We start from the raw sequence: 57,671 nt of genomic DNA on the forward strand, positions 1-57,671 counted from the left end.
CCCTCTCTCTTTTAATCGACGAAGCCTTGCGCGTAGTCGATCCGCTCAACTACGCTAAAGCTTCGTTGAGCAAGCTCGTATTTTTAAAAAGACTGCACGCCTTTTTTTATATTTAGTAAGAGAACGCATTTACCAGTTAAGTTTTTAAGCAATAAAACCCTATAGTTATCTGAAATGAGTTTTTTTAGCTTTTGTCATCCCTCCCGACAGCGGTCGGGAAAAAGCACCCGAATCTTCCCCCTTCGAAGGGGGGCTCAGGGGGATATTTAGCCTATAAAACATGCTTCATATAATGAATACGACTGTAGCTTTGTAAATTCAACTTGTATACGCGTTAAGAGAAATTTTCAATCCACTAAATAGGGAGTCTATTGTTTTCAATTTTTGAGCTCTTGCCTGCTGCTTACGTACCGCTTTTTATCTTTTTAGCCCGAATTCTTGATGTAAGCCTCGGAACATTACGGATTATTTTTGTTTCGAAAGGCATGCGCGGGAAGGCAACAATTTTAGGTTTTATCGAGGTATTAATTTGGATCGTAATTGTAGCACAAATTTTTCAGAACCTTGATAACTGGATTAACTATGTAGCTTTTGCAGGTGGTTTTGCCACAGGTACATACATCGGCATGTTTATTGAAGAGAGAATGAAAATGGGTGTTCAAATTTTCAGAATTATTGTAGGAGAGGAGAGTGAGAATCTGGCCCAGAAATTAAATGAAGCTCATTTTAGAGTTACCGAGATCGACGGAAAAGGAAAATATGGTCCCGTAAAAATTTTATTTACAGTGGCAAAAAGAAAACGCTGGCATGATCTTGCAGAAGTTGTAAATCAACATGCACCTGAAGCATTCTACTCTGTGGAGGATGTTAAACATGTTTCCATGATAGATGAAGAGGCCTACACTCAAAAACAAGATTTAATATCAAGGATGCTGAAGTTGAAAAAAGGAATATAAAGCTTAATAACCTGCGTTATCATCTGTTTGCCGAAGCCCATGTATGTTTACATCTATATCAGTAAACATACAGAACCATTCCATATTTGGTACAGGCGATTTTAGAACTACAACTTTGTTACTCGCTTTACGATCTTTTTAAAGAATTCCATAGATTTTTTCGGGTGATGGGTAGGTATTTCAAAATGAACAACTCGATTGCTTCTTGCCATAGTACCCCCTCCATTTAAATATTTGATTTGTAAAATTATATCTGCATTAAATGTTTCTTATCTCCAGCTCATCGTATCTCTTGCTAGGAAAGTGAAGAAGAATACGCATAGATATAATAGAGCAGGCTGATAGTTTTATTTAATTTTTATTAAAGAATGAATTTATGAGATTCTTCACTGTATATTTTATCATCGTTTTGCCGGTTTTAATTTTGGGTTGTGGTAATTCCGGGGATCAAAACGAATCACAGAATATGGAACAATCGTCACCTCCGGTTATTGAAGTATTGGCTGCTGATTACGCATTCCAGGCTCCTGATACTATTCAATCAGGTTGGACTACCTTGAGATTAATCAATGAACGAGGAATGGAGATTCATGAGTTGGGTTTGGCTAAATTGCCTAATGGTAAGCATCTCAATGATTACATGAATGATATTATGCCGGCATGGGAAACGATCTTGCAACAGCTTCAGGACGGGGAAATTGAAGCATCTGAGATTGGATCATCAGCATACGAATTATTACCCGATTGGAATTCAGATATTGCATACGTCAAATCAAGAGGGATGGTATCTCCCGGTCATACAACAGAAAATTCAATGTACCTTGAGCCGGGGACCTATATGATAGAGTGTTGGGTGAAAGATGCCAATGGCAGGATACATATCTCTAACGGGATGATTCGGGAAATTACGGTTTTAGAGGAACAAAACGGGTCATCTGCTCCCACATCTGATTATTCAATTTCACTATCAGAACAGGGTATCCAAACTACTGAAGAGATTAGCGACGGGAAACAATTAATATCTGTCGATTTTGAACTGAATGAGGAGGGTCAGCTCTACTATGACGATGTACACCTGATTCGCGCAAACAATGAAACTGATTTTGCATCCATCAATGAATGGATGGGATGGTATCAAGTGGGAGGGTTACGTGCACCGGCACCGGCTGAATTTTTGGGCGGTGCCGATGTGTACGGCTCGCTTCCGTATGGTGGCGAGGCTTATTTTACAGTTGACATTGAACCGGGGGAGTATGCCTGGGTAGTCCACTCACCAGCGGAAGAGCCGGTTTTTGAAAGGTTTACAATTGAATAATTAGATTTCCTATTCAACCAGTTCTATCCTCGAAATTTTGGGGTATCCGTCATATGAATACCCCATTCACTTGTATTATCTTCAGGAACAGTTGCTAATAAAGTTCTTGTTTCTGAAAATGAACGCCACGGGTTCGTCCGTTTGAAGCTTTAAATCCGGTTATGTCTCCAGTTTCACTTCTTTGGAATTCAATCGACCCCATCGGAAATCCGGCACTAAATTCATCAATATTGCCGGGGTTCATTTCCATATCATCCATTTGATAATTTTTTAGCACAAGACTGCTGTCTTCAACAGCAACATTATAAATGGTTTGTATCTCTTCACTGAAATACCTTCCTGTAAACTCATCAAGCTCGTTCATAGATGGGTTCCATTCCACTTTATGGGCTATATGTTGACCATTTTGGTGGAGAGTTAGGGAATCTGCAGATTGATCCTCATTCAAGTGAAATGTTATGGATGCATCAACTCCTGCCAGGGTAAATGTTGAATCGGAGGTTGCTGTAAGATCAATTTCCGGCTGATTGGTAGCTTGGGTATAAATTCGGTTACCGTCACGGTCGAATGTAAGTATGAATCCGGGTTGAATTTCCAATTCATATCGACCTGTCAGAGGTTCGAAATTTTCGGGATCGTATTCAAATGTCACGACATCTTCGCTTGATTCATCACCAGTTTCTTCAACATCTTCTTCCAAATATTCTTTAAAAAAGGTATCTGCTACACTATTTGGGATATTTCCGTTAATTCCTGCATTATTGCTTTGAGTGATAACAGCAGCATTAATGTCGGGGAAAACCATAAGCATGGATCTATGCGCAACGTCGGCTCCTCCATGATGGAAATAATCAAGCCCTTTATACTCTCCAACAAATAATCCCAGTCCGTAGTTAGTGGTGTCGCCATCATTAAGTACGAATGGATTTGTCATCTCCTCAATCATCATTTTGTTTCCAATTTTTGGATCGATCAGGTGATTAACCCATTTCTGTAAATCATCCATGGTTGTGTATATACCACCTGCTCCCATGGCTCCTGCTATATCAGTTGCTGCTTCGTAGGTTCCTTCCTCAGACCTCCCATATCCGGTAGAACGATAATCAACAACCTGGCCCGGACTTGCTCTGACAACTGTTTGGTTCATCTCCAGAGGCTCAAACAGATTTTCTTTCATCCATTGCGGAAATGGAGTATCCGTTGTTCGTTTTACAACTTCTGACATCAGGGCAAAACCTGTGTTATTGTAATTCCACTCTTCCCCGGGTTTATTCTGAAGTTCTGGTTGGTTCTGGACAATTTCTATAATTTTGTCCATACCAAGTTGGCTGCTGATATCCTTTCCTGTCATTGACAATGTATTCAAATACTCGCGGTATCCGCTAGTATGGGAAAGCAGGTGTTTAATCCTCACCGTATCTTCAAAAACAGGTAATTCCGGGATATGATTCCGTATATCATCATCCAGAGAAAGTTTACCCTGTTCGGCGAGCAATAATATCGCAAACGCTGTGAACTGTTTGGAAGTGGAACCAATATTATGACGCGTGTTTTTTTGGAAGGGGATATCATAAGTCAGATTTGCCATCCCATATTCTTCCTGGAATATGACTTCTCCGTCTTTCATCACCATGACTGATCCACCGGGAACGTCATCTGCGGTATATTCCATCATTAATTGATCAACTCTGGCAGCAGGTTCTTGAGCTACAGGCGCAACATGATCGATGGATAGAGAATAAGTTCCTTCCTCTTCTTCAAATGGGGTGATTTCAATTCGATATGTCCCGGCTGACTCGGTATCGAACTGGAATGTATCTTTACTCCGGGCAGAAAAATCGAACCTGCCAAATCTTTCGTCTTGAGGACCAATAACAGAAATTACCACGTCCACAGTTTTTTGATCGGCATGGCCAAAAACGAACTGGGTTGAATCTAACTCAACAGTGTAGATATGTACACTTTTGCTAGTCAGCGAATCAGTTATCGCTTCACCAACAGTTAGGGGTGTAATTTTATCATAGTTGTTTTGTGAAAGAAGGAAACTAGGCAGAAGCAGGGACAGGATTATAAATTGGAATAAAGTTTTCATGTCAAAATGAATTCTATATTAAATGTGAATACTTACGAAAAAAATTGGTTAATTTATTGAAAGCCAATTGGTTATATACTTTATCGAGGAAATTATATGAACCTTAATAGTCTTCTACGTTAGCTTGAATTTGAAGATTCATCGAAGTAACTAGTATTTTAAGAAAGGTTTTTCGGATTGAGAATCTCTCTTTTAATGGTTTACCATGACCTGAATTATTCTCGCCATTATGCAGGGAGAGGGACGAAATATTGCATTTAAAGTATTGAGAAGATAGAAATAGGGTAACCTTCTAAAAGGTCACCCTTTACATTTTAATGCTGATGATGAGGTGAGTTGTGGTAATGTTGTCTCAGTAGATCTTTGCCAAAATCACCATCAAAATCTCTCCAAACGGTGTGTATGTGATTGGCATCATCCTGGGTATTATCGAACTCAATAAGGAACGTTTCTCCCTGGACTCGATAGTAGTGAGCCTCGCCTAACTCGGTAGCACCGGCCCAGGCAAACTCAATATCGTTAAACTCCTCATTTTTTAGATTTTCATACCGTTGCTCGGCAAGTTCCTCCGGCATTGCAGAGAGATACTCGTTGATGATATCGAGTAGCAAGACTTGCTGATCTTCATTCAGTTCACCCATCATAATCCCCTCAAAAGTCAGCGGTCCCGTTTCAGTGGCTACATTGGTTACAATCTCCCAAAATGCAGTTTCCAGGAAAATGGCTTTGTCGAGTTGTTCATCAGACATGGATTGAATAAGCTCAATTCCTAAATCTTCTTCTCTGTGCAAGGCTGTTTTCTCACCTTCTCTCGAACCTTCAGAAATCAGAGAGGGGCGGGCTCCTAAAAATCGTGGAACCATAGAAACTTCACCTTCAACTACTGTAAAATTTAAAGAGATATGATGCCCCTCAAATGACCATGCCCATTTATCGTCGTTGTTCGGTTCACCGTAAAAAGTGGCAAAATATAGATCAGGGTCTCTGAAATCCGGGTTGTTTTCGATCTCCGCCAAGACATTTTCCAATTCAATAATAGAAAGCGTTTTATCGTAACCGGATTCACTTAGAAATTCTTGCAGAAGATCAAACAGAAGTTCTTTTTGATTTTCATTGAGTTCATGCAGGGGAATTCCCGGCCTGGGCCACATGGCTGCGGGGAGGAAATGCCAGGTATGACGGGTTAAATCATCGAATGATTTTTGAGCTTTTTCGTGTTGCTCTTCATTCAATGAGGCAAGAAATTCATTCGCCGAATCATCGGAAGGAATTTGAGTTGAAAAAAATGAGAGAGAAAATAGTGATATGGCTAATAACGTGTATTTCATTGGTAGAAGTTAGTTTAGAACATCAAGCAATTTGCATGAATGTAAACTAAACTTTTCAAACAGCCCAATAAGATTTGTAATCAATATTTAATCTGCCAAATCTTTAGGGTTTTGAAGCTTTTTATTCTCCATGAAGAGTTACAACCAATCTTCGTGAACCACCCCTGTTTCGATGTTCACAAAGATAAACTCCCTGCCAGGTTCCCAGGTTTAGCCGTCCGTTTGAGACAGGAATGGTTACCGAGTGACCTAAAATCGAACTTTTCAGGTGAGAGGTCATATCATCAGCTCCCTCCAACGTGTGTTCAAACATAGACATATCCTCGGGGACCATTCGATTGAAATGAGTCTCGAAATCGCGGCGGACGGATGGATCGGCATTTTCGTTGATCGTCAACCCGGCACTGGTGTGTTTGATGAAAATATGAGCGATCCCTGTTTGAATATCACTCAGTTTATCGAGTTTTGATGTGATCTCATTTGTAATCAAATGAAATCCTCTTGATTTAGGTGATAGCGTAATCTCTTTTTGATACCACATTTCAGTTGAAGTTAGCAATTAGCAGTGAACAGTTTTGGTGAATAAATTTTGAAATCGTGAATAACCCATAACTTTTTATAGCTGATAGCTGATAGCTGATAGCTGATAGCTGATAGCTGATAGCTGATCAACCAAAAATACCTTTAATCACTCCACCTTCATGGCTGATCGTTTGCCCGGTAATATATCCGCTATGCGGAGACAGCAACCATGCAGCCAATGAAGCCAATTCTTCAGCCTTACCCATTCGGCCGACCGGAATATTTTTTTCCATCTCTTTTTTTGCTTCATCATACGAAACTCCCTGAACGGTGCTGTTATTTTTTATGACGCGATCAATTGCAGGCGTTTCGTGGGCACCGGGGGCAATAACATTCACTGTCACACCCTTTTTTGCAATTTCGAGTGCTAATGACTTTGCAAAACCAACTACTCCGGCTCGAAATGAATTGCTCAAGACCAAAGAGGGGAGTGGTTGTTTCACGGATTGACTCTCGATAAACAGAATTCGCCCATATTCCTTTTCAGTTAAAATTGGAGCAAGTCGTAATGCCAGATCAATTTTCCATCGCATCACCAACTGCCAGGATGCATCCCAATCGTCCATATCAGTTTCGAGGGGTGTTCCTGTTGGAGGTCCCCCGGCATTGAAAAGAATTCCATGCAGATCTCCAGACTTAGTAGTTTTTTCGATCTGATCTAACGTATCATCATAAATCAGGCTTCCCTCAATGATTTCGGTCTGATTTTTGAAGTGATCAAACTTGTCTCGAAGCATATCGCCCCGGCGTGCAACCAATACAACTTTCGCTCCTTCGATTAACAGTTGACGGGCAACAGCTTCACCAAAACCACTACTGGCTCCGCATACGATAAATCGTTGTTGTTTAAGTTTTAAATCCATGATAAAAGTCTTTTTTTATGGTTTAATTGAAGGTAGCAAAGTTATAAAGTCTGAACAAAGATGAGTGTTCGTTAATTGGTTTCGGTCTCTTCAAGTAAAGAATTGTAAAGCTAAAGATATTCTGCTGATGGACTTTTATTATTAAAAGATTCAAAACCTTACCAACAAATAAATCAAACATGAAAAATTGATGTCGCATTGAAAGTTTATATCGAGGTATTAGTAAAATGGGTTGGATGGTTGTTAGTGTTTGTATTTGTAATCAATCAAACAGCTTCTGCTCAAACAGAGGAACCTTTCCATATCACTCGCATCAATCAACCGATTACGTTAGATGGATTTAGTGACGAAGCTGCCTGGCAAAATGTAGACCCGTTACCAATGACGATGTATCAGCCGACTTTCGGTGGCTCACCTTCAGAAAAGACAGAGGTACGAGTCGCCTACGACGATACCTATATGTACTTTTCGATGCGCGCGTACGACTCCAATCACGGTGGCATTCGAGGCAACATCTTGTTTAGAGATCGCTTCGGTAGTGATGACTACTTCGAAGTGATGATCGATACCTTCAACGACAATGAAAACTCTCTCGTCTTTACAACAAACCCGGCAGGAATTCGGCGGGATGTAGCAATTACGCAAGATGGAGTGGGCGAAGCCGGGTCTTGGGTTAATGCAGATTACAACACATTTTGGGATGTTGGAGTAGAAGTAACGGATAAAGGGTGGTTTGCAGAAACACGTGTTCCACTTTCAAGTTTACGATTCCAGGATAAAGAAGGGCGCGTTGAGATGGGGTTATCGTTACACCGAATCATCGTTAGAAAGTCAGAACGAGCAGTATATCCGGCCATTGAGCCAAGTACAGATTTCGCTTATCTGAAACCTTCTCGAATGCAAACGATCGTTCTGGAGGGTGTGGAGAGTCAGCGTCCGGTGTATGTACGCCCTTATGTTTTGGGCGGGTTGGAACGAGCTGCCGTTTCAGAGGAGAGTTCTGATGGGTATCGACATATTCACGATCAAACAGCAGATTTCGGCCTCGATGTTAAATATGGTTTGACCAGTAATCTCACGATGGACCTTACGTTGAACACGGATTTTGCCCAGGTGGAGGTGGATGATCAACAAGTAAACCTGACTCGATTTTCGCTCTTTTTTCCGGAGAAACGACAATTTTTTCAAGAACGAGCAGGGTTATTTGAATTCAGAACCGGTGGATTGAGCCATTTATTTCACAGTAGAAGAATTGGGCTGACGGATGATGGTGAGATGGTCCGAATTCTTGGAGGTGCAAGAATTGTAGGCAGAGCGGGTGATTGGGATGTTGGATTTGTGAATATGCAAACTGAGAAGATGGGAGATCTGCCATCGGAAAATTTCGGGGCTTTACGATTGAAACGGCAAATCTTTAATCCCTATTCCTATGCCGGCGGCATGATGACGAGTCGAATCGGTGCAGATGGAAATTACAATTTAGCCTATGGAGTGGATGGAACATTCAGACTCTACGGCGATGATTATCTGACTGTTCGATGGGCTCATACACTCGATGACAGAGAACAGTTCGACGCAGATTGGAGTCCGGGGAAAAGTGGCCGCTTTTTTGGCGTATTTGAGAAACGGTTACGTGATGGGTTTGGATATCGAACGGGTGTCATCTGGTCGGGTGAGGATTACTCTCCTCAATTAGGATTTGTACAGCGATCCGATTTTACGCAACTCAGCCAGGATTTCTCTTACTCCTGGCGGCCCGGAGATGATTCGTCACTCATTTATCATACGTTCTTGATTGGCGGCGAATCCTTTATTAGAAACATAGATGGAACGATTGAGACATTTGAAGCCGGTCCGGAGTGGAGTTTCCTGCTGAAATCCGGAGGCCGGGGAAGCATAGGTGCTAATTTGGTTTATGAGGATCTGTTAGTTCCTTTTACATTAGATCAAGATGCTTTTATCCCAGCCGGTGATTATACTTTTTATCGTGGAGTAATTGATTATACGATGTCTCGAAGCGGCCTATTTAGGTTAGGAACCAATTTGGAAGCGGGTGGTTTTTACGATGGATATAGTTTCTCGATAAGCCTTCAGCCAACCTGGAATATCTCACCACACTTAGAACTGCAGGGAACCTATGGATTCGATCATGTTGAGTTTCCAGATCGTAATCAAGCATTTAATTCTCATCTCGCCAGGCTTCGAGTTGGTGTGCCATTTAATACGGAAGTATCCACGAACATATTTTTGCAATACAACAGTACAATCGATTCATTCTCCACAAATGCAAGATTTCGATATAATTTCAGCGAGGGTCATGATTTGTGGATTGTTTACAACGAGAATATGAATACCAATTTAAATCGTCTGGGGCAGATGCTTCCAAGAAATCAATACAGATCTGTGATGGTAAAATACACATATACTTTTATCCTGTGATTATTTAGATATTTTTTTGTATCTCAGATTCTACCAAACAAATTTGAGAGTGCTTGTAAGAGAACTCTGGAAATAAAGAACCTTCAATTTCAACAAAATATCTGCATGAGAAATCGATTAAAGTCTTTGTCAATACACACCTTATTAATAACTCTTCTCTTTTCTTCATTTTGCTACAGCCAGGCCAGTGAAAAGCCATTTGTATATGGAGATCTCCTACCGGATGCTCCAGAGCTTGCCGAGCGTGGTGAATTTGAAGTTGGAGTCAGAACGATAGATCTGGTTCATAAAGATCAAATTGATATTCTCAATTATGATAAAGACAGTGAATCACTCTACGACCGACCACTGAAGCTAGAAGTATGGTATCCTGCTGAGTTAGAGAAAAATGTTGAACCACTCGTCCATTATGATGAAGTGATGGGGAATGCCAATACAGATGAACGCCCCCTTATTCCTTTTACTTTTTTAGGCAGAGCAGTCAGAGATGCTGAACCCTATACAAGTGAAGATTCTTATCCACTGATTATTGTTTCACACGGCTATACAGGTTCACGATATCTCATGACCTACCTTACTGAAAATCTTGCCTCTAAAGGATATGTAGTTGCAGCGATTGATCATACTGAATCGACATTTAAAGATGCTGCAGGGTTTAGCAGTACTCTCCTCAACCGGTCTCTCGATGTGCTTTTTGTGCTAGATGAAATTACTCGTCTTGATCAACAAGATACTTCATTTCTACAAGGATTAGTTGATGTAGACCGCACATCACTTATAGGTTATTCAATGGGCGGATACGGCGTTTTAAATGTGGCCGGAGCCGGATATAGTCCGGAAGCATCAGAATTTTTTGGTTCTATAACCAATGGAAGCACAGCATTACAAAAGCGATCCGTAGGAAACCCGGAATATGAAGCATCGATCGATCCGCGAATCAAGGCGGTTGTTGCTTTTGCTCCATGGGGAATGACAAGGGGAGTGTGGAATGCCGAAGGATTGGAAGGCTTAAAGATACCTTCAATGTTTGTAGCTGGAAGTAAAGATGATATTTCAGGTTATGAAAATGGTGTCAGGGCAATGTTTGAAGGAGCTGTGAATTCAGAGAGATACCTGCTAACCTATCAAAATGCACGTCACAATGTAGCACCTAATCCACCGCCAAAAGAATCTATGAATCCTGGTTTGCATCTTGACGAATATTTGCGATATGCAGATTCGGTTTGGGATATGCGCAGAATAAATAATATAAATCAGCACTTTGTGACGGCATTTCTAGATCTGTATATCAAGAAAAATGATAGATATGCTTCATATATAAATATAGAGGGTATTGAGGAAGGCCAGGAATGGCCGGGATTTAAGCCAAGAACAACCGTAGGATTGCAACTTGAGCATTATCAGTTGACAGATTAGATAATTTATCCGGGCGATTATAAGGAAAAGACAATTTGGCTATTTAAAAAGGGGTAAAATTCTTTCAGTTTTGATGCAAGATATAATTTGTAAAATGTAATAAGAATTGAAGTGAATTAACCGTATATTTAAGGCTTTCCCAATTTCAATGAGTTTAATAATATCAGAATGTCACAACAATTAAGAAATATCGCCATTATTGCTCACGTAGATCACGGCAAAACAACGCTTGTCGATCAAATGCTGAGGCAGAGTGGTACATTCAGAGAGAATCAACAGGTTGCGGAACGTGTCATGGATTCCGGTGATCTTGAGAAAGAGAAAGGAATCACCATTAGTTCGAAGAATACAGCTGTAAAGTGGAAAGACACGAAAATTAACATTATTGACACACCGGGCCACGCCGATTTTGGCGGCGAAGTGGAGAGGATCCTTAAAATGGTAAATGGCGTGATTCTGTTGGTTGACGCTGCAGAAGGCCCGCTACCACAAACAAAGTTTGTACTTCGAAAATCATTGGCTTTAAACTACCAGCCGATTGTTGTAATTAATAAAATTGACAGGAAAGATGCCCGTCCCGATGCGGTTCTGAATGAGATTTTTGATCTTTTTGTGTCACTTGACGCCACAAATGAGCAGCTTGATTTCCCTATTCTTTACGCTGTTGGCATTAATGGAATTGCAAAAACAGAACTTGAAGATGAAGGCAAGGATTTAGCTCCATTATTCGACTTGATTGTAAATCACATACCAGCTCCTGAACAGATCTCTGATGCACCCTTCAAAATGTTGGTTAGCAGTGTAGACTGGAATGATTACGTTGGACGTATTGCAATCGGAAGAGTGGAACAAGGGACCATCAAAACGAACCAGGAAATTGTGTTGATGGACCGAAAGGGAAATCAGAAGTCCAAAGCGAAAGCTACCAAACTTTATACATTTAATGGCTTGACCCGTGAACCTGTCGATGAAGCACATGCCGGTGATATTTTTGCACTTGCCGGGTATGATGCCGTGGAGATCGGGGACACTCTTACCCACATTTCAGATCCAACCCCTATTGAATATTACGACATTGATCAGCCTACAATGGCGATGTACTTTCGGGTGAATAATTCTCCGTTTGCGGGCCGGGAAGGGGAGTATGTAACCTCCAATATGATTAAAGATCGACTAGAGAAAGAGATTCGAACAAACGTATCGATTCGGGTGATGCAAACAGAAAACCCGGATATTTTTAAAGTCTCCGGAAGAGGAGAACTACAATTAGCTATTCTTACTGAAACAATGCGTCGAGAAGGATACGAGTTTGCAGTATCAAGGCCGGAAGTACTCTTTAAAGAGATTGATGACGAACTTTATGAGCCTTTCGAAGAGGTGGTTGTAGACGTACACGCCGATTACAGCAATAAAGTGATCGACAATCTACAGAAGCGTAAAGGGATTATGACATCCATGGTACAGGAGGGAGATAATCACAGGTTGGAGTTTAGTGTACCCTCAAGAGGGTTGATAGGATTTAGGGGGGAGATGTTGACTGAAACCCGCGGAACGGGCATCATGCACCAGCAGTTTTCCGAGTATAAAGAGTTTGCCGGTGAAATTCCGGGACGAAACCGGGGTACGCTCATTTCACTTGAAAGAGGAGAGGTTACTCCCTATGCATTGGAAGGGTTACAAGACCGCGGACAATTTTTGGTTGAACCCGGTGATCCTGTTTATGAAGGACAAGTTGTGGGAATTAACAACCGTGTAGACGACCTGGTAGTGAACGTAGTGAAGAAGAAAAATCTAACAAACCACCGTGCAACCCAATCCGCCGACGCTGTGAAGATTTCACAAGCCAGGAAAATGTCTCTTGAACAGTGCATTGAATTTATAGATAATGACGAACTGCTTGAGGTAACCCCCAAAAGCCTTCGAATTCGAAAACTTCATTTAGACCATAATGAACGAAAAAGGGCTGAGAAAAAGAAAGAGGCTGTAGGTCAATAACTTACTGTATTCAACTCAATTATATTTTAAGGTCCGGTTTTAGATAATCGGGCCTTTTTTATTTCGAAATTATATTTCAGGAATTGATCGCAAATCCCCTTTGTTGATGAGAGAAATGAAAAAAGGATTTAAAAATGAATAACATAAACAGCTACAGGGTTTTTGAACAAAATGAAAAAGAGGTAAAAAACGAGAGAGATTACGTACTCTACTGGATGCAGAGTACTCGCAGGTTTCATTATAATTTTGCACTTGAATATGCAGTCAGCTGGGCAAATAAACTCAACAAACCGCTATTGATTTACGAGGCTTTTTCTTGCCAATACAGGTGGGCAACGGATCGCTCTCATACATTCATGATGCAGGGGATGAAAGAGCATCTTGATATTGCGGCAAAAAAAGACCTGAACTATATTTCATTTTGTGAAAGAGAACCCGGTCAAATTGATGAGATGTTCATGAATCTGAGTGAACGGGCTTCTCTTGTTATATCTGATGAATATCCCATCTTTATCATCAATAAAAGCAATCAAAAATATTCACAAAAGGTTGATGTTTCTTATATCACGGTAGATAGTAATGGAATCATTCCGCTGGGCATAACGGATAAAGATCCCTACAGTGCATATTTCTTCAGGAAAACGATGCAGAAGCAGTTTGTGGAAGCTTATACTCATCCCCCGAGACAGAACCCCCTGGAAGATTTAGAAAACGACAATGAGATTGAATCGCTCTCCGGTGTAGTGAATCAGTTTCCCGATGGAAAAAAAGCTTTAGAGGATATACCAACATTTATTAATACTCTTGATATCAATCATTCAGTGCAACCGATTGAGTGGGAAGGTACAAGGCAGGCAGGTTTGGGGATGTTAGGGCAGTTCATACAATATGGTTTAATGGACTATAGTGAGAAACGGAATGACCCCGATGAGAATAAGACGAGCCATTTAAGTCCATGGCTGCATTTTGGTAAAATCTCGCCATTTGAGATTGTTCGGGCCATATTTGAACATCAGCCTGAAGGTTGGAGCCTGGATAAGATTACTTACAACAAGGGATCAACCGGTGGATTTTTTAATGGAAATCCAGAAATTGCAGATTTCTTGGACGAACTAATAACCTGGAGAGAGGTGGGGTTTCATTTTGCGCACCATCGACCGGATTATGATAAGTTTGAAAGTTTACCCGACTGGGCATTGAAAACTATGAATGAACATCGTGATGATCCAAGGGAATGGACCTATTCATACCAGGAGTTTGCCGAGGCTAAAACGCATGATGAATTATGGAATGCAGCACAAAGACAGCTGCGGCAGGAAGGAATTATACACAATTACCTGAGGATGTTATGGGGAAAGAAAGTTATTGAGTGGACACCGGATCCTGAAACTGCTTTAGAATATCTTATTGACCTGAATAATACGTATGCAATTGATGGTCGGGACCCAAACAGTTATTCGGGTATATTTTGGTGTTTTGGCCGATTTGACCGTGCCTGGCAGGAGAGACCGATATTTGGAAAACTCCGGTACATGACGAGTAAAAGTACCCGGAAAAAAGTAAAACTCTCTCAATATTTAGATAAGTACGGTGACCAGAAATCCTTATTGTAATATCGTCTTTATTACCGATAAATAATAAATATCGGTATAAAAATCGATAATTTGAAAATATCGGTAATAAAGGCGATATTGAATATATGAAAACTACAATTACAGGTGATATCGTCCATTCACAATCTGTAGAGGATCCCAAATTGTGGCTCGATCCTTTAAAAAATCTCTTTAATACCTTTGGGGATTCACCAAAAACCTGGGAAATCTACAGGGGAGACAGTTTTCAAATTTCTGTTCCTGCAGAAGATTCTCTGCGGGTTGCTATTCTAATTAAATCGGTTATCAAAAAGCAGAAGAAAAAAAAGCTTGATGTAAGGCTTGCACTGGGTATTGGCAAAGATGATACCTACGTAAACAGGGTAAGCGAAGCTGCCGGAGAAGCTTTTGTATATTCCGGTCAATTGTTAGATACTCTGAAAGAGAAAAAAGTACATCTTGGGGTAAAATCTCCCTGGGATGATTTTGATAAAGAGTTTAACATGATGTTTAAGTTAGCCCTTGTCATTATGAATTCATGGACAAGTAATTCAGCCGAAGTCGCAGAACTGTTGTTCAGCGAATCAGAAATTACCCAGGTAGAAATTGCAGAACATCTTGGAATTGTCCAATCATCCGTGAATGATAGAATAAAAAGAGGCGCTATTTATGAAATTATGGAGATGGAAAAATATTTTCGCGAAAGAATTCAAATCCAAATTTCCCGGAGCTTTTAAATGATCTTGGTAAAGCTAATTTTAGCGCACATAATTGGCGATTTCTTTCTTCAAAGAGGCAAATGGATTGAGAGCAAAGAGAGAAAAAAATGGTCTTCACCCCACCTGTTCTTACATGTTTTTATACATTTTGCTTTAATGCTTCTCATTCTGTGGGATCTCAGCGTATTACCAATCATTCTACTGATTACATTTCTTCATTATATTATTGATGGATGTAAACTCACATTTCAAACAGAAAAAACCAGAGAACTGTGGTTTGCAGTTGATCAGGTTGCACATTTCCTGGTACTGGTTGCTGCATGGTTTTTTTATTGGGGTGGTGGAGATATCAGCGGTTTCAGCGATCAGTTTTGGATTATGCTGACCGGCCTACTGTTTTTAACCTACCCGGCGTCCTATTTCATGCAGCATTTGATGGCCTCATGGAGCGAACAGATTGATTCCGGTGAAAAAGAATCGCTTCAAGGAGCGGGAAAATATATAGGAATGTTGGAGAGGATATTTGTTTACTTGTCTTTGATAACAGGAAACGCGCAGGTGATAGGTTTTTTATTGGCCGCAAAGTCTGTTTTCCGGTTTGGGGATCTAACACGATCTAAAGACAGGAAATTGACCGAATATATTTTGATAGGAACTCTTTTTAGTTTTTTGATGGCAATAATCGTCGGTCTGCTGACGACCAGACTTTCCTTTTTCTGATCTGATTATAACTGTTTGATCAACTCAATTACCAGTTTTGCAAAATCATCTTTTCGACTATTTGCGGCTTCTTTTACTTCGGAATGAACCAGTTTTGAGGAGCTTAGCCCCGCTGCCATATTTGTGACGAGTGTTATTGCGGTTGCGGGGATATTTAATCGTGAAGCTTCCATCAATTCCGGAGCCGTACTCATACCTACTACATCGATCCCAAGCCTCTGAAAGGCCCTTATTTCAGCCTTTGTCTCGTAATTGGGGCCTTTTACATACAAGTACGTTCCATTTTGTACATTCAACCCGATACCGGCAGCAATTTTCTTCGCTTTTTCAGCAAATGGATACAAGTTATAAGTAAAAGATTGAGATGGCTCAGACGATATTTTTTGAAACAATCGGAATACATCATTTATCACCATCAAATCGCCGATTTTAAAATTAGAATTCACAGCTCCGGCTGCATTCGATATTATGATCTTATTTGTGGAAAAGAGTTTTGCCACATAAATAGGCAAAACAGTTGTGTCAAACGGGTGCCCTTCGTAATGATGGAAACGGCCTGAAAAAACCATCACATTGTGATTTTCAATAGTGCCGTAAATCAGTTTGCCATCATGGCCCTGGACCGACGTTACAGGAAAGTTTGGAATATTTTGATAGGGGATCTCAATGGAATTCCCAATAAAGTCTGTAAACCCACTTAAACCTGAGCCAAGGATTACTACGGCTTCCACATTGCCAGAAATCCCGTTCTCTTCGAGATATTTTTTAGTTGCTGTAAGTTTTTCTGTGTTTTTCATCCCGACACATTATCAATCTTGTACCCTTTAGTCTCATCATATGAAACCAAATTAAACAGCGGTGAATTTGTTTCATGGTAAGCCATAATGGTATAGCCTTCTTCAAAGGCTAATTTTTGGAGCTCTTCACGTTTTTCCATGCTCTGGTCAGGGAATTCATCATATTTGGCTTTATATGATCGATTAACGGCGCCTTTGGATCCCAATACATCACCGGCCATCATATATTTATGATCACCATTTTCATAGAAAAGTGCGTAGTGAAATTTTGTGTGTCCTCCAATTTGCTCAACTCGAATATTGGGTATGGGTTTTTCTTTTTCTGACAAGAATTTTAAATCTGCTTTGGAATCCAAAAAATGAAACAGATCGATCTCATCTTCACTGTTTTGGTCAATATTTTCCCGAAGTCGATTCCATCCGCCTTCAGATACCCAAACGGAAGCTCCCGGGAAGGTTATCTCCCAAAAGCCATGTTCACGATTAGCAAGACCTGCAATATGATCAAAATGAAGATGACTGATGAAAATGTCGGTAATATCATGTTCTGAGAGAGAGTGCTTCTCTAAATTCTCAAACATTATTTGGATTGAGGTTTCTTTACCAAAAAGGTCGCCTATCCCGGCATCAAACAAAATGTTGTGTTTACCATCTTGAATCATAAATGGATTGATAGATAGTTTTAAAGCACCTTTATTTGGAGAGTCTGATTTTTCAATTCTGTGAAAAAGTTTGTCTTTGCCAACTGAAAATGTTCCCTCATATAAAGCCGAAACACGGGGTTGATTACTCATAAATAGAATACTGCGCGGTGAGCTTAATTGTCTTCTTTATTTTCAAATTTTTCATATGCATCAATGATATCGCGTACCAGCTTATGGCGAACAACGTCATTTTGATCGAGATATGTAAAGGAGATTCCTTTTATATCCTGAAGGATTTTTTGGATAGAGACTAAGCCCGATTGATGTCTTTTAGGGAGATCCGTTTGAGTAACGTCTCCTGTAATGATTGCTCGGCTGTTAAAGCCAATACGAGTTAAAAACATCTTCATTTGCGTGTTGGTTGCATTTTGGGCTTCATCCAAAATCACAAATGCATTATTTAAAGTGCGCCCCCTCATGTAAGCGAGTGGGGCAATTTCGATGATATTTTTAGCGAGCTGAAATTCAAGTTTATCGAACTCAATCATCTCTTCTAATGCATCATAAAGAGGCCGGAGGTAGGGGTCGATCTTTTCCTTCAAATCACCGGGTAGAAAACCAAGATTTTCACCGGCTTCAACAGCAGGCCGTGCCAGAATAATTTTTTTTACTTTCCGCTCTTTCAGTGCCCGAACGGCCAGTGCAACGGATGTATACGTTTTGCCAGTACCGGCCGGACCTATAGCAAAAAGTATGTCATTCTGTTCCGATGCTTTTACAATAGCTCGCTGCCCAGGGGTCTTGGCTGTAATTGCTTCACCGGTAAACGTATGAAGAATTGTGTCTCCAATATCGGGATCTTCAGGGGGTGACCAAATTGCCGAATCGTTTCCCTCAGTTTTATTTGCAAGTGCAAGCAGGGTGGAAAGATCACTCTGCTGGATTTGGCCATTTCTTTTGGCGAGGCCAATCATCTCTTCGAGGATTTCTTTTACGGCATCGACCTCGGATTCCGGCCCCAGAATCTTCACCCTGTTTCCGCGAGCTGTAATTTTGGTTGCAGGAAAGGCACGATCCAGTTGGTTGAGGTGCTCATCAGAAAAACCCAAAAGTACAACGGGTTCCACATCCTCAATAAAGAGAGTTTCTTCAGAAATTTGTTGTGATGTATCGATAAATGTAGATCTTTAGATTAACAATACTGAAAGATAAGAAAGTTTACAGAATTGGTTAAACAACTCTGTTTGAACCCGCACGGGCAGCTTTCAGCAGTGATGCAATGCTTTTTGAGATGTCGTCGGTTTTGAACACTTTACTGCCCGCTACCAACACATCCACACCATTTGAAACAAGTTCCCCGGCATTTTGTGTTCCCACTCCACCATCAACTTCTATTAAAAAAGACAAGCCTGATTCCTCTCTTAATTGGTACAATTTTCTAATTTTCTGATAACTGCTTCGAATAAATGATTGTCCACCAAATCCGGGATTTACACTCATGATCAGAGTTAAATCAATTTCCGGCAGGATAGGTTCGAGCAAATGAACGGGTGTAGCGGGATTTATAACCACACCGGCCATGCACCCGTTATTCTTAATATTTTCAACTGTTCGATGCAGATGGGGACAAGTTTCATAGTGTACAGAGATCAGATCAGCACCGGCATCTGCAAAATCATCAATAAAATTGTTTGGGTTTTCTATCATCAGGTGTACATCAAGAAACGCTTCGGGTGCTATATCTCTCACCGTTCCCACAATGCCGGGGCCAAAACTGATGTTAGGTACAAAATGCCCGTCCATTATGTCGCAGTGTATCCACTGAATTTCTTCATCAGTACAAGATTTTATCTGTTCTCCCAGCCGGGAAAAATCAGCTGCAAGAATGGATGGAGCTAACACCGGAAGATTTACATTCATTATTCCTGGTTTTCGGGATTTTGATTTTGTTGATTTACAGATGTAGAATCGTCAATTATTGCCCCGGATTCAACTGCTTCTCGTGCATCAAAACGCTCGGCTACAATTAAGAAAAGTGATTCACCCTCTGTAAGCTCCTCCTCATCAGGACTGTAGGAAATAACAGTGTTTGGGGTAAACTCACGACTGGGCTGAAAACGAACTTCACCAACTCTTAAACCAGCTTTTGTAATAGTTTGCTGAGCCTCAGAGAGTCTTAATCCAACTACATCAGGCACTTCAACGATACGTGAACCCAGGCCATCACTAACTGCAAGATTTACAACTGTACCACGCGAAACCGTATCACCTGCAGCCACGGACTGGCGCAATATTGTATTTCTAAATCTGGATGACTCATAACTTTTGGTTCCTACTGTTAATCCATGATTTTCGAGCTGAATCTCTGCATTTCTCAGAGACATGTTCACAACATCGGGAACAACTGTTTGAGGAGTTGTTGCTGTATTTACCGTTAAATAAACTTTCCTGTTTGGTTTTACAATTTGTTGAGCAGAAGGAGCTTGATCAATTATATAATCTGCTGGATAAGCGGAGTTGGCCCTGCGGTCGAGAACTTCGTGCCGGAGGCCGTACTCATCCAACAGAGAGGTAGCCTCATCAAGTGAAACCTTTGTGACATCAGGAACCGTTATGCCCTCATTGTAATTTGTGTAAGATGGCATAATGAGAAAATCGAGAAGGAATGCCACTACAATTCCTGCCCCAATAATTGAAGCCAAAGTGATAAATAACCTTCGGTCTGTAAAAATTGATATAAAAATATTTTTGATGCGATTCATTCCGGCTGGATTAGAATCTGTATGTTAGTTGGATCTGCTTACCCGGCATAACACTTGAAGTAGCTTCAAGACGGTTTTGTTTCAACCTAAATGTAAAATAGGCATCAAAAGCGGAAAGGAGATGATTGGCGATCAAAATGGATAAAAAGGTGTTACTTGTTCTGTAATCTGTGTTAAATTGATCGGCCATTCTTGCAGCATCATAGAAAAAGGGACTCGCGTAAGAACCACCTCTGTCAATTACAAATCGTTCATCATAGAATGTTCCAGTATGACCGATGTTATTGTGAAATTCATTGTAATCTCGCCAACCGGCCTGGTATTGGTAATATTTTGAAATTAGTTCGAAATACTGCTGACTTCCATATTCAGGCAAAGTATGAGAAAAATTATTTGAACTGTTTTGGTCAGTGGTTATGTAGGGGGTATCGCGTTCCACCTGCCGTAATAATTCAATGTCTACAATATCCCAATCCTTATTTACATTAAATGATGCTTCTGAACTTCCGATCATCTGTCGTAAATCATCAATATGGGGATTATCCAGTCCATTTATTTCGTGATATTGAACAAGCCAGTTGGAGTATTGAACCACGCTCCAATTATTATTTGTAAACTGTTTGAAATCTCTTTCGCCAATTACAGCATCATTCCTGTTATCAACAAACAAGTAAACCGAGGTAGCTTCAATAGCAAAAAATAATCCTGCTTTCCACCAGGTTCTATTTCTCATCTGCCCTGAACCGGGAATAAATAAAGAACTCATAAAAGATTGAAACTTACTCCCGCTGCGGATTGCAGACTCTTCCTGTTCGCTAAGAATGGGTGATTCTCGCAAAAGAACTGGAGTAATTAAATGAAAGTTTTCTGGTTCTGCCGTGGAATTAATGATAACCGGCGAAGATAGATTGTTTGATACTTTTTGATCCTGACCTAGAACACAAAGTGGAATCAGGAAAAATAATGCACTAAAGAATGAAAATTTCACAACTGATTGAAATCAAAAGTTAAACCAAAGTAAAAGAGTAACTCTTTCCCGTAAGTAATGGAGTTCTCAGGTGAAGTAGAAATAAATTGGCTCGGTAATGTAACGTTAAATTGATTGAAACCATATGTTGTAGTAACGAAAAATTTTAGAGGAAAAATATAGTAACTATTTAAAGCAAACCTTAATTCTGTTCCAATTCCTGTTTTTAAATCGTCACCGATGTTTAGAGGGCCGCCCCAACCATTTCCGGCTTCAACGAAAAGATTGGCGTATAACTTATCGAGTGTATAGCTACCCATTTGCACATTAATATCTCTTTTAATGGGTGCGAGCAGTGAAAAACGCCCCCAGATAGTCCGCTGTCCGCCAATTGCAAAATAAGGATAGGATCTCATTCCGGTAAGTCCACCTGTGTAATCGAGGTAAAAGTAATCTTCTGGATTGGTTAAATACCCGAAAATTCTGGATGTAAGCAATCCATGAATATCGCCTGCAATTTCGCCGCCAAGCTGACTCTGTAATTCAAGTGAATAGTTGGTTGTCTGTTCGTAAACGGGAGATAGAGAACCTTCATCAAGCTCAAACTCTTGTAATAAACGTCCGTTTTCTAAACGGAATGTTGCGTTCGCTCGTGCTCCTTCCGGGGTTATATCTGAATGGCGGGATGGCACAATGGTATTGGCAATGTAGGAAGCGGAATACGATGTTCCTTTGAAATATTCTGTGGTTGATCCCGGGATAAATTGGTTGATCTCTTCAGAAAAGAAACCATCCGTAGCTACACTATAGGGCGAATATGAGGCTCCCAATTCCAACAGGCTCCAGCGGTTTAATTTACTTCTGAGATATAAATTAGCTTCCCAGACATTATAACGGATATCAATCGATTTTTGACTTGGCAGACAGGAAGTACAAGGAAACTCTTCGATGGAAGCACCGTCTCGTACATTCCGTTTTAGATTATAGAGCTCTACACTAATTGTAGGTGACCAACTTCGCTTGATAAAAGGAATTCCCCGGTGATCGATAATCAAAAACAGGTCGCGATCCAGGTTATTGAGCCTGTTTGGTGAGAAAAAATCGCTAAAACTATCAGCCTCTGTAGATCCCCACCCAAACAAAGCTCCAGCAAAAATATTCAACCGCTCGGTAACATCCCGTGATGTGAAGTAAGCCCCTGCTTTGAGATCACGAACCAGGTTTTTCCCGAGATTTCCAAATTTTCCATTAGCGACTAATCTGGAGTTATTTCCTTTGAGTTTCGTGTAATTATCGAACCTTATGACAGGTATAACACTTAAACCCGTTGTAGTTTGATTATAGGGACGCCATAAAAAAGTTTCATCACTCAATGCGATTTCCTCTTCCTCATTTCCTCGCGATGTTAAAGAATCATGGATCATTGAGAAATATTGGAAATCACCGGAAATAGTACTGTTTTCGACCTTGTTTTCAGTAATTTTAACTTGTAGATGCTTTGAGTTGCCTGAAAGTTCATTTGCAACCTGAGTATTTTTGAATTCAGGCAGTTTCATCGCAGAAATTTTGTATCCATCCGCCTCGTAATTGGAAAAGATGAGCGAATCCGTAGTAGCAAACGGCATAAATGCTCCCCCTTTTACATCCGTAATTTTTTGAATGGATTGCCCGTCTAATTTTGATCGATAAATATTAAAAATACCGTCTGAGTCAGCCGAGAAATATAAATATTCGTTGTTTGTATCTACCCAGGGATCTCTGAAATCGATAATTTTGTCTTCAAACAAAGTCTCAAGCTGTTTTGTTTCAATATTATATCGATACAAGTTACGGCTGTTGACAGCTGCCGATGCAAAGTAAATTGAACTCCCGTCAGGTGACCAAACAGGTGTATACACAGTTTCACCATTCGAAAAATTTGTGAGTTTGGTCTCCTCTTTTGATTCAGGATCAATCAGAACGAGGTTTTGAGTTCCCTTTTGAAGATTAACGGCTGCTATTATTTCTTCTGATGGATGCCAGGCCGGATCCTGTATACGTCCATCGGTTGTAATTTTGTTCTCCTCAATATTCTTAATATCAAATATGAAAAGGTCCTGGTACTCCTCGCCAAAGTGATTTCGGTCAGCTTTACTGTAGGTTATTTTCATTCCGTCAGGAGAAAATGAAAAACGATTTCCTATGTAATCAAGCGCAATGTTTTTAGAGTTAAAATGCTGAAAAGAGTTCGAATTCTTCGGCTCATCTCCGGGATTTTTGAGTTCATCCAAGACCCATGAGGAATCGGGCATTTCGAGAACTAGAAAGGTTGTAGCATAATCTCTATCACGATTTGTCAGGTAAGCAAACGTAGTGCCCTGAGGATCATACTGTGGATAGAAATTAAAAAATCCATTTTCTACAACTGGTTCGATCTCATGATTGGCCAGATCTTGTACTTGGTCGTTGTATTTCTTTTTACGGTCTTCAATCCAGCGGTCATACAGATCCTGTCCATCGTTGCCGGTTACGGACTTCATTACATTGCCAAAGTTATTTGAGCCATTCGCTGACTCCCACGATAATTCGCCAATAACCTTTTCACCGTACTGCTCTGTCAGGTACCGGGTAAAATCGAATCCATGATTGTAAACCATCTCGCGTTCGAGGCTGTTTTTTGAACTGAAATCACCCATCTCCTCAAAACTCAGAGTCTTATCTTCAAGAATATTCATTCGAAGTATCATATCTCTGTGGGTGTCCCAGTAATCATAAAATATGTTCTCTCGCATAAATTGAGCCGTCCCTTCCGAAAACCAGGCCGGAATACTCACAGTAGAGAATGGATGTGTAATGATTCCCTTTGGAGATCCATACAGAACATCTGGGCGGCGAACATCCTCGTACGAGAGCCACTGAAAATAGATTGATTGAATCGTCGGAGATCGTTTCATGGAGGCGCCCATCTGTACGATATGAGTAAATTCATGCGTGATGACATTTCGAAGCCACTGGTGAGTTCCTCGAAGTGGTGTATCGAGAGGAGGGATCCATATCTCAATTTTATCATCAAAAAAATAGGCTGCACCATTGGCATAATCTTCACGGTCACGCAAAATAATGCTCACTTTTCGATCCGGTTCATAGTCATAAAGATCTGTTATCGGTCCATATATTTGATTGGCGATGACAGAGGCTTCTGCAGCTGTCTTTTCACTTCCTTCCTGGTAATGGATATAGAAGTGTTCACCCTCAAGGGTATACCAGGGTAGATGATTGTAGGGAAAACCAACAGATGAAGGTGAAGCCTGTGCCATCAAACCGGCAGGAAAGAGCATCATCAGCAGGATGATCAAGAAACGATATTTGAAGACCGGTCTCATTATCTTGCAATGGCTATTTTTACAATTTTCTTTTCTTTCACTCCACTGGCCCTGGCCTCAATAAGTGCAAAGTATCCGCCACTGGCCCAGCTAGAGGTATCCAGTGAGATCTCTTCTGAAACCGTTCCTTTACTCTGAACTGTTTGATCTGAAATCACGCGCCCGCTCATCGTTAATACTTTGATTCGAACTTCTGCGGGCTCCTTGGTTTGAAAACGGATTTGGGTTTGATCCCTTGCCGGGTTCGGCCAGTTATAGGTCTCTTTACTATTTAATAATGAGAGCTGAGGATCGACGGGCACATCAAATTCAATAAATGCAGAAACTTTATTATTAGTTTGATTACCATATTTTGATCTCCACAGAGCATTTTGAAGTTCCTTAAACTCCCAAACTTTGAGTTCTCCGGTGTGGCTGACCGCAAACAATTTATCTTCGGAAATCAGAGGGTGAACAAGTTGGCCCGCACTGTCTGACAGTCCACCAACCAGCAGAGGAAAACCCTCAATTGACTCGCCCTTTTCGTTATAAGCGTAGAGATTCATGGAGGATTGATCGTACCCGGTTATAATCAAATCGTTCAGCTGATCACTATTCAAATCAGCGATGAGTGGAGTTCCGACAAAGGTTACATCTTTTGGCTCAGGAAGTGGAAATGAAGAAAGAACTGCTCCGTTCACATTTTTTGCAATGAGTTGATTGGCAGAATAATCAATGAATAAAAAATCCGGACCTCCATCTCGATCAAAATCTGCAATTGCCGGCCAATCGACCTCTTCAGAATCGTGGATTATATGTTGGGTTTGATAATTATCATCCGATGAAAAAATTGAGAGTTTTCCATCTTCAAGAAGATAGAAAAGAATACTTTTTTGCGAAGAATTTACAATACCGGTGTATAGACGTGAATCTTCATTCTTCTGACTGATTACATGTGTTACTGATCCTCCGGGATATTCAAGGATCAGCGAACCATTTTCAATTTTAGCCTGATAGTCTCCAATTCGGCCGGAATATTGAACTGCCAGATTATTTTGGATGATTTCACCATTGGTCAAATCAATTTGAGAAGAGGTGCCGTCGATATCCAACGTATTATTTTGATGGGAACTGATAAATGCCTTATTCGGCTGAACATTATAATCAGATATCTTACTCATCTCTCCCTGGTCAAACTCGTATGTTGAAATAGTGAGTAAATCTTCAGTTGAAGAAGGGTTTTCAGCGATTGCAATCAGATTGTGTTTTAAATATGGTTGCTGGAGTGATGCTATTTCGATTTTTGAATCTGAGAGTTTTCTTTGAGTGGGATTATAGAAACGAATTCCATCGTAACCGGGAATCATGATCCATCCATTTGAGATCGGTTGCGAGGCTAATGGATATTGCTGCCAAAAAGTATCATACGAAAGTGAGGTTGTATTTATTTGAAGGTTTGATTGAGTATCCCAAAGATCATAAAGATCAGAGAAGGGATTTACAGGACGAATGTTGAAGCTTGCAACGGGCAGGTTAGATGAAAAATCAAAAAGTTCAAAGTTTGATGATGCCCCCGAATTGCTTTTATTATTGGGCCGGGTATCTGGGCCAAATCGGTTTTCATAAAACAGGATGGTATCGGCCTGCGCAATGACTCGAGCATCATTTCCGGACCACCAAAAATCAAAAGTAGAACCATTCACTTCATTTTGAGATAAACCAATAGACGTGGGAAGTCCGATATCTTGAGCACCATCGGCTTCTTCAAGGTCTACGCCTTTCCGATCAGGATTGTTGTTAATGCTTCCCCGATTTATCTCAGATTGAATTACTCTTTCATCGATATGCCATATTAAAATTCCACCATTTAATTCTCTCTCAGTACCGTCATTTTGTGAGATGACTCCACCGGGAAGTGAAAAATCGTAATGACTAACATCAACGACTACACCGGGTTCAAGTAACTCATCGAAGCCCGTTGATTGGTTGACAAATCCCAAGTCTTGGTTTGTAAATGTCTGATTGACATAGGATCCATCACTTTTTTTGATTGTGAGAGTCACGCCGTTGCCTTCAGGATCACGATGGCGATTTTCAATAAGGAAATACTCGCTTTTTGATAGCGGAATTTTTGCTACGGAATTATCTTGCTTATCGGATGAGGAGGGAAGGGTAATATTAGATTCGGAGTTTGTATCAACTAAAAATGGCGTTTCCCAACCCAGGTAAGTTTTTTCCCAGGCTGATAATTCAGGAGGAAATAGGCCATTGTAGGAAAAAATTCCAGCGCCGTCCATCAAACCAAACCGCCCAATTCCGGATTGCCCGGTTTCCGTGTTAAACAGATCGGGTAAGCCCAAATGACTGCCAATTTGAGCCGTTAATAGCCCATTGACAGAGAGCGGCAAGACAAATTGATTTCCCACGGCATCGGTGCCGGAACGGGTTAATGTGCGCGGAACAATCAATGAGTTATCGACCAACAGGTCTCCATTATTGATCGGAAAACCACTGAAGGAAGGGGCATCTAAAAAATCGGCCAAAGTTTGTTTATTTAAATAGAAGGAGGGAAGGTCTTGGGGAGTTTTGTCGAGGCTAGTACCGGAGAGTTCCACATCTCTTCCGACACCGGCATGGAAAATAACGAAAGCAATGTTATCACCATTTTTAAAATCTGTTGTTAGATCTTCCGACTCACTCACTCGTGTCCAAACGTCAGTGATAAACGTAATCATCTCAGATAGATCCGGGTTTTCTCCAATTGGAGAATATTTCGCCATTTTCTGAGGAAGCTCATAAATGTCGGGCAGTACTTCAAAATCAACAGATATTTGATTTCGGGAAACTTTCTCGTAGTAATTCTTTACGAATTCAAGATGTGCTTCAAAATAATTTTGGTCGTGTGGAAGTGCATCAATATTTGTACCGGGGTCTTCGAGATAGGGAATACTGCCAGTATCAAATGTACCGTTTCCGGATGTAAATCGATTGGTGTCGGGTTGGAACTCGACCATTACTCCAAGAATCTTGAGGTTTTGATTCAGTGAGGATGAAGATGAAGTTTTAGAAGAGGAGAGAATGTCCGGTCTTACCCGGTGCTGACTTAATGCATCAACAGATGAAAGGTGAATCAAAAAAAGCAGTGATAAAATATATATACCACTGCTTCTTGAAGTTAAATATGTCATTCAAAAGAATAGTTCTTACCTGAAATTCATCAGAACACTCAATCGGATTGTGTTTGCGAGTGGGTGGTCATCTTCAAGTGTGTAAATGTAGCTGAAGTCCACACCAAAAATGTTGTAACGAAGCCCAGCTCCCAAGGTGATGAATTCCCGGTTCCCATTTTCCGGGTGCTCGTAGTAGTAACCGGATCGGAGTGCAAAAAGCTCATCGTACCAGTATTCAAGTCCAAAGCCGTACATAAGTTGCTGGCCAAGGCTTACATCAACGGTCTCTGTTCCATTAAATCGTTCGTAAGAACCCCAGGAATTAAAGAGTGCCTCCATAACGCCCATTGTTTCATATTCAGGGCTGTCAGGATCAGTACCGACTCTTTCATTTCGAGCCATAATTTTTGAGATGTCATTGGAAAGTGTCAGAGTATTGATACCGTTGGCGTCAATGTCCATGGTATATGCCCATCCCAATCTCATAATAGTGGGGAGGGGATCCTTCTGAGCGTTGTCGGTATACTGTATTCCGGGGCCGATGTTTGAGAGGTTGAAACCGGCATTAAATGATGCCTGACGGTTTCCTAATTGGAATGGGTTGGTTTTGTAAAGTCCGGCCAAATCAATACCCACACTTGAACCGGGGCTAATTTCCTGGCCGCTTACACTTCCATCAGCCAATGAGCTGTAGATATATCGAAGGCCTGTTCCTAATGAAAAATTGTCTGAAATTTGAAATCCGTAAGAAAGACCTGCAGAAATTTCAAAACTGTTAAATCTGCCGAGTTCAAGACCGGTTTCATCCGTACGGATCTGCTCACCGAGGTTCAAAAATGTAATGTGTCCGCCAATAGTACCAATTCCATCTACATAATAGGTACCTACGAGATAGTCATAAAATAGATCGGCATTAAAAGCAGGTAACCAGTTTGCATGTGTTACACTGATCTGGTTTTGATTTTGAAATGCAAGTCCTGCCGGATTCCAGAAAATTGCTGATGCGTTATCTGCAACCGCTACTCCGGTATTTCCCATTCCTGTTGCTCTTGAATCGGGTTCAATCTGAAGGAAAGGAACAGCCGTGATACCAACCTGTGCTTGGACAGAAAGGATTGGTAATAGCATTATCGCTGCGAGAGTAATGAAAATCTTTTTCATGACGTAAAAACTAATTGTTGAATGAATCTGAAACTCTACCAAAGTATAAGAATAACTCAGGTAATATTTATCTATTGTTTGTTTGCCAACTGAAAGATTGAAAACTGCTGTGATAAACGTAATTAGAATATTCTTAAGAACCTTGTGACTGATTCCTTTGCAGCAAGTAATCTTTCTATGAGTATTGTAAAACTGTAGCTTTTTGCAATAGGCTATTGTAGAGTTTATTTAGATTTGATGAAACGAATAGCTGTATAGAATTTGATCTTTGAACACCAGATAATACACTCACCCCTAAAAAAAGTCAAGTACTGCCGGTACTGAACCTCTTATATCATTTCTACTACCAGAGCAGATGCACCGCCACCGCCGTTACAAATCCCTGCGCATCCAAGCGTTCCATTCACTCTTTTCAGAGCGTGTAAAAGTGTAACTACAATCCGGGCACCCGAGCATCCAATTGGGTGGCCAATACTAACGGCTCCACCGTGGATATTAACTTTACCGGGATCAAGTTCCAGGATCTGGTTATTCGCCAGTGAAACAACTGAGAATGCTTCATTAATTTCAAAAAGGTCCACATCATGTATTGCAATACCCGCTCGTTTCAGTGCAATAGGAATTGCATCTGATGGTGCGGTTGTAAACCATTCGGGAGCTTTCGCTGCGCTAGCCGAACTTTTAATCCTGGCAATAGGCTTGAGGCTTAACTCTTTTGCTTTTTCCTCACTCATCAACAGTACAGCAGCTGCACCATCATTTATACTGCTTGCATTGGCTGCCGTAATGGTTCCTTCTTTGTCAAAAACAGGTTTCAAATGAGGAATTTTATCGAAGTTGACGCGCTCCAGTTCCTCATCCATAGATACTTTGATGACATCACCTTTGCGCCCTGTTACTTTAATCTCTACAATTTCATCTTTGAAATATCCATTTTCATGCGCATTAATAGCCCTCTTGTAAGATTCTATGGCAAATTCATCTTGCTGTTCTCTTGAGATATTACACTCTTTAGCACAAATTTCACCAGCATTGCCCATGTGAAAATCGTTGTATACATCCCACAGGCCATCAATTAAAATACCATCTTCTGTTTTACCGTGACCCAGTTTTGATCCAAACCGGTGTTTTTTGAGGTAGTAGGGCACGTTGCTCATACTCTCCATCCCGCCTGCGACCATAATTTCGTTTTGCCCCAAAGTGATTTGATCGGCGGCTATCATGATAGCTTTTGTACCTGATGCACAAACTTTATTTACAGTGGTTGATGGAGTTTTTTCAGATAGGCCGGCTTTCATAGCAGCCTGGCGGGCCGGGGCCTGACCAATTCCGGCTGTGAGCACATTTCCCATCACAACTTCCTGTACATCATTGGGTTTTATCCCCGCAGATTTGATTACCTCGTAAATTACAGAGGCGCCAAGTTCAGGTGCTGTGAGTGATGATAAACTCCCGCCAAAAGATCCGACCGGAGTACGTTTTGCCTCAACAATGACTACATCAGACATGAGTTTATTGATTTATGATTCAATAGCTTGTTTTAAATCACTAATCAAATCTTCAGCATCCTCAACTCCAAGAGATAATCGAATCAGGGAGTCTGTTAAACCGGCTTTAAGACGAACTTCTCTCGGGATGGACCCGTGTGTCATAGATGCGGGATGACTGATTAATGACTCTACACCTCCTAAACTCTCTGCTAAGGTAAATATTTCAGTATTCGACATCACTTCATTTGCCTTTTCAATGGTGTCGTCCTTTAAAGTGAAGGAAACCATCGCTCCAAAATCATTCATCTGTTTTGCCGCAATATGGTGCTGGGCATGTGATTTCAAGCCCGGATAATAAACCTTCTCAACTTTGGGATGAGATTCGAGCAGATCCACAACCTGTTTCGCATTTTCAACAGATCGTTGAACTCGAAGATGCAGTGTTTTAATTCCTCTCAACACCAGGTAACAATCCATGGGACCGGGTACGGCCCCGGATGTTTTCACCTGGAAGCGGATTTTCTCCATGAACTCTTCATTAGAAGAAGCCACCGCTCCGCCGATAATATCTGAATGACCGCCGAGATATTTTGTGGTTGAATGCATGGTTACATCCGCACCGAGCAAGAGAGGTTGCTGTAGATAGGGAGATGCAAACGTATTATCCACTACTGAAAGTGCACCTGCATCAGATGAAATTTTCGCAACTTTTGCGATATCAATAACTCGCAGCAAGGGATTTGTAGGCGTTTCAATCCAAACGAGTTTGGTTGAATCTTTGATAGCAGATTTCACCTCGTCAATATCTGTCATGTCAATGAATGAAAACTCAATTCCATAGGGTTCAAAGACCTGACGAAAAAGCCTGTACGTACCACCATAAAGGTCATTGGTTGATACTACATGATCCCCGGGCCTGAGAGTTTTAAGAATCGCATCTATAGCAGCCACACCGCTTGCAAAACATGAACAAGAATCGGCTTCCTCAAGTCCTGCAATCATCTTTTCGAGAGCAGTTCTCGTTGGATTTCCTACCCGGGCGTAATCGTATCCCTGGTGTACGTTTGGTGCTTTCTGTGCATAGGTTGAAGTTTGAAAGATTGGCGGCATTACGGCCCCTGATGTTTTTTCAGGTTCCTGGCCGGCGTGAATCGCTTTTGTATTAAATTTCATAAAAAGGTTTAGAAATTATATGATCGTTCAATCGACTCTGCTTCTTCCTGCATATCCAACTCAAGATAAACCTGGTAGAGATTATTGATGTAACCAAGATTATCAGAGTTAATTTCAGCAAGTCGTTCCCAAAGTGGAAGTGCATACTCCATAAAACTCTGTTCCATTTCCTCGAGTTCGGAATTAGTTTCGGGAAGTTGGCTTAGCCTTGAAGAAGCATTTTTGTAGAAAGAGGCCATCCTGTGAAGGTTCTCTTCTGTGGTTGGAAATGACTCCTGTATAGTCTCAAAAATTGTATGCACTGAACGAAGCAGGCGGGTTAATTCGTCCTGCTCTTCCTCAGATAACTCACTATTCGTTGATAAAGATGCAATCGATTCTGTTTTAGTTTTGAACAGATAATAGAGTTCCGTAGCAAGTGATTCCTGGTAGGCATACCGTGTTGGATATTCCCCGGAGAGTTGTTCCAGCATCTCAACCGCCTGTTCGTGTTTATCACTTAAAATTAACACGTTTATCAGGCCATGCTGATAAATTATTTTATCAGGATCGTAATCAACGAGATCTCTGTATCTTCGTTCTGCTTCAGATAAATCACCGGATTCGAGATATAAATAAGCCAACTTTTCACTGATTGCCGGTTCATAGGAATCATTCTGATCTTCAGCCTGCTCCAAAGTGGCGATAGCCTGGTTTAAATTTCCATGCTGGTAGTAAGAAGTAGCCAGCAAACTGTAGGTTTGTAAACTATCGGGAATGAGTGTAATTGCATTTTGAAAATGAGATACAATCGTTGAAAAACTCTCAGATTGGGCAGCCTCATTTTCTTGAAGAAGACTCATTCCTGTCTGTTTTTCAAGATGCCAGGCTTTTGAAAGAACTTCGTCCAATTGATTTGTAATATTAGGATTCGAAGAATAACCATCTGCAATATCCCTGATATTTTGATAAATAGGATTACGATTCTCGACTTGAGACATCTTTTGAGATCGTTGATAAAGAAGATTTGCCTTCCTTACCTGTAATTGAGCATTATTCGGATTTGCTGAAATTTCCTGGTTTACTTCATTGATTCTTTCCTGGAGAGTAGCTGCATCATCACCCGATGAGCTTGTTGACTCCGTATTCTGGATGGTACTACACGAAAGGGTAAAAAAAATCCCGAATGCCAGCGCTAAACTTAGCATTCGGGGAATTTGGTATATCATAAATTTATTTAATTCGAGGAATTATTCATTCCGGCTTTTTCCATTGCGTCCTCAGCTTCTTCTTCCATACCAAGAGCTGTATAAACCTGGAAGAGTGATCGCCAGTTTTCTGGATTTTCCGGATCTATTTCTGCTGCACGTTCGTAGTATTGTCGGGCCTTTTCTAAATTTTCTTTAGCCCGTCGATCGTAATCAGCAGCTTCTTCATTATCCATGGTGTTATTGCGTCGCTCAAACAAATTCGCTGCTCGGTTTTGATAAATAACCCCGAGAATAAAATTAGCTTCTTCATCTTCAGGAACCAGTTCAACGACTTGTTCCATTTCCCGTATAGAGATCGCAGAAAGTTCGTCGATCTCTTGTTCCATACTTTCAATTTCCGATTCAAGAGATTCAATTTCAGATTGAGTTTGTTCTAACTCCTGTCCACGTTGATTTCTAGCCGCCTGTCGAAGTTCAAAAAGCTCTTCATAAAGATCAGATACCTGGTTAGATATTCTTTCTACACTTTGATAGACCTGGGTACCCAAAACACGCCTGTATTGAGGATTGTTAGGTTCGCTGTCAATCAGTTCTTCAACAAGGCTTATGGCCCGATCTCTGTCTCCAGCCTGGATATATGCATCGGCAAGAAACTGAACAAACATTGTTTCTTCAGGATAGACCTCACGTCCTTCTTCAGAAAGCTCAATAGCCTCTTCATAGTTATTATTATAAAGATATAAACTGACCAGGTATTCATAATCTTCAGGTGCAGGTTGTTCCAACAACTCCATAGCATTCTCGTAGCTCTCAATAGCTTGATCAACCTGGTCTAATTGGTAGTATGTTGAAGAAAGTACCTGGTAGGTCATGGCACTGTCTGGGTTGATAGTTACTGCGTTTTCCAGATGAGCCAGTGAAGTTTCATATGGGTTTTCAGTGGCATTGAAAAGGCTGTCATCATTCTGGATGTTTACTGCCATGTTATACTCGTCAGCCCAAAACGACACAACTGAATTGGTAAGCTGTTCAAGTTCTTCCGGTTCTTCAGGTTGAGCCTCCATTAAATCTTTTGCAGAATCAAAAGATGTTCTCGCATTTTCATAAACAGGTTGCCGGGTACTTGGCGGCTCCATCTCCCAGGCTTGAGAGGCTAAAACAATCCCCTTGTAATAGTGAGCAACATAGTTTGATGAATCTTGTTCAAGTGCAGTGTTGACCGTTTCAAGAGCTGACTCAAAATTGCCGGTAACCAAGTCTACCTGCACATCATTTACCAGTGGATCTGTAGTTTCGCATGCCCAGAATAGCAACATGGGAGCGATTATCAGTAAGATTAGTTTGGATCTTTTCATTTTTATATACGTGATGTTTTTCAAATTTATTTAATACTTAGAAAGTAACTATATATAGAGGATTCCGCAATATCAGGTTCCTCCATAACAAGTTGGAGTAGGTTGATTTACTATAGGAATAAATTTTTCTTTAAAATTGAAGTATCTCAAAAACTTTAAGAATGAATTTAGCGATATGTTAAAAAAAATTGTAAAGACAAAAAAAGCACCCGCAGCAATTGGACCCTACAGCCAGGCTGTTGTTCATCAGAATACGCTATACTGCTCCGGGCAAATTGCTCTTGATCCCGAATCGATGGAAATCATCAGTGATGATGTAGGCGAACAAACCCGACAGGTGATGAAAAATCTTGAACAGGTTTTGCTTGAAGCCGGCAGCAGCTTCGGGAAAGTGCTAAAGTGTTCAATATTTTTGGCAAACATGGATGATTTTGCTGATATAAATGAAATCTATGGAAGTTACTTCCCTGAAAATCCACCGGCAAGAGAAACGGTTGAAGTGAGTCGCTTGCCGAAAGATGTAAAAATTGAGATTAGTTGTGTGGCGTATATCTAACTTCAGAAAGTAAAAGATTCAGTTTTTGATGTACGATTTCCCATTCCATCAAAGACTTCAATCTCTACTTGGTTCTGGTTTTCAGGAACATACCCTGGAATGTAATAGAAAAGAGAATTTCTGTCGGGATCGTATTCAATAATGCCGCGTTTTCCATTTACAGTAATATTTGAAGCCTGGTAATCTATCCCGGTGTCGCGATCTACTGCCGGTACCCTGATGACGTAATTCCCTGCAAGATTTTTTTCTAAGTGGGGCTTACCTACCCATGGAGAAGTTTTATCTTCCATAATTACCAAACTGCTGATCTCCCGTAAAGGTGACCGGATCATCCCGTCTTTATTAGTAGCCCACATGAAGTAGGTTCGATTTCGGAATTTATCGACTGAGAATAACCCAAGGTGCTCATTATCTTTTAATTCATCCGGGAGGATGTAGTTAAAATAGACCTCTCCCTCGATGGGCAGGCGATCAGGTGAAAAGTTGAAATGAATCTCATCTCCAATCCTTGAAATATCCAGATGCAGATTGAGCGAATCGTAAAGGGCTTCTTTGGGAAATTCAATCCACAACTGTTGATTCGGAGTGCTAAAAACCTGTTTTATGCCGGGAGATAGTCTTTTTTCTATGGAGGAGTTAGATCTGAACCGAATCTCATCCGAAATTCGCGATATGCTGAAAGAAATTGGTTCCGAACTTGCAAGCATGGGCACACTATTGTCAAACAGAACCTCTTTTTGGTTTAGAGTAAATGGTTTTGAAATTTCACCCGGAGCGGGATAAGTGGGTACATCAGTAATGTTATCGATCTTGTTTGAACCATTCACATTGAGTGTTACTGCAGCTTTAGTCTCGTTTCCAAAAATATCTGAAGCGATAATTTGAAGAGGATATTTACCCTCATCCAGTGCCAGCACGCCCCTGTTTTTTAGTTTTCTATAGATTGGAAGTTTATTCCCGTTAACTTTATAAAGCCGCTGAAAAGCTCTTCGGGTTTCTGCCAGAATTTGGTAAGAACGGTCCAGAAACATATGCCTGCCTTCAGCATATGAAAACTGATCTACGCTCGAATGATAGAGTGTATCTGATTGATGAACCAATGTTAGGGTGTATACAGCGTACGCGTTTGGCGTATTATTAGCCCTGTCATGTAGATTTACTGAAAGGCCCACCGGTTGATTAACGGTAATCTCCCCGAATTCGTAATTTCTGCCATCTCTTCGGGCATTTTTAATTTCAAATCCTTCGTTTTTGAGATTTATGGGATTTAGAAATTCTATACCCAGTTGACGAAAAACAGGGGGTAGATTATCTCGGACAGTTAAATTGGTTAATAGAGGATTGACAGGTTCATTATCCTTATTTCTTATTTCAAAATGCAAATGAGGTGGGCCAACACCGGACGACCCCGTAAAGGCTATTACTTCACCCTTTTCATAAAAAAGTGAATCCTCTTCTATAACTTCATTCATAACAAAGGAGTAATCCTGTATTCTAATGGAGTCCGTATATGCCTGTAAGTTTGGCTCAAACCGGTTTAAGTGGGCGTAGACAGAATAGGAACCGTCATTATGCTTCATGTATAATACGTTTCCATAACCGTGGGGGCCTGTTCCAATTCGGTATATGATTCCATCGCGAGTGGCAAAAACTTTGTAGCCTTCCTGCCCCCAGGTACGAATATCTAAGCCGGCGTGCAGGTGGGCAGACCGTGTCTCGCCAAATGTTGATGAGATCTGGTTCGTTGCATCTGTAGGCCAAACATACTCAACACTGTCAACCAGAAAGGAGAGAGGCTGAGCATTTATAGGATGAACGTGGATCAATCCCAGGGTGATCAAACAGATCAAAAAAAGTATGTTATGAAAATTATGTACGGACATAAACTTTTAGCGTAGAAAGTTGATCGCCTATCGATGCATCAATAATATCTCCATCAGTAATTGGACTCACACCTTCCGGAGTCCCGGTAAAAATCAAATCGCCCGGGTTAAGAGTAAATTGATGAGACAAATAGGAGATAAGCTCACTTACCGAAAATAGCATTTTAGAAGTGTTGCCAAGCTGACGAAGTTCGCCATTTACACGCACCTGGATGTCGAGATTTTGAATATCACTCAATGAATCCAATTCAACAAAGTTTCCTATAGGTGCAAAAGTGTCAAATCCCTTTGAGAGAGTCCAGGGTAAACCATTTTTCTTTGCTTGAGATTGAATGTCGCGGGCAGTTACATCAATACCAACGGCAACGGCCTGAACAGTTTGAAGAGCTTCTTTGACGGAACAATTTTTTACAGCGCGGCCGATCAATAGAACAAGTTCAACTTCATGATGAACAGTGGATGACTGCTGAGGTAGGTGAATCGTTTGATCATTAAAGATCAGGCTGCTTCTTGGCTTCAGGAAAACAACGGGATCGTCCGTTTTCTTACTCTTCATCTCTTCGATATGCTTGGCGTAATTACGGCCAATGCAGTAGATAGATCCGAATTGCAGATGGGGATATTCATTGATTGTATAATCCATGCCCCAAAATAAAAAAAGCCCTGACAACATTGTTATCAGGGCTTAAAAAATTTAAAAAAATTTAGACTTCCTCTACAGAAACATATTTGCGTCCATTGCCTCTGGTTCGGAAAGTAACCTGACCGTCGATCAGGGCGAAGAGAGTATCATCGCCGCCGCGGCCTACGTTTTCACCGGGGTGGAATTTAGTACCTCGCTGACGTACAATAATATTTCCTGCACGTACAACTTCACCACCATATTTCTTCACACCCAGTCGTTTCGATTCTGAATCTCGTCCGTTTCTTGTCGAACCTTGACCTTTCTTATGCGCCATAATTTACCTCGTATTAAGAAATTTTTTCGATTTGAAGTTGAGTGATAGGCTGTCGGTGCCCGTTCTTAACTCGATATCCTTTCCTTCGCTTCTTTTTGAAAACCATTACTTTATCGGCTTTCAAGTGTTCTACGATTTTAGCTTCAACTTTAGCACCTTTTACAGTCGGTTTGCCAATCTTAACTTTTCCTTTCTCATCCTTCACCAGAAGAACTTCATCCAGTGTGATATTTTCATCGTCGGAAGAAAGTCTGTTAACAAAAATAGTTTGGTCTTCAGCAACCTTATATTGATGCCCGCCAATTTTTACGATAGCGTACATGAGTGTTAATTTCTTATTGTTAAATTCTTAATTTTTGATAGACTCCAAAGATAGTGTTTTTTAAAATGAATCAAAACCACTTTTCAGATGTTTTTTCCAGTGAGAGTATATGGATAAATTTTAATTGAGAGTCATGTCATATGCATGTAATTTCCACTTTGAAAATTGAATGACATTTTTAAGTAATACAAACAGTGATGAGCAAACTTCCGGACCTTCATAAGCAGGCATTTAAATACAAAAATACCAAAAAACTCCAGCATGACGGTGGCCGTGCATGGATTAAAGATTCTCAACTTTTTGAATCCAGAAAAGATGCCAACGGCCGGCTCATCACAAAAAAAGAGAAGCAAAGTCAGGAGAATAAAGGCTGAAATTGATCAGCGCCGGCAAAAGCGTCTTGCTTGTTCCTGATGCAAGGAGCACGAGCTGGGCCCTCAAGCTAGTTCAATACACGGTTTAGCTTGCCTTCTTTGTAGGAATTCCTTTGTGAATCCCCGTACGGTTCACATGCCCGATATATTTACCGATTACCCGTACCTCTTCAAATATATCCGGTTCAATCACAATGTCATCATACTCTTCATTGGCGGGTTCTAATCTTAGGCCGTCTTTATCGGAATAAATTCGTTTTAAGCTGGTTTCACCGTTATATAACACTGCACCGATATCGCCGTCTTTTACATCGCTATCCATAAGCAGAACAAAATCGCCGTCGTAAATTCCGGCATCTTTCATACTCATTCCGGAGACCCGAAGTGCAAACATATCATCCATATTGGGGAACAACGTTTCAAGTGTAATTCTTCCAAGGTCGGCTTCTACAGCTTCCTGAAGATAACCAGCTGCAATTAAACCTCTTACGGGAATTCCGGCAGTTTTCTTCAGACCTAGGTTCCCCTCATAATCCGGATGGATATCATATTCATCATCATCCGTTTTAACCAGGTATCCTTTTTTGAGTAATGCCTGTATATTTTGTGTCACACTGTTAGGGGATTTATAGTTGAATGCGTCAGCTATTTCCCTGTAAGTGGGCCAAACATCGTGGTCTTTTTTATAATCAATAATGAAATCAAAAAAATCTTTCTGTTTTCGGGTAAGTTGGGCGTTGTCCATAATGATTATTGATTTATGTGTAATATATGTGCAATAAACAAAGAACTTTTATCAAAAACAATTCAATGAATTTCTTTTTTCATCAGAGGTACAAGGGATTCTTTTTTCTGCTGTTTTTAGTGCCATTTTTTTCATGTACAAAACAAGCAGAACAGGATCGTAAACCCATAATCTTAACAGAATATCCAAACCTGGCAAATGAAACTTTAGAAAGAGATTATGATGGATTGCGGGCGTTTGCGAATTATGAAAATGAGCAGATAAGATCTCTAGCGTGGAATGGGATTAGAAAAAGTGAAGCTAAAGATCTACAGTCATTTGTAAATTATGCTGTTCAGCAAGATGATTCACTTATATGGTACTCCATAAGTTCACATCTTTTAAATAAAGCACAGGTTGATTCTATTGGCCAACATTTTGAAAATGGTTGGATTAAATCGGAAGCGGTTTGTGAAGTATTCTTCAAACATGGAACCATAAATACGTTAGATATTCTGCTGGGAAAACCTGAACTACTATTACAAAATGAAGTTTGCGCAAAATCTGTTGGTGGAATTGTAGCCGGAGTTCAAGTAGAGGATTCCTCGAAAAAAAAGATTATCGAACTAGCTTTTCATTCAGAAGATGAAACCATTTGGCGGAATTTGCTTTATGGATTTTATCGTTCAGAACTGAATCGTCCAAACCCGGAATCTGAACTCCACGTCTATTTCAACGAATTGCTCGATGAGAGGGATGGTTTCTTTAGTTATGAAATGGACCAGTACGTTACAAGAATTTTAGGAAAAGTTGGTTTTCTACATGTGATGGAAAGGCGGTCAGATCGTGAACTGAATCAAGCGGTTCAACTATCAAATGAATTAGCAAGAAATATTGCAAAATTTGAACATAGCGCGTTGAACCATAGGCATATAAAAAGATTACTAAACCATACTATTGATAATGTTGTAGCCCAATCACTTCAAGCTTTCCAGGAATTTGATTCTATTCCGGAACAACTACTTGATATGATTGAATTTGAGATCGCTCCAATTACTCGTGACGCAGAAGTTTTTGCCGAAGCGTTGACCGTGCTAGTAACAAATGAAAGAGATATCGAGGGGTATCGAAACAAGCTGGATTTTATGGACAGTGAAAATGAATATCTGAAGCAAAAGATATTGCCGTTGTACGCAGAAATTGAATCGGATGAACAGTACTTGGACAGGCTTCAATCTGAAATCAGAGATGGCGGTATCGGTGGACTCCGAGCTACAGAGGCATTGATGAACTATTTTACTGAGCACTCTCAAAATCAGGATGCTGCTGATGAGGTTCGATCTTTAACTCTACACGCATTGGAAGAGGGAGATCGAAGTGTAATATCTACAATTGGACCGCTTTTGAATAGTACTGTTCTTTTTGATGAGGACAGTTTTGAATGGATGTTTAATCAATATCAAGATTTTGTTGAGATGTCTGAGTGGGAAAATGAAGAGGTCTTAGAGGAGGTGCTTTCCAATCGGTTTCCCGATCAATTCGAAGCTTTGGAAATTTCTGAAAAGCCATTCAGAATACCGAATTGGGAACGACTTTATGAGATGGGCACAAATCCTTTTTGGGTTTTGGAAACCGAAAAAGGAACCATCGAAATTCAGCTTGATCCTCTGGCCGCACCATTTACGGTTTCATCGATTGACAGCTTAACTCGCACAGGTGTCTATGATGGAGTACCATTTCATAGGGTGGTTCGCAATTTTGTGATCCAGGGAGGAGATATCGAACGCAAAGATGGTTATGGCGGACTGGAGTATAGAATTCCAACTGAACCTTCATTTAAATCATTTGAGCGAGGCATGGTCGGTATTGCAAGTGCGGGGACGGATACTGAAGGGAGTCAGTTTTTCATCATGCTAAACTGGTCGCCGCATTTGGATGGGAATTATACTATTTTCGGTAAAGTAACCAAGGGGACGGATGTGGCAGATCGGATACAGATGGGGGATAAGTTGATTGAGGCGAGTATATATTCGAGATAGGTCTAAGAAATTCTATAATTTATATGAAACAAGTAGGCAGTTGACAGTAGGCAAAATGATTATTGCCTACTGCCTACTGTCAACTTTTTCCCAGCAATAATGTTACTTTTACTAAATTAAACCTTTTGGAATTTCAACCATTCCCCTTCGGCGTAAAAGCCTGAATTCCTGTAATCTCACGGCCAAGGATTAATCCGTGTATATCGTAGGTACCTTCGTAGGTGTTTACGGATTCAAGATTCATCATGTGGTGTATAACTCGATATTCTCCTGAGATTCCATTACCGCCATGCATATCTCTTGAGACGCGAGCGATTTCCAAAGCCTTGCCCACATTATTTCGTTTGGCGAGCGAAACCATGCTCGGGTGGAGTCTGCCGGAATCCTTCAATTGTCCCAACCGCCATGCCAGCATCTGCATGGACGTGATGTCAGTCAGCATGTTTGCCAGTTTGGTCTGAGGCAACTGGTTGGCTGCTATCGGTTTTCCGAATTGTGTTCGGTCTGATACATATTGACGAGCTTTATGATAGCAAAACTCAGCCGCACCAACAGCCCCCCAAGCAATGCCATATCGGGCACTGTTCAGGCACATAAACGGGCCTTTCAATCCGCGAATCTCCGGGAAAACATTTTCATCCGGAACAAAAACATCTTCAAAAACCAATTCTCCGGTGGATGATGCTCTCAAACTCATTTTGTGTTTCGTTGCCGGAGCTGAAAATCCGTTCATTTCTTTTTCAACCAAAAATCCACGAATAACCGGTTCGTCGTCTTTGTCCTCTTTTGCCTTTGCCCAAACAACGGCCACATCAGCAATGGGTGAGTTGGTGATCCACATCTTGGCACCATTCAGCGTCCAACCTCCCTCGGTTTTGACTGCCGTTGTACTCATGGATGCGGGATCTGAACCGTGATCGGGTTCTGTTAATCCAAAACACCCGATGATCTCGCCGGTTGCTAACTGAGGCAAAAATCGTTCTTTCTGTTCTTCTGTACCAAAAATTGAAATGGGATACATCACCAATGACGATTGCACGGACATAAACGATCGATACCCGGAATCAACCCGCTCAACTTCACGGGCGATTAAACCATACGCTGTATCACTCACGCCGGCTCCGCCATATTTTGGATCAATCGTTGAACCGAGAAGACCAATTTCACCCATCTCTTTGGCGATTGATAGATCAAAAACCTCATCTTGGTTACCCTCAAGTGCTCGCGGTTCCAGCTTGGATTGAGCATAGTCGCGGGCGGTCTCCATTACCATTCGGTCATCTTCAGAAAGTTCAGATTCGAAGAGATATGCATCGTCGATGTTGAATTTGTTTTTTGGCATATAAATATTTAGATGGTTTTGTGATTTTATATGATAAAGCTGTCAGCATTCGGCTATCAGCCGTCAGCATTTTACTGATAGCTGAGGTTCGATAGCTAAAATCTAATTCTTTTTGATTTTTAACCGGAATTTCTTTGCAGACTTCACAATGGCTTCTTCTAATTTGTTTTCGGAGGAAATCCAACCATCTCTTTTATAAGACTCGATGATTTCTTTCTCATCATTGTCAATATATTTCATGATGTGTATCGCTTATTTTTAAAAAATTTTGATGGAACTCTCTGTTAGTTATGCTTGCCTACAAGCTAACAGTTCGATTACTGATAGCTGAAAGCCGACAGCAAAACCTAATGCTTCGTTTGACAGCTGCACTGAATGATGTTATCCGATTCAATAATAGCATGCCAGTCGAATTGTTCATCATAATCGAGCTGTTCCCACCAGAATGGGAGACGCTCATCGGGATGATTTCCAACCTCATTCATGGTTGAGGCATCGTAAAGCCGGCCGTTAACCATTGTATAGACAACGTTTTCGGTATCACGTAAATTTTCGAGTGGATTCCCGTCAATCACAATTAAGTCAGCAAGTTTGCCTTCCTCTAATGTACCGAGATGGTCACCTACTCCTATATAATTTGCCCCATTAATTGTTGCTACTTTAAGTGCTTCATGATTACTCATTCCGCCTTGCTCAAACATCCAGGTTTCCCAATGGGCTCCGAGTCCCTGTAGCTGTCCGTGAGCGCCAATATTGACTGTGACACCAAGATCATGCAGGTCATCAGCAGAGGCGGCGCTTAACATATGTCCCATTTCATATTCCGCTTCAGGAACCTTCGTTCTATGACGAGATCTGGAGTCAATAATTGGTCGGGGAGTAAAGTTCAGCAATCGTTCTTTTTCCCAGACATTGGTGTGCTGGTACCAATAATATTCACCGCTCATACTACCGTAATTCACAACTAGAGTTGGTGTGTATCCAACATCCGTATTCGACCAAAGCGTCAAAACATCATTATATAGCGGATAGATCGGGACATTATGTTCAATTCCGGTGTGGCCGTCAATAATCATGCTCATGTTATGGGTAAACGTTGATCCGCCTTCAGGCATCACATTAATACCAATTTCTCGAGCAGCCTGGAGCACTTGCTGACGCTGATCCCGTCGCGGCTGGTTATAACTTTTAACAGATGTAGCCCCAAACGCTTTTGTCCGTCGAACTGCCGATCGTGCATCTTCAAGGTTGTTGACTATAGCTTTGAATTCAGCTTCAGCTCCATACAAAATTCGCCCGGTTGAAAAAATACGTGGCCCCACCATATTTCCGGCCTTTACCATTTCGGATTGTGAGAAAATCATCTCTGTATCTGAGGATGGATCATGGGCTGTAGTTACGCCATATGCAAGATTCGCAAAATATTCCCACTGCTGATTCGGACTCAAACCCTGTCGGAAATTTCCAATATGAGCGTGTGCATCCACCAGTCCCGGCATGATGGTTTTTCCTTCTACATCCACGATATCTGCTTCGGATGGAATTTCTATCTCATCAGCAGACCCAACGGCTTGAATTCTATTTTGATTTAAAACGATAGTCCCGTTTTCAATCACTTCATCCTCATTCATAGTGATGATATGAGCATTTGTGAAAGCAATGGTTCCCGACGGAATATCCAACTCCAGTTCAAGTCCGATATCAATTCCCTCATTGGTTCCAAGAGGAAGTTCATCGTCGTGATTATTCTCACCGCTCAGAAAATTGAAGGCTTCCTGTAGCTTAACCGAAAAGTATTTTTCACCGAGCGTCCAGTGAAGTTGATTGCCATCATCCGACCAGTTCAGGCTGATTCCCGCATCTTTTGCCACATGGGTTACCGGAATGGCTTTTGTATCAGCATTTAGTTCTATTCCACTGCCAACTGCCGGCATTGGGGCGATATACACTTTGAAAAGCTCATTAAATGCGACCCATTGATTATCCGGACTGGGCACAAAATTGTTCGCATATTTTGATGTAAAATGAGTTTTGTGATCCTCTCCGTTTAGGTTCATCGATTTAAACTCATTACCAAGATAGGAGCCACCGAGATAAAAAATGCGTGATCCGTCGGCATTAAATATTGGGTTTTCGCCGTCATCAAGAATGAGCGTTTGTTCGCCACCGGTTGCCGGTATCGTATAAATCCCGGGATTAACGGTATAGGCATGTCCCTGGTGATTATTTCCACCTTCTCTTCTGAATAGAATGGTTTCTCCATCAGGAGAAAAGGAAGGTTCGCGATAGATTCCTTTTCGATCTGTGATAGTTTCAGGAGTTGCATTTTCCTGAGTTATATCCAAAACCTTAATGTTCCCCATATCCACATCATGCCAGGTTACATAGACAAGTTTGTTTCCGTCAGAAGAAAATGAGGGTTCAAATTCAAGGTTTGATTCGTCGGTCAACCGTTCAGGAGTTCCCCTCGGCAGTTCCTTTTTCCATAGGTAACCGGCTGCGTTGAAGATTAGTGTTTCTCCATCAGGTGAGGTAACAGCATGTCGAATGGCTTTGGCCGTAAACGTTTCAGGGGCAGGATCAAATTCATATTGAACTGCCTCAGCTACTTCATAATTGATTTCAGCTTCAAACGGAATTTGTTCAACCGCTAAAGTCTCAACATTTAGTTTGTTGATTTTTCCGTTTGCCCAAAACACAAGATTGTTGCCATCCGGCGTCCAGTCGATATTTGTGTATGGTCCGAAAATAGCCCAAGCTTGCTGCTGATCGGGACTCATATTGTCATAAACCGGCTTTTCAATTCCGGTTTCTAAATCCCGGACGTAGAGCACTGATTTAGTTCTTACTCGTTTAACGAAAGCCAACTTTGTGCCATCCGGAGAGATGGTAGGAGAGATCGCACCGCCCGGTCCGCCGGTTACTCTTTCAATGTCACCTTCCTCGCGGTCATATCGATTGATGGCATAGATCTGGCTGTTCGGATCCTTGTTATACTGAAAATATCCGCCCGGGTAGACGTCCTGGCTGTAGTAAACGTAGCGACCATCTGGTGATACGACCGGCTGACCCACATCCTGTTGATCATTAGGACGCTCGGTTAGCTGAATTCCTGATCCCCCAGTAACATGAAACATCCATATTTCACCGGCTCCCAAAGACCTTGTTGAGGTAAAATGTTTTCGAGCAACCAGGTAATTACCGTCGGGAGTCCAATCGGCGTTATTTAAAAGTCTGAAATCTTCTTCAGTAATTTGCCGGGCATTTGATCCGTCTCGGTTCATCACCCAGATATTATCACCACCGCCTGCATCGCTCGTAAAAGAGATTTTTGATCCATCCGGACTAAACCTTGGCTGAACTTCATAGGCAATGCTTTCTCTGACTACATTTGCTTCGCCGCCCTCGATTGGCATCACATAGATATTCCCCAAAAGGTCAAATACGACCTCTTCGCCATCCGGGCTTACGTCGAGGTTCATCCATGTACCTTCGGTCGTCTCAAAACTGACTTGTTTTGTTTCAGCTAGATGTTCGGTGACATCCCATTCGTCTTCGCCATTGTCATCCTGAGCGAATAGGAGAGAAGAACAAATAACGAATAGGGTTAATAATAGGACCGGGCGTTTCATAATAACAGACTTTTCTTTTTTGATTAGTTTTGCTTGATGTTAATAAAAGTTAAGGAGAAACGAAGAATAGACATTGTATTTTTTAGTTGAGCAAACATGGTATTTTTCGAATAAAAATTGATGTCTGAAAGATTTACTATTCATCGAAAATTTCTAAGCAACTGTATTTGCAAGAAAAAATACCATGTTTTACCAGTAGAAAAAAAAATGGCGACTTTTTCTAAGCCGCCATTTAGGATGTATAAATGGGATTATAAGATTGTAAATCATCGGATGAGTATTTTACTCAAACTTTAAATTTAAGCTTTGACACCCATCCGATGAATGTCTGAAATACCCGTCTGACCGCTTCAAGCGGTCTGACGGCTTATAAGTTTTTATCATAGCTTCTGAATCTCAACTCCCAAATATTGCTGTAATTCATCCGGTGTTTGGATTGCTTTCAAAGATTCGGGTTTCATCTTCGCGGCGAAGTTAGCCGGAATGTGAACAGCCCGTATCAGCATATCCTCGTAGCCGTCTGAAGCAGTAAGGAGATAATTTGCATCGAGGAAAACCCGCACATCAACCATTGTGAAATCAAAATCAATAAGCACAGTGCCTTTTGAATTGAACTCAGTGAGTGGAAGTTGACGCCATACTTCCAGGTCATCCTCCTCAATGTAGTCTTCAAAAACAAATGCGATGACTACATCTGAATCAAACACTTCGACATCACCGGGAATTTCGTTAAAAAATTCAAAGTTATTGCCGGGTGTTAACGATGCATTAAACTCAAAGGAGGTAGGCAGTATTTCAGGTCCCGGAGGCCCTGGAGGTCCCTCGGGTCCAACAGGCCCCCGTTCGCCACAAGAAATTAAAACAACCGTCATAAATAAGAGAGCCGTGATAGTCTTCATTATTTTTTTCATATGTCTAATGATTTATATTCAGGTTATATGATATTTAACGTACTCCCGTGATTTAGTTGCATATGATAACTGGAATAAAAATAGATCTTATATTACTGATTATAAATAACTTAAAGTATCACGTCTGTTATCACATATTCATGTGAGAAGCAGGTATTTCTGAGAGAATAAAGAGGAGATGGTGGAAAGAAACTCGTTAATTTTTCGAATCGAGGGAAAATTTAAACTGAACAACTATAGCCGCTTATAAAGATCATCAAGGATAGATCTCTTTCGATAAACACTAAAGATGGCAGCGATCCAAATGACACCATGAATAAGAGGAGCCACCCAGTTAATATTGATGTCCAAAAATCCAATGGCGATACCAAAATTAAACATGAATACCCAATGCGCTAAATAGAACAAAAAATAGAGTGGACCAAGCGTCCCAAAAAAGATGATAGCTGCTTCAGCATACTTATTGTAATTCTCTCCAAAATGTCTGTTTAAAGCTCTTTTTCTTTCTTCCTCCTGCAGCTTCTCCCGCAATTCTCGTTCAGTATTCTTATCCATTTTGTAAGATTAGTGAAGGTATATTGTAACGATTAATAAATGAGGAAACTATTCAGAACCTTATAAAGTGAGCCGCCAAAGCACAAAAAATACAAAATCATTTGGTGTTTTCGTGTTTTGTGGCCATTCTAGGGTATCTAATATTAAAAATTGTCTTATTTTATCAACGTCATCTGTCGGTTAAATATCACACCGCCTGCCCTGAGACTGTAATAATAGATTCCACTTGCCATATCCCGTGCATCCCAGGCGATTTCATACGTACCGGGAGCTTTCACCTCATTCACCAGCGTGGCTACGCGCTGACCCATTACGTTGTAAACATTCAGCATAACATCACTGGTTTCTGCAATTTCAAACTTGATGTTGGTTGTCGGGTTGAATGGATTCGGGTAGTTTTGCTCAAGAGTAAACTGATCCGGATTATTATCGTCGATCAGGCCATCCGGCACATTCGGGTTGATGGTGATCAGAAACCGGGCGTCACTCACAGCTTTCTCTTTTTGTAAGGGTTTAGGATTGAATGGACTGAAAGGCTCTTTGTTGGCAATTTTCGCCTGACTCCCTTCCGCTTCAAACAGATAATTGCTTGCACTTTTTAGATCAACTGTTCTGTTCAGTTTTGTGTCGGTTAATGAAATTTTCCATTCAGATGGAATATTGTTCATCTCCGGCCAGGAAAGCGTAACTTCACCGCCCATCAGTGACCAACCTGACTCCACAGCTTCAAAAGCCTGAACGTGCAGCGGAATCTCAACAGGATTATACAATTCCACCGGCAAATTATTGATATCCATTTGGGTACCCTCGACTTCTGTAGAGAGGCTCATATAATTTCGAAAATCAAGAGGTGAGAGTTTTAGACCATCATTCTTATCATCACCCAACTGTCCGTTTTCAGTAAAAGACAGAAACGCTTCACTGTACATATTTTCCATTTCACTTCTAATGCGGAGAGAGATTACATTATCGTTCTCTTTAGTATAAAATGTGCCACCGGTTGATTGAGATGATTCTTCAAATGTAAGAGTGGGACTGGGTACACTGCTTTCAACCCAAAATCCCTGAAATGGTGCAATAACTCCACCCGATAACGAACCTGTACCACTTTCATTCCAAGTTCGATATCCACCACCAACATTATTCCTTGTTTCAGCTTCATCATCGCCACCTCCACTAATCGAACCATAAGTATGATCATATACGTAAATGGTTCCATCAAAATCTGAAGTCCCTAAATCGCCCCAATCAATGGGTTCATTGTATGGATTACCTACTAAACTGAATGTTCCACTTCCGGAATTTACAGGTGCATTGATTGATCCGTCATTTAAAGATCCAAAAATGTCAAGTGTTTTTGGAAAACCCGCATCGGCAGCTGATTTGTCGTAATCATCATCGCTATAAACATAAACTATAAATCCTTCTCCGGGGGTCATGCTATTGTTGCCAGCATCATCTAAATCCCCTGCATTTACGAAATCTGTACCATCATAGGTTAGTACATTGGGCTCTGTATTTGGGTCAGAACTGCACAAAGAGCCATTGTAATCTGCATTAGTGGAACACTGAGTCCAAATATCAAACAGTAAATCTTGATATGAATTTCCTGTTGTAGGGGACGAGATCATTCTCCAACCCTCTCCATTATCAAAAGTAACAGAAGGTTGAAATGTGGAGCCATCTACTCTTGTACCGGGCGAGAATTCTGAATTATCTTCGATATCAGCTGTGGTATGATCTTCGAAAGTGCCTGTTAGATCGGGGTTGAGCGTAACTGATTGATCATTATCAGCCTCTAAACTACCAGAGCCATAAGATTGATTTATTATTTCAAATCCATCTTCATTTTTTAAGATTACATTTCCGCCGCTATTAGAAAGGTTTAAACTTGTTGTTGTTTGAACAATTGAATTTCCAAAATCTCCGCTAGGTGTACCACCTCCGAAAACTAAAACTGCCTGTTTAGGGTTTAAAGTTGTTCCGGTTGGAAAAGTATGACGAGGAGAAGAGCCATCATCAATTACCCAGTTACTAATATTTAATTCATTATTACTTGTATTAACAAATTCGACAAATTCGTCATCGTCACTGCTAACTACTCCATCTCCATTTGAATCTCCTGTTGATGCATCTGGATCAGCTAAAAATTCATTTAAAACAATATTAACCTCAGAAAATGTTAAACTACTGCTGTTTCCTGAGTTCAAATTGGATGCATCATCACTAACCTGAATAACTACTCCTGATTCAGCAGTATTATAAAGAACATTGGAAATGGTTGTTTGATTACTTCCAGAAGGAACAGTTCCTGTTAAAGTACCACTTAAAGCTCCTGTACCTGAATCTAGGCTCAGTATTATGTTAACATTTGAACTAACATTACTTGGATTACCTGAAGCATCTTGTGATTGAATGGTTATATCAAAAGGAACTTCATTATACAGAGTATTTCCATTGTTAACTTCAGTGATAACCAATTGAGTAGCATTTGTTGCAGCAGATACTTCTAAATTATCAAACCTGTAGAGTTCAGATCCTGCATTATTATTGACAGTTATTCGAATTTCGGCATTTGTACCTGTACCAGTAATTGAAGTATTGAAAGATTGAAGTGAATTTGAAAGCTGAGTACTTCCAAAAAACATTGGATCACCTTGAAGATTTTCATCAACAGTAGCATTAAAAAGTGTTTCTGGAGTTCCACCATCAACTATAATTTCAACATTAAATACATCCTCACCAGATTCAAAATCTCCATCAGCACCTGCATCAAATGAAAAATCTAGAGAGCTATAGCTGCTAATATCAAATGTTTCACTTGTCCAAGTAATTGTACCATCAACATCTTGAGCTTCAAAAACCCCAGATTGAACTGCAAAGAAATCACTTGAGGCTGTGAAATCTCCATCAGATACATCAACACTCCAATCAACTCCACTGAAATCAACTGGATCTGTACCAATCTTACCTTTACCATTTTCTCCTGTAAAACTATCTGAATAAATAGTAGTCTGCCCCTCCACAGTCCCATAAAAAGTGAATACCAATAGAAATGAGAAAAAAATCGTAGCGATCTGTTTCATTTTGTCCCCGGTTTTAAATTAGCTGTACCCCTTGATGAGTGGGGATTCATGCATGATGATATACACCTAGAAATGCATGGAATGATGAATTTTCTTAGTCAAATTAAAGGTCAACTATAATTCTACGCTCAAAATAAGTCAAATAAAATGCTCGAAAATCCCTAAATATTAAGAGATTTTAACGGTCTATTGGTAGTAACCCATCTCTTTTTTGATCTCTCTCGCCAGGATTAAACGCTGAATCTCTGAAGTTCCTTCACCAATTGTCATCAATTTTACATCTCTCAGGAATCGCTCTACATGATACTCTTTTGTATATCCGTAACCACCGTGGATTTGAACCGCTTCAAGCGCAGCGCGTTCAGCCATTTCAGATGCAAACAGTTTTGCCATGGAGGCTTCTTTGGTAAATGGTTTCTCGAGATCTTTACTCTTGGCCGCGCGGTGGACCAGTAATCTTGCTGCGTCAATTTCGGTAGCCATATTTACAATTTTATGCTCAATGGCCTGGAAATCACCAATCGGTTTTCCAAACTGCTTTCTCTCTTTGGCGTATTTCATGGATTCCTCCAGCGCTCCACGGGCGATACCAACGGAGATCGCACCGATACCAATTCGTCCGCCGTCCAGCACTTTCATGGTATCCACAAAGCCTTGGTTTAGCTCACCAAGCAGATTTTTTTCCGGAACTTTTACGTTATCAAAGATAATTTCTGCTGTATCAGAGGTATTCATTCCCAATTTATGGATCGGCTTTCCGGGCTTAACTCCATCCCATTCTCGTTCAACGATAAAAGCACTAATCCCTTTTGTTCCTTTTTCGGGATCGGTCTTTGCAAGGACAACATAAATTTGACCTACAGAGCCCTGCGTAATGAATGTTTTGGATCCATTCAGAATCCAGTGATCACCCTCTTTTGTAGCCATAGTTGAGAGATTAGAAGAATCGCTACCGGATCCGGGTTCAGTCAGGCACCATCCTCCCAGTTTTTCTCCTTTTGCAAGAGGAGTGAGGTACTTCTTTTTCTGTTGATGATTTCCCGCTAATGCAATATGTCCGCTTGCAAGGGATGTGTGAGAGGCAACGGTCAGGGCGACGGATGCATCCCAACGGGCAATCTCTTCCAGTGCTAAACAAAAACTGACAGTATCAAATCCAGATCCCCCGTATTCCTCGCTGTGATAAATACCGAGGAGTCCCTGGTCGGCCAGCATCTGAATAATCTGATGTGGGAACTCTTTTTTTTGATCTCGCTCAATGGCATCCGGGGCTATATGACGCTCTGCAAAATCGCGGACAGAATCGCGAATCATTTGGTGGTCTTCAGATAGTTCGAATGACAAATCGTTCTTTTTTTCTAACAAATTTAAATTCATGAATAGTGTTTATTGAAGTTCATGGAACCGCTTCCAAAAGATAACGGTTTATAAGTGGAATTCATTTAAAAAAACAGTTAAAAATTTTACTTTATTCAGGAATAAAAGAGATAATAGTACACTGTCGAAAGTTCATTCAAATAAAGTAATCCGGTGAGTGATGGAACTATAAAAGTGAAATTTTGATGAGCATATTCATCGGATGACTGCATAATGTGCAATTACCCAAAATTCCAGTTCACACCGCGTCCAATCTCCGGATCCGGATATTCCCAACTCACCGCTCCCTGATCGCAAGCATACATGCACGTTCCACACTCAATACAATCTTCTACCTGGAAGTGAACGACGCCTTCGTCATCAACTGTATAACAATTAGCCGGACATGTATAGGTCGTAGCCTTATGCGGGCAGGTAGAGTTACAGATATCCGTTTCTACACTTATATGTGCTTTGATATCAGATTTAGATTGGTTCCGATAGTTTACTAGACCGAGACGTTCGGGGAGCTTAAGTAATTTCATTAGTGCTATAATTTTAATGTAAGCTGTAATTGTCCGTAGTATGTGGTTAGTTGTTAGTTGTGAATTTTGAAAACTACTAAAAACTGACTACTAACTACATCCATTCTCAAAGTGCTTTCCCACCTTTAATTCCCACTTTAATCAAATCCCAATAAGATGCATGCTTTTTCACTGATTCATTCAATATAGTTCGAGCTTTCTTTGTGGGTTGATTTTTGATGGTGAAGAAGTTCCGGCCGAAATCGCAGATCAAATTGGGCATTTTCTGAGTCATAACGGGATCATGGAGCAGATGAACTGCATCCTGGAAATTGTTGATGTCTTTCATCACATAGCTGTCATTCAGTGCTTTCTCGTATTCTTGTAACGAATGTTCACTAAAATCATTCTTTTCTTTGGAGTCTACAATCGTTTCAGCAGCCAGAATTCCCGATCTCATGGCATAATCCATTCCCTGGATCGCTTTACCGGCATTCATCAACAGGTTAGCCGCTTCACCACAGATCAGGAGTCCGTCTTTGTACAATTTTTTCGGCATGACCTGTTTATCACCCGAAGAAACCACGTGCGCGGAATACTCCACAACTTCTCCATCTTTAATGATATCTTTGATCACCGGATGGGTTTTGAATTTGTTAAGAATGTCATGCGGCTTCTTTTCTTTTTCTCTGAGATCTTTCACGCCCAGAACCAGTCCCAGTGAAATTGTTTCTCTATTTGTGTACAAAAATCCGCCACCTTCAACACCATCCGATGCAAAACCGACAAACTCATTACTCAATCCACTCTTACCACTCAACTGGAATCGATCTTCAAGCTTCTTTTGATCGAACTGAATAATTTCTTTAATCCCTGTCAGCATGTGATCAGCGGGAACGTAATCATCCTGAAGCCCGACCTGACGGGTTAATAAATTATTGACTCCCTCCGCAATAATCACCGAATCAGCATAAAATTTCTCATCACCGGTTCGAATTCCGACGGCTTTATCATCTTCCATCAAAATCTCTTCTACCAAAATGTTTGTGGCGATGAAAGACTCCATGGCAAAATCACTCTCATCAATTGTTTCCTGGACTTTATCTGCCAGCCATCGGTCAAATTTGGATCGCAGCACCACAACACCACTGTAGGGAGGTTCATTAAAATGAGAGGATTTAAAATCAACGGTAAAACAGGATTCTTCATCCATAAAACTCAATCGTCTGTGATTGATAAATCTATCCCAGCCGGCATCTTCTTTCCAATACTCGGGAACCAGTTTGGCAAGATCATTCCCCCACAACACGCCACCGGATACATTTTTTGCACCTGCAAACTCACCACGTTCAATGAGTAAGAATTTCATGTTGTTTCGGGCTAACGTCATTGCTGCGGCCAATCCGGCAACACCGGCACCAACAATTATGCAATCAAACTTTTCGTCCATAGGATTTTGGTATTGAGTATCGAGTAGTGAGTATTGAGAAAGTACGACGGGCAGCTTGCCCGTCCACGGTAGTTCAAATTAAAGAATCGTAATAGCGCGAGCGTCTCGCTCGTGCTTGTATTAAAGGCACAAGCGGGACGCTTGCGCCATCATATGATGAACCTTGAAACTCACAAACTCAAAAACTCACTAACTATTAACAATTTTCTTCAACTCTTCAATAAACGGAGGCAGAACTTCATATAAATCTCCCACCATTCCGTAATCGGCGATATCAAAAATAGGGGCATCGGGGTCTTTATTTATGGCAACGATAACCTTGCTGTTTGCCATTCCTGCAACGTGCTGAATTGCACCGGAAATTCCCACGGCAATGTACAGTTGAGGAGAAACCACTTTACCGGTCTGTCCAATTTGTAGGCTTGGATCATACACACCGGCTTCAGTCAATGCCCTTGAAGCACCGATCGCACCATTCAGGAGGGAGGCTAATTCTTCAACCAGTTTCTGACCTTCTTCATCTTTTGCTCCTCGCCCCGCAGCTACAACCGTTTCTGCTTCGGAGAGATCAATTTTATCTCCGGTTGCGCCGATGATCTCTTTCAGTGTGATTTTCAGATCACTTTCATCAAATGAAAAAGCAATCTCTTTGACCTCAGAATCGACGGATTTTTCGATGAGGTCATACGAACCGGATCGTACGGTCAATATGGTTGGGTAGCTCGTCGATTCAACGGATGAGATAATTTTTGCAGCCATCACCGGTCGTTTGGCTTTTACGCCGGTATTCGTCAGATCAAACTCAGAGACATCAGCTAGAGCTGCTGCATCCCGGTTTGCTGCCAATGCACCCAAAATATCTTTTGAACTTTCAGTCGAGGCAAAAGCCAGTACGTTAGGGTTGATCTGATCCAAAGCCGTGGCCATTGCTTTCAATAGGGGAGTATTCAGGTGATTCTTAAAGATCGGATCTTCAACCGTGTAGATGGTTGATGGCCCATAAGCCTTTACTTTCACGGCAACTTCGTTTGCTTTTGGATCAATAATTAGTGCGTCTGACTGTAAACCGTTTTCCTCAGCAAGCTGATTACAGCGGGACAAAACTTCCAGTGAGGATCGTTTCACTTTTCCGTCGCTTACGGAGATATATGTTAAAAGTGTACTCATTCTTAATTCTTTTAAATTCTTTGAATCTGTTTAGATAACGTTCGCTTCAGTATCGAGGAGTTGGGCAACTTTTCGAGCGATCTCTTCGGGTTCCCCTTCAAATTTTTCTCCGGCTTTTCTCTCTGGTTTTTCCTCGTAAGAGTTTATTATTGTTTTAGTTGATTCTTCTGAAAGATCAACTCCTAAATCAGTAACCGAAATAGTATCTACCGGTTTTCTCTTGGACTGCATAATTCCTTTCAGACTAGGAATTCGAGGATCGTTCATATCATTCGAACAGGTGACGACTCCCGGCGAGGGAAGTTCAATTATTTCCTGCCCGGAATCTCCCTGACGCTTAGCAGTTAAGTCCCCGTCAGCCATTTCAAGTCCGACTGCGTTTGTTGTATAGGGTAGTCCCAGAAATTCAGCCAGCATCGAGCCGGTTAGGCCAGAATCTGTATCTTGAGACTGTTTTCCGCAGAAGATATAATCGTACTCACGATCCTTAAAAAAGCCTGCCAAGAGTTGAGCATAAGCAAATGAGTCGAATGAATTTTCTTCTTCTGTGATGATATGAATGCCTTTGTCAGCACCCATTGCCAATGCTTTTCGAATCGTCTCTTTGGCTTTTTCGGGGCCAATCAAAACCACTTCAACTTGATCAATTCCGTGATCTTCTTGCAGAACCAGGGCAGCCTCTACAGCAGAGGCATCATAGGCGTTTAAAATTTTGCGATTAGAGTCCTGGATCAGTTGTCCGTCTTTGATTTGAATGGGAGCATTAACGTCGGGTACCTGCTTAATACAAACCGTTATTTTCATACTTGATGGTTCATTTCAAAATTCTTGTGGAAACGCTTTTTTGGCGCCTCAGGAAATATACAAAACAGTATTCAAAATATTTTAGTTTGGGTGGAGATTCTATTCAGTCTTCTCGGCTGACGATAGCTTTTTTTCCAAAGGGATCCCTTTTGGGCGCCTGCCGAGTTATTTGCTTAAAACATGGAAAGTCGGCAGCCGAGGGAGGACTTGAAAGCCGACCGGAGGCTTTACAAAATGCCTTTGTCTTAAGCCATGAGATTCGATCATAGAACTATTCAAGACATGGTATGTCTGAAAAAGTCTCAAGTTATATTTCGAGCTTGGTCGCATGTAAAGTTCATCGATCGGTTATGAAATAAGACATACCATGTCTATTTCAACTCAAATATTTAACCCAGACACTGTTATATTACCTGCCAAATTTTAATTGAGTTATCAAACATCTGCAGTGAAGAACATTTCCATTGAAAAGGGACTTTCCAAAACTTGGCTGTTTATTCTCATCATAGTAACAATCTTTCTGGCATTGTTTTGGACCGGAACCAGTGGATTGGATGAGCGGGTTGTCACCAATCGTTTTTTCTTGTTCTCACTAACAGCTTTAGTAGCATTTCTGACGCCATATATTCTTTTCCCGGATAATAATCTTGCAGTTATCCAATTGGGAAATTTCTCAGCTGAATCAATCCGGAACTATTTTCTTAAGAAAATTTTGAGGCTCGTTTGGCCGGTCTATTTATTGATATTTTTGATCTTCTTTGGTGATCTCCAAACACCATTCTCTTTTCTGTTCGAAAAACTCATTCTTTTCACCGGAAGTGTGTTTCTGTTGAGTGGCGTTATTTTGGTTGCAATTGTCCGGTATTCAAAGAGCGGAAAATCATCACAGTATTGGAAGGAATCGGCAAAAGGGGAGAGACAGAAACTGTTTTCCGAATACCTGAAATATCAGCAAGTTGATCCCAGCTCATTACCGAGTTTGATTAATACTATCATCGTTTTTTCTTTGGGTTCTATCTCAATTGTAATTGGCGCAGTAATACAGCAAAGCTTCACCCTCTACTTCGAGCTGATCTTTTTTCTCATCATTTTTATTTATGGAATCTATCTTTTGAGAAAATACTCCTATTCACTCGACCAAAATTTTTATGCATCAGATTCCTTTTTCCGTGAGTTTTTTGGAGATACCGCCGGTGGTGAGATGGCAACCAGTAAACGGGAAGTTGATCAACTTTGGTGGGTACCTGCTCGTTTAAAGATGCACGTGTGGCAGTTTCTCTTGCAGATCGATCGTAAAATACCTGCGGGAAGAGCCGTTGCTGCGGGACATGCAGCAGTTTGGTTCATCGCTTATCAACGCCCGGATCCACAATTTTTAACGATCATTTGGGTGTTATTTGCAATTGCCCATCAGCTATTTACCGTTATGAGTATTCAGCAGGAGGTATCACCCTTTTGGATGCTAAGGTGGATTGATAAAAACTCCATTTGGACCCTCAGCCGGTTCTGGATGCAACTTCGCTGGCTCGTGCCACTGCTTTTAAGTATGAATGTTCAATATTTCCTGTTTGGCGTGCCGGGATTTGAAGAACAATCTTACATACTTTTGATCTTTATCCTCAGTGCACTTTTTACTTCAATCGTTGGAACCGTAAAATTAAAGCAAGACTTCAAAACGTAACGAATGCTTGAGCTCAAGAAATTAACAAAACAGTATAAACCGGGTCAGCCAATTTTTTCTGGGATCTCCAGGGAGTTTTCTACAAAGAAGATTATTGGGTTGATCGGGCCAAACGGGTCCGGAAAAACCACCTTTTTGAGATTACTATCCGTGAACTCTTTTCCTACATCAGGCGAGGTTTTATTTGACGGGCTGAATATTCATCAAAAACCCCACGAGTATTTAAAAAACGTTGGCTT

Annotated in this window: 46 protein-coding genes (1 of these 46 running past the window's edge); 13 read left to right on the forward strand and 33 right to left on the reverse strand. The window is 40.9% G+C overall.

The window, feature by feature from the left end; genetic code table 11:
* Window positions 1–371 precede the first annotated feature (371 nt).
* On the forward strand, window positions 372–956 hold the full coding sequence (locus tag L6773_RS16290) for a DUF2179 domain-containing protein (protein ID WP_237855509.1): 585 nt from the start codon (window positions 372–374) through the stop codon (window positions 954–956).
* 376 nt (window positions 957–1,332) lie between these two features.
* Window positions 1,333–2,271 (forward strand): hypothetical protein, encoded by a 939-nt coding sequence (locus L6773_RS16295; RefSeq protein WP_237855510.1) that lies wholly within the window; start codon window positions 1,333–1,335, stop codon window positions 2,269–2,271.
* Between the two features lie 94 nt (window positions 2,272–2,365).
* Here L6773_RS16295 and L6773_RS16300 read toward each other — a convergent pair whose 3' ends face one another.
* The 4 genes from L6773_RS16300 to L6773_RS16315 form a co-directional block, all read right to left on the reverse strand.
* On the reverse strand, window positions 2,366–4,363 hold the full coding sequence (locus tag L6773_RS16300) for a serine hydrolase domain-containing protein (RefSeq protein WP_237855511.1): 1,998 nt from the start codon (window positions 4,361–4,363) through the stop codon (window positions 2,366–2,368).
* Window positions 4,364–4,677: 314 nt separating this feature from the next.
* Window positions 4,678–5,691: a DUF3500 domain-containing protein gene (locus tag L6773_RS16305; RefSeq protein ID WP_237855512.1), complete on the reverse strand. Its 1,014-nt coding sequence runs from the start codon at window positions 5,689–5,691 to the stop codon at window positions 4,678–4,680.
* A gap of 121 nt (window positions 5,692–5,812) precedes the next feature.
* The gene (locus L6773_RS16310) at window positions 5,813–6,232 is read right to left on the reverse strand and encodes a secondary thiamine-phosphate synthase enzyme YjbQ (protein WP_369431589.1); all 420 of its coding nucleotides are present in this window, start codon (window positions 6,230–6,232) and stop codon (window positions 5,813–5,815) included.
* Between the two features lie 127 nt (window positions 6,233–6,359).
* Window positions 6,360–7,136 (reverse strand): SDR family oxidoreductase, encoded by a 777-nt coding sequence (locus tag L6773_RS16315; protein ID WP_237855514.1) that lies wholly within the window; start codon window positions 7,134–7,136, stop codon window positions 6,360–6,362.
* Between the two features lie 198 nt (window positions 7,137–7,334).
* Here L6773_RS16315 and L6773_RS16320 point away from each other — a divergent pair, with 198 nt between their 5' ends.
* From L6773_RS16320 to L6773_RS16345, 6 genes are all read left to right on the forward strand, one after another.
* Window positions 7,335–9,575 carry a carbohydrate binding family 9 domain-containing protein gene (locus L6773_RS16320; RefSeq protein WP_237855515.1) on the forward strand — a complete coding sequence of 747 codons (2,241 nt, stop codon included), beginning with the start codon at window positions 7,335–7,337 and terminating at the stop codon, window positions 9,573–9,575.
* A 105-nt stretch (window positions 9,576–9,680) separates the two neighbouring features.
* A complete protein-coding gene (locus L6773_RS16325) occupies window positions 9,681–10,991 on the forward strand; it encodes an alpha/beta hydrolase family protein (RefSeq protein WP_237855516.1) in 1,311 nt (436 codons plus the stop codon).
* A 168-nt stretch (window positions 10,992–11,159) separates the two neighbouring features.
* Entirely contained in the window at window positions 11,160–12,986 is a 1,827-nt protein-coding gene (gene typA, locus L6773_RS16330) for a translational GTPase TypA (RefSeq protein WP_237855517.1), read from the forward strand.
* Window positions 12,987–13,120: 134 nt separating this feature from the next.
* On the forward strand, window positions 13,121–14,599 hold the full coding sequence (locus L6773_RS16335; protein WP_237855518.1) for an FAD-binding domain-containing protein: 1,479 nt from the start codon (window positions 13,121–13,123) through the stop codon (window positions 14,597–14,599).
* Between the two features lie 86 nt (window positions 14,600–14,685).
* Complete coding sequence (locus L6773_RS16340) at window positions 14,686–15,315, forward strand: SatD family protein (protein ID WP_237855519.1); 630 nt, start codon at window positions 14,686–14,688, stop codon at window positions 15,313–15,315.
* Entirely contained in the window at window positions 15,316–16,017 is a 702-nt protein-coding gene (locus L6773_RS16345; RefSeq protein WP_237855520.1) for a DUF3307 domain-containing protein, read from the forward strand. It begins immediately after the preceding gene.
* 5 nt (window positions 16,018–16,022) lie between these two features.
* On the opposite strand, the gene L6773_RS16350 is transcribed toward L6773_RS16345, so the two are convergent.
* From L6773_RS16350 to L6773_RS16410, 13 genes are all read right to left on the reverse strand, one after another.
* On the reverse strand, window positions 16,023–16,814 hold the full coding sequence (locus tag L6773_RS16350) for a purine-nucleoside phosphorylase (protein WP_237855521.1): 792 nt from the start codon (window positions 16,812–16,814) through the stop codon (window positions 16,023–16,025).
* Entirely contained in the window at window positions 16,811–17,608 is a 798-nt protein-coding gene (locus tag L6773_RS16355) for an MBL fold metallo-hydrolase (RefSeq protein ID WP_237855522.1), read from the reverse strand. Before L6773_RS16355 ends, L6773_RS16350 begins: the two co-directional genes overlap by 4 nt.
* 23 nt (window positions 17,609–17,631) lie before the next feature.
* Window positions 17,632–18,594, reverse strand: a complete 963-nt coding sequence (locus tag L6773_RS16360) for a PhoH family protein (protein WP_369431590.1) — start codon at window positions 18,592–18,594, stop codon at window positions 17,632–17,634.
* Window positions 18,595–18,688: 94 nt separating this feature from the next.
* Window positions 18,689–19,378 (reverse strand): ribulose-phosphate 3-epimerase, encoded by a 690-nt coding sequence (gene rpe, locus L6773_RS16365; protein ID WP_237855524.1) that lies wholly within the window; start codon window positions 19,376–19,378, stop codon window positions 18,689–18,691.
* Window positions 19,378–20,220, reverse strand: coding sequence for a PASTA domain-containing protein (locus tag L6773_RS16370; protein WP_237855525.1), 843 nt, complete (start codon window positions 20,218–20,220; stop codon window positions 19,378–19,380). The genes rpe and L6773_RS16370 overlap by 1 nt, the downstream gene beginning before the upstream one ends.
* A 10-nt stretch (window positions 20,221–20,230) precedes the next feature.
* Window positions 20,231–20,986, reverse strand: coding sequence for a DUF5683 domain-containing protein (locus L6773_RS16375; RefSeq protein WP_237855526.1), 756 nt, complete (start codon window positions 20,984–20,986; stop codon window positions 20,231–20,233).
* Window positions 20,987–21,204: 218 nt separating this feature from the next.
* Window positions 21,205–24,549, reverse strand: coding sequence for a DUF5050 domain-containing protein (locus L6773_RS16380; protein ID WP_237855527.1), 3,345 nt, complete (start codon window positions 24,547–24,549; stop codon window positions 21,205–21,207).
* The gene (locus L6773_RS16385) at window positions 24,549–27,716 is read right to left on the reverse strand and encodes a T9SS-dependent M6-like inactivated metalloprotease (protein WP_237855528.1); all 3,168 of its coding nucleotides are present in this window, start codon (window positions 27,714–27,716) and stop codon (window positions 24,549–24,551) included. Before L6773_RS16385 ends, L6773_RS16380 begins: the two co-directional genes overlap by 1 nt.
* Before the next feature lie 15 nt (window positions 27,717–27,731).
* On the reverse strand, window positions 27,732–28,859 hold the full coding sequence (gene porV, locus L6773_RS16390) for a type IX secretion system outer membrane channel protein PorV (protein ID WP_237855529.1): 1,128 nt from the start codon (window positions 28,857–28,859) through the stop codon (window positions 27,732–27,734).
* A 329-nt stretch (window positions 28,860–29,188) separates the two neighbouring features.
* Window positions 29,189–30,367 (reverse strand): acetyl-CoA C-acyltransferase, encoded by a 1,179-nt coding sequence (locus L6773_RS16395; RefSeq protein WP_237855530.1) that lies wholly within the window; start codon window positions 30,365–30,367, stop codon window positions 29,189–29,191.
* Between the two features lie 12 nt (window positions 30,368–30,379).
* Complete coding sequence (locus tag L6773_RS16400) at window positions 30,380–31,522, reverse strand: cystathionine gamma-synthase (protein WP_237855531.1); 1,143 nt, start codon at window positions 31,520–31,522, stop codon at window positions 30,380–30,382.
* Window positions 31,523–31,530: 8 nt separating this feature from the next.
* Window positions 31,531–32,730, reverse strand: coding sequence for a tetratricopeptide repeat protein (locus tag L6773_RS16405; RefSeq protein ID WP_237855532.1), 1,200 nt, complete (start codon window positions 32,728–32,730; stop codon window positions 31,531–31,533).
* An 8-nt stretch (window positions 32,731–32,738) separates the two neighbouring features.
* The gene (locus tag L6773_RS16410) at window positions 32,739–34,067 is read right to left on the reverse strand and encodes a tetratricopeptide repeat protein (protein WP_237855533.1); all 1,329 of its coding nucleotides are present in this window, start codon (window positions 34,065–34,067) and stop codon (window positions 32,739–32,741) included.
* A gap of 175 nt (window positions 34,068–34,242) precedes the next feature.
* Here L6773_RS16410 and L6773_RS16415 point away from each other — a divergent pair, with 175 nt between their 5' ends.
* Complete coding sequence (locus L6773_RS16415) at window positions 34,243–34,623, forward strand: RidA family protein (RefSeq protein WP_237855535.1); 381 nt, start codon at window positions 34,243–34,245, stop codon at window positions 34,621–34,623.
* Window positions 34,624–34,625: 2 nt separating this feature from the next.
* Here the strand turns inward: L6773_RS16415 and L6773_RS16420 are convergent, their stop codons facing one another.
* From L6773_RS16420 to rplU, 4 genes are all read right to left on the reverse strand, one after another.
* On the reverse strand, window positions 34,626–36,506 hold the full coding sequence (locus L6773_RS16420; RefSeq protein ID WP_237855536.1) for a peptidoglycan DD-metalloendopeptidase family protein: 1,881 nt from the start codon (window positions 36,504–36,506) through the stop codon (window positions 34,626–34,628).
* Complete coding sequence (locus L6773_RS16425) at window positions 36,493–37,149, reverse strand: fumarylacetoacetate hydrolase family protein (RefSeq protein ID WP_237855538.1); 657 nt, start codon at window positions 37,147–37,149, stop codon at window positions 36,493–36,495. Before L6773_RS16425 ends, L6773_RS16420 begins: the two co-directional genes overlap by 14 nt.
* Before the next feature lie 61 nt (window positions 37,150–37,210).
* Window positions 37,211–37,465, reverse strand: coding sequence for a 50S ribosomal protein L27 (rpmA, locus tag L6773_RS16430; protein ID WP_234572031.1), 255 nt, complete (start codon window positions 37,463–37,465; stop codon window positions 37,211–37,213).
* A 13-nt stretch (window positions 37,466–37,478) separates the two neighbouring features.
* Window positions 37,479–37,787 (reverse strand): 50S ribosomal protein L21, encoded by a 309-nt coding sequence (gene rplU, locus L6773_RS16435; protein WP_237855539.1) that lies wholly within the window; start codon window positions 37,785–37,787, stop codon window positions 37,479–37,481.
* Between the two features lie 197 nt (window positions 37,788–37,984).
* Between rplU and L6773_RS16440 the strand changes: the two genes are divergently transcribed.
* Complete coding sequence (locus tag L6773_RS16440) at window positions 37,985–38,161, forward strand: hypothetical protein (protein WP_237855540.1); 177 nt, start codon at window positions 37,985–37,987, stop codon at window positions 38,159–38,161.
* 85 nt (window positions 38,162–38,246) lie between these two features.
* On the opposite strand, the gene lexA is transcribed toward L6773_RS16440, so the two are convergent.
* Window positions 38,247–38,906 (reverse strand): transcriptional repressor LexA, encoded by a 660-nt coding sequence (gene lexA / locus L6773_RS16445; RefSeq protein ID WP_237855541.1) that lies wholly within the window; start codon window positions 38,904–38,906, stop codon window positions 38,247–38,249.
* A gap of 65 nt (window positions 38,907–38,971) precedes the next feature.
* Here lexA and L6773_RS16450 point away from each other — a divergent pair, with 65 nt between their 5' ends.
* The gene (locus L6773_RS16450; protein WP_237855542.1) at window positions 38,972–40,924 is read left to right on the forward strand and encodes a peptidylprolyl isomerase; all 1,953 of its coding nucleotides are present in this window, start codon (window positions 38,972–38,974) and stop codon (window positions 40,922–40,924) included.
* A gap of 133 nt (window positions 40,925–41,057) precedes the next feature.
* Here the strand turns inward: L6773_RS16450 and L6773_RS16455 are convergent, their stop codons facing one another.
* From L6773_RS16455 to L6773_RS16505, 11 genes are all read right to left on the reverse strand, one after another.
* Complete coding sequence (locus L6773_RS16455; protein WP_237855543.1) at window positions 41,058–42,266, reverse strand: acyl-CoA dehydrogenase; 1,209 nt, start codon at window positions 42,264–42,266, stop codon at window positions 41,058–41,060.
* Window positions 42,267–42,368: 102 nt separating this feature from the next.
* Entirely contained in the window at window positions 42,369–42,506 is a 138-nt protein-coding gene (locus L6773_RS16460) for a hypothetical protein (protein WP_237855544.1), read from the reverse strand.
* A gap of 107 nt (window positions 42,507–42,613) precedes the next feature.
* Window positions 42,614–45,898, reverse strand: coding sequence for an amidohydrolase family protein (locus L6773_RS16465; RefSeq protein WP_237855545.1), 3,285 nt, complete (start codon window positions 45,896–45,898; stop codon window positions 42,614–42,616).
* Between the two features lie 380 nt (window positions 45,899–46,278).
* Complete coding sequence (locus L6773_RS16470; RefSeq protein WP_237855547.1) at window positions 46,279–46,809, reverse strand: hypothetical protein; 531 nt, start codon at window positions 46,807–46,809, stop codon at window positions 46,279–46,281.
* A 234-nt stretch (window positions 46,810–47,043) separates the two neighbouring features.
* Window positions 47,044–47,364: a hypothetical protein gene (locus L6773_RS16475; RefSeq protein ID WP_237855548.1), complete on the reverse strand. Its 321-nt coding sequence runs from the start codon at window positions 47,362–47,364 to the stop codon at window positions 47,044–47,046.
* 155 nt (window positions 47,365–47,519) lie between these two features.
* Window positions 47,520–50,450, reverse strand: coding sequence for a lamin tail domain-containing protein (locus L6773_RS16480; RefSeq protein ID WP_237855549.1), 2,931 nt, complete (start codon window positions 50,448–50,450; stop codon window positions 47,520–47,522).
* Window positions 50,451–50,636: 186 nt separating this feature from the next.
* Window positions 50,637–51,827, reverse strand: coding sequence for an acyl-CoA dehydrogenase family protein (locus L6773_RS16485; protein WP_304622114.1), 1,191 nt, complete (start codon window positions 51,825–51,827; stop codon window positions 50,637–50,639).
* A gap of 221 nt (window positions 51,828–52,048) precedes the next feature.
* Entirely contained in the window at window positions 52,049–52,351 is a 303-nt protein-coding gene (locus tag L6773_RS16490) for a ferredoxin family protein (RefSeq protein WP_237855550.1), read from the reverse strand.
* Window positions 52,352–52,457: 106 nt separating this feature from the next.
* Entirely contained in the window at window positions 52,458–53,780 is a 1,323-nt protein-coding gene (locus L6773_RS16495) for an FAD-dependent oxidoreductase (protein WP_237855551.1), read from the reverse strand.
* Window positions 53,781–53,969: 189 nt separating this feature from the next.
* Window positions 53,970–54,947: an electron transfer flavoprotein subunit alpha/FixB family protein gene (locus L6773_RS16500; RefSeq protein WP_237855552.1), complete on the reverse strand. Its 978-nt coding sequence runs from the start codon at window positions 54,945–54,947 to the stop codon at window positions 53,970–53,972.
* Between the two features lie 30 nt (window positions 54,948–54,977).
* On the reverse strand, window positions 54,978–55,751 hold the full coding sequence (locus L6773_RS16505; protein ID WP_237855553.1) for an electron transfer flavoprotein subunit beta/FixA family protein: 774 nt from the start codon (window positions 55,749–55,751) through the stop codon (window positions 54,978–54,980).
* Window positions 55,752–56,199: 448 nt separating this feature from the next.
* Here L6773_RS16505 and L6773_RS16510 point away from each other — a divergent pair, with 448 nt between their 5' ends.
* On the forward strand, window positions 56,200–57,432 hold the full coding sequence (locus L6773_RS16510; protein ID WP_237855554.1) for a hypothetical protein: 1,233 nt from the start codon (window positions 56,200–56,202) through the stop codon (window positions 57,430–57,432).
* 3 nt (window positions 57,433–57,435) lie between these two features.
* On the forward strand, window positions 57,436–57,671 hold the 5' end (the start) of the coding sequence (locus L6773_RS16515; RefSeq protein WP_237855555.1) for an ATP-binding cassette domain-containing protein. 397 nt of this gene lie beyond the right edge of the window; only the first 236 of its 633 coding nucleotides appear in the window; the start codon lies at window positions 57,436–57,438; its stop codon lies beyond the right edge, outside the window.

This window comes from Rhodohalobacter sulfatireducens, assembly GCF_022012475.1.
GTDB lineage: Bacteria > Bacteroidota > Rhodothermia > Balneolales > Balneolaceae > Rhodohalobacter > Rhodohalobacter sulfatireducens.

Bases quoted from the DNA above. Each gene is read 5' to 3' on its own strand.
- L6773_RS16295 (WP_237855510.1), top strand. From the start codon at position 1,333: ATGAGATTCTTCACTGTATATTTTATCATCGTTTTGCCGGTTTTAATT.
- L6773_RS16300 (WP_237855511.1), bottom strand. From the start codon at position 4,363: ATGAAAACTTTATTCCAATTTATAATCCTGTCCCTGCTTCTGCCTAGT.
- L6773_RS16305 (WP_237855512.1), bottom strand. From the start codon at position 5,691: ATGAAATACACGTTATTAGCCATATCACTATTTTCTCTCTCATTTTTT.
- L6773_RS16310 (WP_369431589.1), bottom strand. From the start codon at position 6,232: ATGTGGTATCAAAAAGAGATTACGCTATCACCTAAATCAAGAGGATTT.
- L6773_RS16315 (WP_237855514.1), bottom strand. From the start codon at position 7,136: ATGGATTTAAAACTTAAACAACAACGATTTATCGTATGCGGAGCCAGT.
- L6773_RS16325 (WP_237855516.1), top strand. From the start codon at position 9,681: ATGAGAAATCGATTAAAGTCTTTGTCAATACACACCTTATTAATAACT.
- typA (WP_237855517.1), top strand. From the start codon at position 11,160: ATGTCACAACAATTAAGAAATATCGCCATTATTGCTCACGTAGATCAC.
- L6773_RS16335 (WP_237855518.1), top strand. From the start codon at position 13,121: ATGAATAACATAAACAGCTACAGGGTTTTTGAACAAAATGAAAAAGAG.
- L6773_RS16340 (WP_237855519.1), top strand. From the start codon at position 14,686: ATGAAAACTACAATTACAGGTGATATCGTCCATTCACAATCTGTAGAG.
- L6773_RS16345 (WP_237855520.1), top strand. From the start codon at position 15,316: ATGATCTTGGTAAAGCTAATTTTAGCGCACATAATTGGCGATTTCTTT.
- L6773_RS16350 (WP_237855521.1), bottom strand. From the start codon at position 16,814: ATGAAAAACACAGAAAAACTTACAGCAACTAAAAAATATCTCGAAGAG.
- L6773_RS16355 (WP_237855522.1), bottom strand. From the start codon at position 17,608: ATGAGTAATCAACCCCGTGTTTCGGCTTTATATGAGGGAACATTTTCA.
- rpe (WP_237855524.1), bottom strand. From the start codon at position 19,378: ATGAATGTAAATCTTCCGGTGTTAGCTCCATCCATTCTTGCAGCTGAT.
- L6773_RS16370 (WP_237855525.1), bottom strand. From the start codon at position 20,220: ATGAATCGCATCAAAAATATTTTTATATCAATTTTTACAGACCGAAGG.
- L6773_RS16375 (WP_237855526.1), bottom strand. From the start codon at position 20,986: ATGAGTTCTTTATTTATTCCCGGTTCAGGGCAGATGAGAAATAGAACC.
- L6773_RS16380 (WP_237855527.1), bottom strand. From the start codon at position 24,549: ATGAGACCGGTCTTCAAATATCGTTTCTTGATCATCCTGCTGATGATG.
- L6773_RS16385 (WP_237855528.1), bottom strand. From the start codon at position 27,716: ATGACATATTTAACTTCAAGAAGCAGTGGTATATATATTTTATCACTG.
- porV (WP_237855529.1), bottom strand. From the start codon at position 28,859: ATGAAAAAGATTTTCATTACTCTCGCAGCGATAATGCTATTACCAATC.
- L6773_RS16395 (WP_237855530.1), bottom strand. From the start codon at position 30,367: ATGTCTGATGTAGTCATTGTTGAGGCAAAACGTACTCCGGTCGGATCT.
- L6773_RS16400 (WP_237855531.1), bottom strand. From the start codon at position 31,522: ATGAAATTTAATACAAAAGCGATTCACGCCGGCCAGGAACCTGAAAAA.
- L6773_RS16405 (WP_237855532.1), bottom strand. From the start codon at position 32,730: ATGATATACCAAATTCCCCGAATGCTAAGTTTAGCGCTGGCATTCGGG.
- L6773_RS16410 (WP_237855533.1), bottom strand. From the start codon at position 34,067: ATGAAAAGATCCAAACTAATCTTACTGATAATCGCTCCCATGTTGCTA.
- L6773_RS16415 (WP_237855535.1), top strand. From the start codon at position 34,243: ATGTTAAAAAAAATTGTAAAGACAAAAAAAGCACCCGCAGCAATTGGA.
- L6773_RS16420 (WP_237855536.1), bottom strand. From the start codon at position 36,506: ATGTCCGTACATAATTTTCATAACATACTTTTTTTGATCTGTTTGATC.
- L6773_RS16425 (WP_237855538.1), bottom strand. From the start codon at position 37,149: ATGGATTATACAATCAATGAATATCCCCATCTGCAATTCGGATCTATC.
- rpmA (WP_234572031.1), bottom strand. From the start codon at position 37,465: ATGGCGCATAAGAAAGGTCAAGGTTCGACAAGAAACGGACGAGATTCA.
- rplU (WP_237855539.1), bottom strand. From the start codon at position 37,787: ATGTACGCTATCGTAAAAATTGGCGGGCATCAATATAAGGTTGCTGAA.
- L6773_RS16440 (WP_237855540.1), top strand. From the start codon at position 37,985: ATGAGCAAACTTCCGGACCTTCATAAGCAGGCATTTAAATACAAAAAT.
- lexA (WP_237855541.1), bottom strand. From the start codon at position 38,906: ATGGACAACGCCCAACTTACCCGAAAACAGAAAGATTTTTTTGATTTC.
- L6773_RS16450 (WP_237855542.1), top strand. From the start codon at position 38,972: ATGAATTTCTTTTTTCATCAGAGGTACAAGGGATTCTTTTTTCTGCTG.
- L6773_RS16455 (WP_237855543.1), bottom strand. From the start codon at position 42,266: ATGCCAAAAAACAAATTCAACATCGACGATGCATATCTCTTCGAATCT.
- L6773_RS16460 (WP_237855544.1), bottom strand. From the start codon at position 42,506: ATGAAATATATTGACAATGATGAGAAAGAAATCATCGAGTCTTATAAA.
- L6773_RS16465 (WP_237855545.1), bottom strand. From the start codon at position 45,898: ATGAAACGCCCGGTCCTATTATTAACCCTATTCGTTATTTGTTCTTCT.
- L6773_RS16470 (WP_237855547.1), bottom strand. From the start codon at position 46,809: ATGAAAAAAATAATGAAGACTATCACGGCTCTCTTATTTATGACGGTT.
- L6773_RS16475 (WP_237855548.1), bottom strand. From the start codon at position 47,364: ATGGATAAGAATACTGAACGAGAATTGCGGGAGAAGCTGCAGGAGGAA.
- L6773_RS16480 (WP_237855549.1), bottom strand. From the start codon at position 50,450: ATGAAACAGATCGCTACGATTTTTTTCTCATTTCTATTGGTATTCACT.
- L6773_RS16485 (WP_304622114.1), bottom strand. From the start codon at position 51,827: ATGAATTTAAATTTGTTAGAAAAAAAGAACGATTTGTCATTCGAACTA.
- L6773_RS16490 (WP_237855550.1), bottom strand. From the start codon at position 52,351: ATGAAATTACTTAAGCTCCCCGAACGTCTCGGTCTAGTAAACTATCGG.
- L6773_RS16495 (WP_237855551.1), bottom strand. From the start codon at position 53,780: ATGGACGAAAAGTTTGATTGCATAATTGTTGGTGCCGGTGTTGCCGGA.
- L6773_RS16500 (WP_237855552.1), bottom strand. From the start codon at position 54,947: ATGAGTACACTTTTAACATATATCTCCGTAAGCGACGGAAAAGTGAAA.
- L6773_RS16505 (WP_237855553.1), bottom strand. From the start codon at position 55,751: ATGAAAATAACGGTTTGTATTAAGCAGGTACCCGACGTTAATGCTCCC.